Source organism: Candidatus Symbiopectobacterium sp. NZEC151 (assembly GCF_025962655.1).
In the GTDB taxonomy this organism is placed as follows: Bacteria; Pseudomonadota; Gammaproteobacteria; order Enterobacterales; family Enterobacteriaceae; genus Symbiopectobacterium.
Map to the genome: position 1 here is coordinate 403,700 of NZ_JAGFPE010000004.1, position 57,671 is coordinate 461,370.

Sequence of the window (57,671 nt, forward strand, 5' to 3'; positions counted from 1 at the left end):
GCGTTGATGCAGTTGCATTCGATACACGTCCAATCCTTGGCGGCAAAGTTGTTATTCAAGCGAAAAGGTATAAAGACACTGTTGGCGTAAGCTCCGTTAGAGATCTGTACGGTACTATGATGAATGAAGGAGCGAATAAGGGGATTTTGGTTTGTACCAGCCAGTATGGTAAAGATGCTTATCGATTCTGCGAAGACAAACCTATAGAACTTATCGATGGCGGTGGCCTTCTTTATCTTTTAAAAGAACATGCAGGCGTTTCAGCTCGTATTAATCCAAACTTTTAAGTAATTCTGGGATGCCACTATCAAGTGGCATTTTTATCAAATACTGCACTTCATTAGACTGATTCTTCATGATTAGCTCTTGGGATTCTAAGGTGGCCTGCCAAAGCTTCTGTAAGTCAGTTTGCCGTTTATTACCGAGCATCTGGTTAGGAACAGGGACTATGAACTCCAGCCGGTTCTAACACAGACTAGTCCTGTAATGGTTATAAAATGTGCTATAAGACCCCTGATTTGACTTTCAATCCTTCCTCATATAAAGTTACCGTTATCAGCTCTTACGCTGAAGAGAATATAAGTTTTCACTGAGATTAAACATTCTTCTAATGTGAGCCAGTGATGCCAAGAAGTGATTACTTGGCATAGGTATACAATCATCTTATCCCTGACTGTCAGTTATGATACTAACAGTAACCCCTGTATTTCCTATCAATCGTTTCGATTTTCATAAGATCTCTCATCAGTTCTGATGTAGATGCATTATCGATCAATATATTTCCTCACCTTGCGAATCTCAGAAGAAATTCTCCTATCGGCGTATTTTTTCTATATATGAAATTTTTTCGCCGAAAGGAGCAAGGACAGGAAGAACAAAGGATAAGTATATGTTGCAAAAAAAATCATTTTAAACGAGCTAAGTCCACGAATGTAAAGGCTTTTATGCTGTTTCGAGGTTTGGCAAAACAGGATTATGCTATGACTACTAAACCTAAAGGTTTTGATAATAAAATTGAAGCCCAATTAATTAACAAAAAAATCTGTTCCAAAGAAATACTAACAAAATACTCCGAGAAAGAGAAAAAATTTTATTTTAATCAATTGTACATTTGTGCAGTAGGTAGGCGTAGACACCCACATGTGGAGTCTGCTTCTTCAATATACTCAAGTGAAAGACGAGAGTATATTCCAAGAGCTAAACGTTTTACTGAAATGAAAAAAGATTTAAAATTAATTGAACAAGCGAGTAATCACCTGGCAGGTAAATTTCCTGATGGATATATCGCCACAAAGTTAGGCTATGAAGTTTTTTCTGAAAGTTGTAATGCAATACAAAAAGGGTGCGGAGTTGTTGATGAAAGCAATAGGCCTTATAATCCTCCTAGAAATGGGATACGCTCAAGAATGCGAGAAGGTAGGAAATGCGATGTAAAAGAAGTTGTTCCTAAAGAGATATCTATTAATGAACTTGCCCTCCATCGCCTGATGATAGAGCTAAAAAAATGTAGAAATAATGATCATAAAATAGCCCAAATTGAAAGTATTCTATCTATGGCTAAAGCAAATAAATCGGGCTGTTTGCCAATAACATATGTTCAAAGCAGCTCTGGTCGATTTTATGCTGAAAATGAAATAAATCTACAAAACTGTAGTCGTCAGATACGTAAAGCGGCTTTAGCTGGGCTTTATGATATAGATATAGAGAATTGTCATTATACTCTTTTATCTCAAATGTGTTCACGAATAAATGTATCGACTCCATGTACTGATTATTACATAAATAATAAAAAGTTGGTAAGGAAAGAAGTTGCTGAACTTTTCAATATTTCTGAAGATGATGCGAAAGTTATTCTAATTGCACTAATTTATGGCTCTAATTTATCACCTTGTGGTGTTCTGAAAAAATTGGATATAACCTATGATTCTAATGCAATTAAGGGAAGTTTTATTCATAAACTATGTAAGGAGATAAATTCTGTCAGAGATAATGTAATTAATGACTATAAGAATAGAACGAAAGGTCATTTTAAAATATTAAACGATGCTGGTTTAATAATGAAAACAAAGGTCGAGGAATTTAAAAATGTGAAGCGATCTAAATTGCTAGCGCATATTTTACAGGGGGCTGAATCATTGATTCTACAACATATGATTCGCTTTATGGGTGACAGTATTGTTTTACTCCAGCATGATGGCGTCACATGTAAAAATATTGTTAATGCTGATGAGTTGAGAAAATATATTTATGCAAATACAGGATATGATCTCTCTTTCGACGTTGAACAGCTACCTGTCAATATCCAATGTGTTGATGATGATGATGATGATTATCAGTTTAACGCCGATTATATATTAGATGTTTTTGCTGCATAATAATCGGTTAAGTAATTAGTTTAGATATAAGTCTTAGCAGGAAACCTGTCTGGATGAAATTTTATCTGATAACTTATTACATATAAAAGTACTAGTGCTTTACTTTTTTTGGCACCAAGAATCTCGGGTAGTTAAGGTATTATGTACTATTTAATACCTTCTATCCGTAATTAATGTAAGAGCATTAAGATGTGTATCTAATCATCAATTGGTTCATAAGATGATGTTTGATCGTCTGAGGTGTATTCAGCCAATAACTTTCTCAGAGCAATCGAGTCGCTCACAAATCTGAGTTTTCCATTATCGAGCATGAAGCTCTGTGTATCACCCGATAGATGATAAATTATAACCGCCCAACCAAGCCCTGACCGAGTTACAGTGATGCTTTTTAAAACTCGTTTTAACAAGAGGTTAAGCTCTAAACTATCAGTAATACTTGATAGTTTTGCGCTATTAACAGCGTTAATACCCCGCTGTTCACGCTCGCCTTTTTCTATCTCCTCAGTTATTTTTTTTACTCGTGCTTCCATGTCACCGATGGTTTTAATGACAGACAAAGGAACCTCATCAAGTTCCTGTAGTTTATTGTTCAGTTTAGCTATGCGATTTTCAAGTTGTTGCCTTTCAAGATAGATTGATTGATCAGGTGTAACAACCTTTTTGAACTCAAGCCGACCTAGTATTGTTGCTAGTGCTTCATCTAACCCTTTGATTGAAAGATTTTGCGAACAACGCCCATCTTTGGCGTTTAAGCAACCATGATAGACGTACAGTTTCCCTTTTACTGTATGCTTTCTTTTTACTAATGCACCACCGCATCCGCATCGCAATAGACCGCTGTAAGGATTATTTTCGCTGCGGCGTCCCCGGTTGGATTTGCTTTGGTCAGATTGAAGTAATAGCCATTCATCTTTGCTTATTAGGGCAGGGTAGTATCCTTCTACTCGCTCTAGTTGAATCATTTCTCTTTCGTTGGTCGTTTCACCGGTCTGATAGGCACCGTATAGCGCAGGGTTCTTTATTGTTTTGGTTATCGAAGCGTGATTCCATTGTGCAGCACGAATCCCTGCGATGCCCTTTTTATTGAGCACCTTAGCTATCATGTTGCTGCCTTTTCCTTCCTGCTTTAGTCTAACTATCAGCCTAGCTGTTTCCGCTTTTTCACTGAAGTCGTATCCCTTTACAGTGCGCTGTAGCCAGAAAGGGAGGATTTTATTGATAGGTATGCCGTTAAGTGCGTTCTGTCTCTGCTGTCCTTTGGTTTGCCGTAGGCGTAGTGCTTTGCGCTCTGATTCTTTGTGAGCAAGGTCGGCGGCTAAGGCGATACGAATCACGCTTTGTAAGTCATTCAGGCTGCTTTTAGTCAAAACCAAGCTATCGGACAAACTAACGATTTGCACATCCTTACGGAGAATTTCTTTCACCGTTTCCTGTGTGGCATCGATACCTCGTCGTGAAAGGCGATCCAATGCTTCAATAATAATGGTTGAACCTGCCGCAATCTGTCCTTCATCTATTGCGGTGAGCATATCGGCTAACGAAGGGCGTCTACCCTCGCGGAAGGCACTGATACCTAAATCCTGAAAATTCTTGCTGGAAAGATTCAGCTTATTCCTGCTGGCGTATTCCTCAGCCATTTCTGTCTGTCTGCGCAGACTGTCGCCTGATGCCTGTCTCTTGCTCGAAAAACGTACATAACTATAGGCGATCCCGTTGTTATCTTGTGGCATAATGCGTCCCAAATCACGTTTTGATAAGAGTATATCCTTTGCTATTAAGTAACAACATTACGATGCAGTTTGGCAGTAAGCCGCTTTTTGAAAACATCTCCGTCAAGTTTGGCAACGGCAACCGCTACGGGTTGATTGGTGCTAACGGTTGCGGTAAATCCACCTTTATGAAGATCCTCGGTGGCGATCTGGTGCCGAGCGGCGGTAACGTTGCCCTCGATCCGAATGAGCGCCTGGGTAAGCTGCGTCAGGACCAGTTTGCGTTTGAGCATTTCAGCGTGCTGGATACCGTGATCATGGGACACGCTGAACTCTGGACGGTAAAAGAAGAGCGTGACCGCATTTACGCGCTGCCAGAAATGAGCGAGGAAGACGGCTATAAAGTGGCCGATCTGGAAGTTAAATACGGCGAAATGGACGGCTATAGTGCCGAATCTCGCGCAGGGGAACTGCTGTTAGGCGTCGGTATCCCACTGGAACAGCATTACGGTCTGATGAGTGAAGTCGCTCCCGGCTGGAAGCTGCGCGTACTGTTGGCGCAGGCGCTGTTTTCCAATCCTGATATTTTGCTGCTCGATGAACCGACCAACAACCTGGATATCGACACGATTCGTTGGCTGGAAAACGTGCTGAACGAACGCAACAGCACCATGATCATCATTTCCCACGATCGCCACTTCCTGAATATGGTGTGCACTCACATGGCGGATCTGGACTACGGTGAGCTGCGCGTTTATCCCGGAAACTACGACGAATACATGACGGCCGCCACGCAGGCGCGCGAACGTCTGTTGTCAGACAACGCCAAGAAAAAAGCGCAGATTGCCGAACTGCAATCCTTCGTCAGCCGCTTTAGCGCTAACGCATCGAAATCGCGTCAGGCAACGTCTCGTGCACGTCAAATCGAAAAAATTCAGCTTGATGAAGTGAAAGCCTCCAGCCGCCAGAACCCGTTTATCCGCTTCGATCAGGATAAGAAATTGTTCCGTAACGCGCTGGAAGTGGAAGCGCTGGCGAAAGGCTTTGATAACGGCCCGCTGTTCTCTGGTCTTAACTTGCTGATTGAAGTGGGTGAAAAGGTTGCCATCCTGGGGACCAACGGTATCGGTAAAACCACGCTGCTGAAAACCCTGGTGGGCGAGCTGGCAGGGGATAAAGGTACCGTTAAGTGGTCTGAAAACGTCAACATTGCCTACTACGCGCAGGATCATGAATACGAGTTTGATGGCGATCTGACCGTGTTTGACTGGATGAGCCAGTGGAAGCAGGAGAAGGATGACGAGCAGGCCGTGCGCAGCGTACTGGGCCGCCTGCTGTTCGGTCAGGACGATATCAAGAAGAAAGTGAAAGTGCTCTCTGGGGGCGAAAAAGGCCGTATGCTGTTCGGCAAGCTGATGATGCAGCGCCCCAATATTCTGGTGATGGACGAACCCACCAACCACCTGGATATGGAATCGATTGAAGCGCTTAACATGGCGCTGGAGCTCTATCAGGGCACCTTGCTGTTTGTCTCCCATGACCGCGAGTTCGTAAGCTCGCTGGCGACGCGCGTACTGGAAATCACGCCTAACAAGGTGGTGGATTTCACCGGCAGTTACGAAGAGTACCTGCGCAGCCAAGGCATTGAGTAACTTATCGCTTCTGTTACCCCGCTGCGCGATTATTCGCGCGCAGCGGGCGTTCCACCTAACATCCTCGCTCGCTTCCCTTTGATAGCCACCCGCTTTCTCTTTGATACATAGGATCTTGCAATCGCTGCATCCACCACGGTGCACTTAAGAGAACCCGTCGCTCTGCTACTCCCTTAGGGTTATAGTCACTTTTATTTATTATTTTTCGTCTGCAATTGACCGCCTATTTGTGTCATTTTTTCTTTCTCTTACCTGAGCAATATATTCGGCGTTGTGATGTGATTCAAAAAATTTGCGTTAACGGTTTTTATTTAACTAAATTATTTAACGCTTTTTTTGAAAGATCCTATGTTGATCTGTGCAAAACGAGAAAATCAGATATATTAAAAAATAATAGATATGATATTTAATTATGCTAAAAATCAACTATTTATATATTTTTGGTTTGTGGGTTAATCGATTAAGCAGCGAAATCGATACTGCAAAAAATAGAAGAATATAGTTATTGAGATTATTTCTCATTTAAATTCTGTGTAAATGGACAAAATAAAAGGATGATGCGTAAACAATCACACTTATAACAGAAATAAGCAGGCTAATGTTCTGCTGCTTGATGAAGATCAAGTCTGTTAAATGAATTTCCTCATTACCATACCCGTACACATGTTGTGTGTTATACCCCACACCGTTGAAGTTGCAGGTGCGTCGGCTATCTTGCTTACTCCGCCAGACTTATCCACATCAGTTTTCGGGAGTACGCGAGGCAGTCGTGTACCTGTTTTTCGAAATCCATTGGGTAAGCTCCGTTCTGGTTACAGGAGAATAATAAAAAATGACTGGGGAAAATGTAATGCTTTCCCATCATGGCGTTAATCGCCGTGATTTTATGAAGTTATGTGCAGCACTTGCCGCATCGATGGGGTTAGCGGATTCCGCTGCCGCAGAGATTGCGCAATCCCTTGGCTCCGCGCAGCGTCCGCCGGTGCTATGGATTGGCGCTCAGGAGTGTACAGGTTGTACCGAATCCCTGCTGCGTGCTACTCACCCGACGATTGAAAACTTGCTGCTAAACACCATTTCGCTGGAGTACCACGAGGTACTCTCGGCCGCTTTTGGTGAGCAGGCAGAGGAGAATAAACACCGCGCCATCGAACAGTACAAAGGTAAGTATGTGCTGGTGGTGGACGGTTCTATTCCGATCAAGGATGGCGGCATCTACTGTATGGTGGCTGGCAAGCCCATCGTCGATCATATCCGTGAAGCGGCGGAACACGCGGCGGCGATTATTGCCATCGGCTCCTGTTCTGCCTGGGGGGGGGTTGCCGCAGCAGGTAGCAACCCGACAGGCGCGGTCAGTCTGGAAGCGGTACTGCCGGGCAAAACCGTTATCAATATCCCCGGTTGTCCACCGAACCCACACAACTTTCTGGCGACCGTGGCGCATATCATCACCTATCAACGTGCGCCGGCATTGGATGCCAAAGGCCGTCCCACCTTTGCCTATGGTCGCCTGATCCATGAGCATTGTGAACGTCGTCCTCACTTTGATGCCGGCCGCTTTGCCAAAGAGTTTGGTGATGACGGGCATCGTCAAGGCTGGTGCCTCTATCACCTGGGATGCAAAGGACCGGAAACCTACGGTAACTGCTCGATCATTGAATTCTGTGACGTCGGGGGCGGTATCTGGCCGGTAGGGATCGGTCACCCGTGCTATGGCTGTAACGAAGAGGGCGTCGGCTTTAAGAAAGGGATCTTCCAGTTGGCGAATGTGGAGAATCCTACGCCGCGTGCGCAGAAACCGACGGTAGATCGTCCCGAAGGGGGTGAAGTTTCCGCCACGGCGGTAGGTCTGCTCGGCGCGGTGCTGGGCGTGGTCGGCGGCGTCAGCTTGATGGCAGTGAGGGAATTGGGGCGTCAACAGAAAAATGCTCAGCAAAAACAGGGGCAGCAAGACGCCGGTAACGATTCCCGGGAGGGCTAAGCCGTGAACAGACGCAATTTTTTCAAGCTAGCCTCTGCCAGTGCGGTTATGGCGGGAACGCCGTTTGCCGCCAAGGCAGCGGCGACCAATCGACCGCCGATCCCCGGTGCACTGGGCATGCTTTACGACTCAACGCTGTGCGTAGGGTGTCAGGCATGCGTGACCGAGTGTCAGCAGGTTAACGAATCGGCCTATCGACCGGATAGCCAGATTTATGCCGGCGGTTCACCAACCTGGTCCAACAATGACAAGTTGAGCCCGTACACCAACAACATCATTCAGGTGTGGAGTAGCGGTACCGGTCAGAACAAAGACCAGGCCGATAACGGCTATGCCTACATCAAAAAGCAGTGCATGCACTGTGTCGATCCGAACTGTGTGTCGGTCTGCCCGGTCAGCGCGCTGAAAAAAGATGCCAAAACCGGCGTCGTGCATTATGACGCCAGCGTTTGTACCGGCTGTCGCTATTGCATGGTGGCGTGCCCGTTCAACATCCCCAAATACGACTACGAAAACCCGTTCGGCAAACTGCACAAGTGCGAGCTGTGTAACCAGAAAGGGCTGGAGCGGTTGGATAAAGGCGGCATGCCGGGATGCGTGGAAGTGTGCCCAACCGGCGCGGTGATCTTTGGCACGCGCGAAGAGCTGCTTGATGAAGCCAAACGCCGTATGGCGATGAAACCGGGCGATGAGTACCACTACCCGCGTCAGACGTTGGGGGCTAAAGATACTTACCTGCACACCATTCCGACCTACGATCGCCATATTTACGGCGAGAAAGAGGCGGGCGGTACACAGGTATTGGTAATGGCAGGAGTTCCCTACCAAAACCTCGATCTGCCGCAACTGGATGAGCTGTCTACCGGCGCGCGCTCTGAGCACGTTCAGCACACCTTGTATAAAGGCATGGTGTTGCCGCTGGCGGTGTTAGCCGGGCTTTCTGTGCTGGTGCACCGTAACACCCGGGATGAACGCAAGGCGGACGACGAACACCACGCCTGCCCGCATCATCCGAAGAAAGATCAGGAGAACGATCATGACGGCGCATAAAGCCAGCCCGCTGGGCGGGCGTCTGGTCAGTTGGCCGGTGATGCTGTTGGCACCGCTTGCGGTGATCTGCGGCGTATTGATTCTGCGGCGGCTTATCTTTGGTATCGGTGCGGTAGCGGCCCTGAACGGAGGCTATCCGTGGGGGTTGTGGATCGCGTTTGACCTGCTGGTCGGCACCGGGTTTGCCTGCGGCGGCTGGGCGTTGGCCTGGGCGGTTTATGTGTTTAACCGTGGCGAATATCACCCCCTGGTGCGTCCGGCGCTGTTGGCCAGCTTGTTCGGCTACTCGCTGGGTGGGCTGTCCATCACCATCGACGTGGGGCGTTACTGGAATTTGCCGTACTTCTACATTCCCGGTTTCTTCAACACCAACTCGGTGCTGTTTGAAACCGCCGTTTGTATGACCATCTACATCGGGGTGATGGCGTTGGAGTTTGCGCCCGTGGTGTTCGAACGGTTCGGGTGGAAGAAAGCGCTGAAGCACCTCAACAAGGCGATGTTCTTTATCATTTCGCTCGGGGCATTGCTGCCCACCATGCACCAATCCTCCATGGGCTCGCTGATGATTTCGGCCGGGTACAAGGTGCATCCGCTGTGGCAAAGCTATGAGTTACTGCCGCTGCTGTCGTTGTTGACCGCCTTTATTATGGGCTTCTCCATCGTCACGTTTGAAGGATCGCTGGTGCAGGCCGGGCTGAAAGGTCGCGGACCCAATGAACGCCCGCTGTTTACCAAGTTGAGCGCCATCACGCAGGTATTGCTGGTGCTGTTCCTGGTGCTGCGCTTTGGCGAACTGTTGTGGCACAACAAAACCGGCTATCTGTTCAGTGGCGATCGCTTCTCCATCATGTTCTGGTGTGAAGCGGCGCTGATGGCGTTCCCGCTGGTGCTGTTCCGGTTGCCGGGGGCGCGTGAAGATTCGCGCTGGCTGTTCGTCGGTGGCCTCAGCATGCTGTTTGGGGCGGCACTGTGGCGTTTGAGCTATTCACTGCTGGCGTTCAATCCTGGCGGTGGCTACCACTACTTCCCTGCGGCACAAGAAGTGCTGATCTCCATGGGATTTGTCGCCATTGAAGTGTGCGCATACATCTTGTTAATCCGGTTGTTGCCGGTTCTTCCCGCACTGGGAAGCGTTCATAAGAATTATCAGGCCGAGGTAAAGCATGAGCCAACGCATCACCATTGATCCTATTACCCGTATCGAAGGGCACCTGCGCATTGATTGCGAAATTGAGCATGGGAAAGTCACTAAAGCCTGGTCTTCCGGGACCATGTGGCGGGGAATGGAAGAAATCGTTAAAGGTCAAGATCCGCGCGATGCGTGGATGATTGTGCAGCGCATCTGTGGGGTGTGTACCACGGTGCACGCCATCGCGTCAGTGCGCGCGGTGGAAAACGCACTCGGGTTGAACGTACCGGTCAATGCACAGTATATCCGCAACCTGATTCTGGCTGCACACAGCATTCATGATCATATTGTTCACTTTTACCAACTGTCGGCGCTCGATTGGGTCGATGTGACGGCGGCGTTGAACGCGGATCCGAACAAAGCGGAAGCCCTGCTGAAAGGCGCATCCACCTGGTCGTTGAACAGCGCAGCAGAGTTCACCAAAGTGCAGCAGAAGATCAAAGACCTGGTGGCCAGCGGCCAACTGGGGATCTTCGCCAACGGCTATTGGGGACACCCGGCCATGGCGCTGCCGCCGGAAGTGAACCTGATTGCCGTCGCTCACTACCTGCAAGCGCTGGAATGCCAGCGTGATGCGAACCGTATCGTTGCCATTCTGGGCGGCAAAACGCCGCACATCCAAAACCTGGCGGTCGGCGGTGTGGCAAACGCGATCAACCTGGATGCTCCTGCGGTGCTGACCATGGAACGCCTGATGTACGTGAAATCGTTCATCGATCGTCTGGGCGATTTTATCGAGCAGGTTTACAAAGTGGATTGCGCGGTTATCGCGGCGCACTACCCTGAGTGGCTGACGCTGGGCAAAGGGGCCGATCACTACCTGAGCGTGCCTGAACTGCCGACCGACAACAAAGGCGGCAGCTTCCTGCTGACCGGCGGTTATCTGGAAAACGGGGATTTCAGCAAATATCGTCCGATCACCACCCACAACGATGCGTTTTTGATCGACGGCATCAAAGAAAGCGGCAAGCATGCTTGGTATAAAGATGATGAACCGTTGGCACCGTGGGAAGGGCTGACGCGCCCCAACTACACCGGCTGGCAGGATGATGGCAAATATTCCTGGGTGAAAGCGCCGACCTTCTACGGTAAAACGGTCGAAGTCGGGCCGCTGGCCTGGTTGCTGTGCGGTTTGGCCGCCAAACACCAAGACACGCAAGCCCATTTCGCGCAGGTTGCTGGTCTGTATAAAGCGCTGACCGGTAAAACGCTGGAAGAGAAACACTTGCACTCCACGTTAGGGCGTGTGATTGGCCGTACCGTGCATTGCTGCGTATTGAAAGATACCTTGGCGCAGCAGTGGCAGGCGCTGGTGACCAATATCGGCAAGGGTGACCACCAGACCTTTATCAAGCCGGAGTTTACCCCGGACAAAGAGTACCGTGGCGTTGGGTTTGGCGAAATGCCGCGCGGTATGCTGTCGCACTGGATTGTGTTCAAGAACGGCAAGATCACCAACTATCAGGCGGTGGTGCCCTCAACCTGGACCTCTGGACCGCGTAACTTTGAAGGGGTTGCTGGGCCTTACGAGCAATCGCTGGTAGGTACGCCGGTGGCCGATCCGCATAAACCGCTGGAAGTGGTGCGTACCATCCACTCCTTTGACCCCTGCATGTCTTGTGCCGTGCACGTGGTTGATGCAGTGAACGGTAATGAAGTCACCCGCGTGAAAGTGCTGTAACGGTCACGCTGTTGTTCGTCATTCCCGCTGTGGCGGGAATGACGAGAAGGATGTCGTAAAAGGGTTCATCATGAAAACATTGGTGTTAGGGATTGGCAACCTGCTGCTGAGCGATGAAGCAGTTGGCGTGCGCATTATCGAATCGCTGGAACGGCAATACGCGTTCTCGCCGGAGATTGATATCGTCGATGGCGGCACATCGGGCATGGAGTTGCTTGAAACCATGGCCCAGCGCGAACATATGATCGTTGCTGATGCGGTGCTGACTGGCAGCGCGCCGGGCACCGTCACCGTGCTGCGTGACAATGAAGTGCCTGCGCTGTTTACCCGTAAAATTTCCCCGCACCAGTTAGGGTTGGCGGACGTGCTGATGGCGCTACAGCTGACGGACGAGTTTCCTCGTCGGTTAATGCTGGTTGGCGTAGAGCCGCAGTCATTGGAGTCGACGATTGGGCTCAGCGACTGCGTGCAGCGTGCTATCGAACCTGCTCTGGCGCAGATCCTGGCGGCGTTGAATGCCAGCGGCATCACGGTGCGCAGAAAAACGCCACAGGAGCAGGCGGCGTATCCTACCACCTGTCTGTCGGTGGAGCATTGTGTATGAGTGAGCGCATTGACGATCCTTCCGCTGTGGCCGATCGCGCAGTGAGTGAGGATACGTTGGGCTTCGCGGACTCTCCCGCTGTCTGGCTGGAAGCGGCATTTACCCGCGTCGCTCACACCGATATGCAAACCTTGCCGTTCTATCGTGACGCCATTCCGGTAAAAACGTGCGGTTTCACCCTGTTTGAACAGCAGTGGGTCGGTTGCTTGTTAACGCCCTGGACGCTGAGTTTGCTGGTGTTGCCGGGACCGGATCAGGTGTGGTCACGGCGCACGGCCGGTGAGCGTCTGGCGCTGCAATTGCCGTGCGGCAATGTCACGTTTATCGCGAGCGAAATTGCCGACGCGAGCGGTCAAAACCATCAGTATCTTTCCTGTTCACTGATGTCGCCCATCGATCCCCATATGTCGGCACAGCAGGCGTTAACGCTGGCAGAACAGAGCGCGCGCATGGCGCTGTCGCTCCCGGTGGTGGATGCCAATGCGCCGCGTAATCTCAGCCGTCGTGCGCTGTTCCTGCGTGGGAACGCGTAGCATGCATGAAATATCCCTCTGCTACAGCACGCTAGAGTTGATTGAGCAACAGGCGCGTCAACACGGCGCGCATAAAGTCACGGGCGTATGGCTGGAAATTGGTGCGCTGTCCTGCATTGAGGAGAGCGCATTACGCTTTTGCTTTGAATCCGTTTGCCGACAAACGCTGGCGGAGGGATGCGAGTTACACGTTGCCGTGCGCGCGGCCCGGGCCTGGTGCTGGGAGTGCAGTGCGGTAGTTGACATTTCGCGCCACGGTGCGGGTTGCCCGCAGTGTGGCAGCTATAACCTGCGAATTGATGAAGGCGATAGCCTGCAATTGAAACAGCTAGCAGTAGAGTAACGCGGTTTAACACCGTAAGGAGTCAGTTCCTATGTGTACCACATGTGGCTGCGGCGAAGGGGAACGCAGAATTGAAGGTGATGAGCATGCTCATGAACATCATGACCATGACCATTCCCACGCGCATCATCATGGGCATCACCACGGACACGATCATGCGCATACGCACCAACACGCCCATGCTCATCATCACCCGCATCATCACGCTGATGACGCCATGTCGGAAGAGGCGGGCTCGCCGCGCTATGTGGTGATTCATCACCACCATTACCACCATAACGGTGATGTTCACCACCACTATCACGGCGAAAGTAAGGTGGTGTCAAAGCGCAGCGTAGAACAGGGACACGCTCATGCACATGACGACCACCATCACGATCATCACCATGACGCGCATCAACCGGTTGTTTTCCTGCCGCAAGTGAACGGTTCGGATCTGCACTACGGGCGGGGCGAGGCGGGAACGCACGCACCGGGCATGCCACAACAGCGTCTGTTGCAGATTGAAATGGATGTGCTGAGCAAAAACAATGCGCTGGCTGAGCATAATCGCGAGCATTTTTCTGCACAAAACATTCTGGCGCTCAATCTGGTTTCCAGCCCCGGCTCCGGTAAAACTACCCTGTTGACACAGACGCTTGATCGTATCAGCAGTCATGTGCCTTGCGCCGTTATCGAAGGAGATCAACAGACCACCAACGATGCTGAACGTATTCGCGCAACTGGGGTGAGTGCCATTCAGGTTAACACCGGGAAAGGCTGTCATCTGGATGCGCAAATGGTGCATGATGCCGCGCATCGTCTGCAACTGACGGATAACAGCATTCTGTTTATCGAAAACGTCGGCAACCTGGTATGCCCGGCCGGGTTCGATCTCGGTGAGCGCCATAAAGTGGCGGTGCTCTCGGTGACGGAAGGCGAAGATAAACCGCTAAAATATCCGCATATGTTTTCTGCCGCCGCGTTAATGATCATTAACAAGATCGATCTGCTGCCCTATCTGGATTTCGATCTTGACGCCTGCATTGCGTATGCGCGTCGGGTGAACCCAGATATTCAAGTGATTGCACTCTCGGCCCGCAGCGGCGAGGGGATGGATGAATGGTTCGCCTGGCTGGAGGCACAACAATGTGCTTAGGCATTCCGGGTAAAGTGGTGTCGGTCGGTGAAGATATTCACCAACCGGCGCTGGTGGATGTGTGCGGCGTGCAGCGCGCGGTGAATATCGCGCTGGTGTGCGAAGGTGAACCGGCGGAACTGATCGGCCAGTGGGTTTTGGTGCACGTCGGGTTTGCCATGAGCCTGCTGGATGAGCAGGAAGCGCAGGACACGCTGGACGCATTGCAATCCATGCAGGCGGTTGGGCTGGAGCTGGACGAAATGCGCCAGCACGGGGACGGTTATGCAGTACGTTGATGAATTTCGCGATCCTGAATTAGCCAAAACGCTGCTGCGGGAAATTGAAAAGCAGGTGGCAGCGATGCCGCACTGGCGTGAACATCCGCTGCAACTGATGGAAGTGTGCGGCGGGCACACCCACGCCATTTTCAAGTTTGGGCTGGATCGGCTATTGCCGCCGGAGATTGAGTTTGTGCATGGCCCCGGTTGCCCAGTGTGCGTGCTGCCGATGGGACGTATTGATGCCTGCATCGAAATCGCCTCGCACCCGGAAGTGATCTTCTGCACCTTCGGTGATGCGATGCGCGTGCCGGGACGCAAAGGCTCCTTGCTGGATGCGCGCCGTCACGGTGCGGATGTGCGCATTGTCTACTCGCCGCTGGATGCGCTGGCGCTGGCGGAGAAATACCCGGAGCGTCAGGTGGTGTTTTTCGGGCTGGGATTCGAAACCACCATGCCCAGCACTGCGCTGACATTACAGCAGGCCAAACGGCGCGGCATTCATAATTTTTCGCTTTTCTGTCAGCACATTACCATTATCCCCACCTTGCGCAGCTTGCTGGAACAACCGGATATCCGTATCGACGGCTTTCTGGCTCCGGGCCACGTCAGCATGGTGATTGGCGCTTCGCCTTATCAACCGTTGTGCGATGAGTTTCATAAGCCGTTTGTCATCACTGGTTTTGAACCACTGGATATATTGCAAGCGTTGCTGATGCTGGTGACGCAATTGCGTGAAGCGCGCTGCCAGGTAGAAAATCAGTATCGTCGCATTGTGCCGGACAGCGGTAACGGACTGGCGCAAAAAGCGATGGATGAGGTGTTTGAGATCAAGGCCAGCAGTGAATGGCGCGGGCTGGGTGAGATTGCCGATTCCGGCATGCAATTGCGCGCCGCCTATCATGACTATGATGCTGAACGTCGCTTTCAACCCCGTCAGCAGCGGGTGGCCGATGAACCACTGTCACGCTGCGGTGATGTGCTGACCGGTCGCTGCAAACCGGCGGATTGCCCGCTGTTTGCCTCGCGTTGCTCGCCAGAAAACGCCATTGGTGCGCTGATGGTCTCGTCAGAAGGGGCCTGTGCCGCCTATTATCAATATCGCCGGGAAGAGAGTCCCGTCGGGAGTGACGCTTAAGTGAATATTTGCAAACCGCCCAAAGAGATAACGCTGGCGCACGGCAGTGGCGGTCAGGCCATGCAACAACTGATTGCCTCGTTGTTTTTAACCGCGTTTGATAACCCACTGCTTGGGCAACGGGAAGATCAAGCGCGTATGCCGCTGGCCCCGCTGACGCAGCAGGGCGATCGTCTGGCGTTTACTACCGACAGCTATGTCATCGATCCGATTTTTTTCCCCGGAGGCGATATTGGCAAGCTGGCCGTGTGTGGCACGGTCAACGATCTGGCGGTCAGCGGTGCGCAGCCGCTTTATCTTTCTTGCGGCTTTATCATTGAAGAAGGGTTTTCCGGCGACGATCTGGTACGCATTGTGACGTCCATGGCGCATACCGCGCAGCAGGCCGGCGTGCAGATTGTAACCGGGGATACCAAGGTGGTGCCGCGCGGCGCTGCTGATAAACTGTTTATCAATACGGCGGGTATCGGCGTCATCCCTACTGAGATCAACTGGGGCGCATCGCAGATCCGTGCCGGTGATAAACTCATCGTCACTGGAACCTTGGGCGATCACGGTGCGACCATCCTTAATCTGCGCGAAAAATTGGGCTTGGAAGCGGAACTGAGCAGCGACTGTGCTGCCCTGACACCGATGATTGCACCTTTGCGTGCGATCGACGGGGTGCGTGCGCTGCGTGATGCTACGCGCGGCGGTGTGACGGCCATCCTGCATGAATATTCGCAAGCCAGCGGTTGCGGTATGGTGATTGACGAGGCGGCGCTGCCGCTGAAATCAGCGGTGCGCGGTATCTGTGAAATTCTGGGCTTGGAAGCGCTGAATTTTGCCAACGAAGGTAAGCTGGTGTTAGCGGTGGCTCCGCAGGCGGAACAAGCGGTGCTTGACGCGCTGCATGCACATCCACTGGGCAAAGAGGCTGTCACCATTGGCGAAGCGACGGCGCAAAAGCAGGTACGCCTGCGCGGAATATTCGGCGCTTCACGGCTGCTGGATCTGCCGCATAATGAACCCATGCCGCGCATCTGCTAACGTTTTAGGTTTGCTTCGCGTAAAGCATCCCGCTGAAGTGTGCGGAGCCGCCTACCCGGCGGTTTCACCCACCTGGGCGTGATTTTTTTCGCTGATGAAGAAAAACACAATATTCCTCTGGAGTTTAGCTCCAACTATGAGCAACGGTATTCGCATCCGCGTTAAAGGCAAAGTGCAGGGGGTGGGGTTTCGCCCTTACGTGTGGCAACTGGCGCATCGACACCAACTGTGTGGCAATGTCAGCAATGACAGCGCAGGGGTGTTGATTCATCTGGTGATGTCTCCGCAGGTTGCCTCGTTCCTTGACGACCTTACTCGCGAATGCCCACCCCTCGCTCATATCGACAGCATTGAATCACACCCTTATGAATGGGAGCAGCAACCCGCTGACTTTAGCATTGCGCACAGCGGCGCGGGTGCGATGGATACGCAAGTGGTGCCTGATGCGGCAACCTGTCCCTCCTGTCTGCAAGAGCTGATGACGCCCGGCAATCGGCGCTATCACTATCCCTTTATTAACTGCACCCACTGCGGGCCGCGTTTTACCATTATTCGCCATATGCCTTACGACAGGCCCAATACGGCGATGGCGACGTTTCCGCTGTGCTCGCCTTGTGCCGCAGAATATCAAAACCCTGCAGACAGACGCTTTCATGCCCAACCGACGGCGTGCCCGGATTGTGGGCCACACGCGTGGGTGTGCGATGCCAATGGCAATGCGCTGGCGCAGGGCGATGCGGCACTGGAACTGGCGGCGAGGGCGCTGCAAGCGGGGCAGATCGTTGCAGTCAAAGGGCTGGGTGGTTTTCATCTGGCGTGCGATGCCACGCAACAACATGCGGTAGAGCAATTGCGCCTGCGCAAGCATCGACCCGGCAAACCGTTGGCGGTGATGTTGCCGGATGAGCACTGGCTATCGCGCTGTGCGCAACTGACGGATGAAACGCCTGCCATCAACCTGATGAAAAGCGCTGCTGCACCCATCGTGTTGCTGCCGTTGCAACGTGGCGGCGCGCTGTGTGATGCCATTGCGCCCGGATTGAGTGAAGTCGGGCTGATGCTGCCTGCCAACCCGCTCCAGCATCTACTGCTGGCTTTGTCGGGTCGCCCGCTGGTGATGACCTCCGGTAATGCTAGCGGTAAACCGCCCGCGTTGACCAACGCGCAGGCGCTGGACGATCTCAATGGCTTGGCCGATCTTTGGCTATTGCATAATCGCGATATCGTGCAACGCGCCGACGACTCGCTGGTGCGCTGTCATGATGGCGCTGCGGAAATGCTGCGTCGTGCTCGCGGCTATGTTCCCGATGCGTTTACGCTGCCGCCCGGTTTTGAACACCAGCCCGCACTGCTGGCGATGGGGGCGGATTTGAAAAACACCTTCTGCCTGCTGCGCGATGGGTATGCCATTGTCAGTCAGCATCTGGGCGATCTCACCGACAGCGATGTCGAGCAGCAGTATCAAAATGCGATAGCACTGTTTGAGGATATCTATCGCTTCACACCCACGGCGATTGCCGTGGATGCCCATCCTGGCTATATCAGCCACCGCCTCGGACATCAGCGTGCCGACATTGCCGGTATTGCCTGCCATGAAGTGTTGCATCATCATGCCCACATTGCCGCCTGTCTGGCGGAGCATGGCTGGCCGCGCAATGCCGGACCGGTTGTTGGCTTGACGTTGGATGGTATCGGCTATGGCGAAAAAGGCCAATGGTGGGGGGGGGAATGTCTGCTGGCCGATTACCGTTCCTGCTTTCATCGGGGCGGGCTGCCTGCGGTCGCGTTGCCGGGTGCGGATTTAGCCGCTCGCCAGCCGTGGCGTAACCTATTGGCGCAGTGGTTGCGCTTTGTGCCTGACTGGCGAGGGCAACCGCAGGCGGCGAATTTTCCTCAGCATGCGCTGCCTTTGTTGATCAAGGCGATTGAGCGCGGCGTGCAATCGCCGTACAGTTCGTCGGCCGGACGCCTGTTCGATGCGGTTGCGGCGGCAACGGGATTTGGCGTGCGTGAACAAAGCTGGGAAGGTGAAGCCGCTTGCCAGTTGGAAACGCTGGCATGGCAAAGCGATGTCCAGTCTCACCCGGTATCGATGCCGCTTGTCGGCAATCTGTTAGATCTGGAGACATTCTGGCATGAATGGCTGGCCTATCAGGCTGCGCCCGCGCGGCGCGCGCACGCTTTTCACGTGGCGCTGGCGCAAGGCCTGGCTGCGTTAGCCCGGCAGGTTGCGCGTGAGGAGAATACGCATACTATCGTGCTTTCCGGCGGGGTTCTGCATAACCGACTGCTCAGCACATTACTGCGTCAGGAACTCACTGATTTTACTGTATTACAGCCGAGACGTTTGCCTGCGGGCGATGGCGGTCTTTCATTGGGGCAGGCGTTGATTGCTGCGGCGCGTGGATAATAAGAATATTATTTAGTTTTGTTGTTTTTAAATAGTAACTTTAAGGTTTTAACTGTATTTAAATTACTTTTAATTAACGCTGATTGTAATGAGTTTAATGAATTTAAAATAACTGTAAATATATCTCTCTTGTTATGAAATCAAATTCCTAAAAATAATCCTGATCAATAATATATGATTGTCACCGCAATGGTTAATCGATATTTTTATGACGATTATTATTTTCGTCTATTAATTTATTGTAGGTTTTGTAGATGGCAAGAAATGTTTTTTCTCAGGAAAAGGCAACAGTACGTTTCTTTTCAAAAAAAGTTACTGCGGTTGCATGGGTTAATATCTTATTTCAATTGTTTTTTCCCTTAAGTCTATCGTTCTCTCCGGCAATAGCGGCGGCTATAGCCGATTCCTCACCTGCTTTTTCCTCAACGGAGCCTTATCTTTTAGGCCCCGGAGAAAACATTGACACTGTTGCGAAAATGCACGGAGTTTCTGTTGAACAACTTAAAAAAATCAACCAGTACAGAACATTTTCCAAACCCTTTTCAGCCCTGACGACGGGCGATGAAGTTGAAGTGCCGCGTAAGCAATCCCCTTTCTCCATAGACAATCAACCGCCAGTTCAGACAGAAAACCGATTCGAAAACCAGGCAATGGCAGGGGCGACGATGCTATCCAGCAAAAATGCCGCTAAATCGGCAGAGCAGATGGCGCGCTCTGCGGCCAATAGTGAAGTCAACAGCTCTGCACAGCAGTGGTTGAGCCAGTACGGTACTGCTCGCGTACAGCTTAACGTCAATGATGATTTCAAGCTTGATGGCAGTGCAGTCGACGTACTGGTGCCGTTGAAAGATAACAATAAAAATATGTTATTTACTCAGCTAGGGGCACGAAATAAAGACAGCCGTAATACTGTAAATACCGGTATCGGCTACCGTACTTTTCAAGATAATTGGATGTACGGCGTTAATACCTTTTTTGATAATGATATTACCGGTAAGAATCGCCGGGTCGGCGTGGGCGCAGAGGCTTGGGCTGACTACCTGAAATTGTCGGTGAACAGTTATTTTGGCCTGACCGGTTGGCATCAATCGCGTGACGCTGTTGATTATTATGAGCGCCCCGCCAACGGTTATGACGTGCGTGCCGAAGCCTATTTACCGGCCTACCCGCAGTTAGGGGGTAAACTGATGTATGAACACTATCGTGGCGATGATGTTGCGTTGTTCGGTAAGAATAATCGCCAGAAAGATCCGTATGCCATAACAGCGGGACTTAATTATACTCCGATTCCGTTATTTACTGTAGGTGCAGAGCATCGCGCTGGCAAAGGCGGGCAATCAGACAGTAGCCTGAATCTCCAGTTCAATTATCGCCTCGGATCATCCTGGCAGTCGCATATCGATCCTTCTGCGGTGGCATCGAGCCGTACCCTGGCGGGCAGTCGTTACGATCTGGTCGAGCGCAACAATAATATCGTGCTGGAATATCAACAGCAAAACCTGATCCGTCTGACGTTGCCAGAACAGATCAGCGGAGACGCAGGGACTACGGTTACCGTGAATGCGCAGATTAACAGTCGGCATGCACTCGATCGGGTTGAGTGGGATAACGGCGCGTTGTTGGCGGCAGGTGGTAGCTTCACCCAGATATCCCCACAGGTCGTGTCGATCACCTTCCCACCTTATCAAGAGGCACGCAGTAGCAACAGTAATGTGCATACGATAAGTGCAGTGGCTTACGACAGCCAGGGCAATGCGTCTGCTCGTGAGACTACGCGGCTTGTCGTTGCATCCACTATGGTAGAAATCACGGTCGCCAACCTGACGGTGACCGCCGATAACGCCATCGCCAACGGCACGGCGAGCAACGCGGTGCAGGCGATAGTGACGAACGCCAGCGGCAACCCGGTTGCGGGGCAAGCGGTCAACTTCTCTGCCAGCAATGGTGCGGCCATCACCACAGTGATTGGCACCACCGGTGCGGACGGTATTGCCACGGCGACGCTGACCAGCACCACGGCGGGCAGCAGTGTGGTCACCGCGACGGTGAACGGTAAGCGCCAAACGGTGAATATCACGTTTGTTGAAGACGACAGCCAAGCGACGATCGCTACTGCCGATTTTACGGTGGCCAGTGGGGCGTTAGCCGACGGTATTGAAATTAATGCGCTGCGTGCAATAGTGACAGATAGCCTGGGCAATCCAATGGAAAACGCTACCGTAACCTTTACGACAACGTCTGGCTCGGTGACAGTAACAAATGCTCAGGTTCAGACCGATAAAGACGGTGTGGCAAACAGTGGGCTGACCAGTCTGGTGGCAGGAAACCATTCGGTGAGGGCGTCGGTGGGCACGTATACCACGCCGTACAAGAATTCGACTTTTACCAAAATAGTGACGATTGCGGATGCCGATTTTACCGTGGCTAGCGGTGCCTTAGCCAACGGCATCGATACCAATGAGTTGAGAGCGATTGTGAGAGACAACCTGGGTAATCCGGCAATCAATATCCCGGTTACCTTTACGGTGACCGGTGGTAACGCGACAGTGACAAAAGAAACGGTATCTTCAGGGGTAGGCGGTTTGGTGACCAGTGGGTTAACGAGTTTGGTTGTCGGCAGCCATCAGGTAACTGCGACGGTGAGAAACCATACTACGTCGGAAAAAAGCTCTGTCTTTGTGCTCGGGAATACCATCGCTGACGGCGACTTTACGGTGGCCAGCGGTGCGCTCGCTGATGGCATCAACAGCAATGCACTGCGTGCGATAGTGAAAAATGGACAAGGCAAACCGGTTGCGAATGCCACCGTAACCTTTGCGGTAACCAGCGGTAGCGCGACAGTGACGAACGCGGCGGTGCAGACGGATGCAAACGGCGTGGCAACCAGCGGGCTGACCAGTCTGGTTGCTGGCGACAATCAGGTCACGGCAACGGTGAATGATGCAACTACATCGGTGCAGACCTCTACGTTTGTGGGCAAGTTCATTAATGTGTCTGCCACTAACGCGACGTTTACTATCACCGATGGCTTTCCAAAAACGGGCTTCAAAGGTGCAAGATTCTCATTAAAGGTGACAGGTGCTGCAAGCGATTATCTTTGGGACAACGGTGGCAATGCATGGACCACGGTAGATTCCAATGGAAATATCAGTATCACTGCGAAAGGTAATTCAACGCCGGTCACTATTAAGGCAACACCAAAGGCTGGCGGGCCGGCGCTGACCTACACCTTCTCAGTGAATACCTGGTTTATTAATAATGGTAACTCGACAGCTGATAGAAATGGTGCTTCATCTTGGTGTGCAAACCAAGGGCTGACCATGTCAGATCGGTCTAAAGTAACGTTGGGTATGAATCAGCGTGGCGTTGGGACGTTATTTTCAGAGTGGGGAGCATTAAATCAATCGCGTTATCCTGGGTCTGGTTTTACTGATTCGTCCACCCCTGGCGGATTAGAAAATGCCTATTGGATTAAGAGCGATTCCTATACTTCTGGATATGGTGCGTTCTATGCGCAATCAGGGCAACATTCCAGCAGGCAAGATCGTTTTAGTCAATTCATACTATGTAATTAATTCGTGCGATATACCCATAATGGCTGACGTGTTGCTAATGTTGTGATTTTGGTCTTATCCGGACACCTATGACTGCATATCTACAATGGAGCACTGCGTCTGCTAACAGCGCCTGATCGATGGCAACGATACGTTGCTGTCGCCAGGCGCGAGTGTGTGTGATACCGGTAATCGTTGCCGCAATCGCTGATTCTGCACATATCCTTTCAGATACTGAACCGTATATTTTAGCTCCAGGGGGAACCGTTGATGCTGTTTCTGGAGACATTTGGCACGAATAGCTGGCCTATCAGGCTGCGCCCGTGCGGCGCGCCCATGCCTTTCACGTGGCGCTGGCGCACTGCGTTAGCCCGACATGCGGCGCGTGAGGAGAATACCCATACCATCGTGCTTTCTGGCGGGGTTCGGTATAACCGACTGCTCAGCATATTACTGCGTCAGGAGCTGGCTGATTTTACCGTATTGCAACCGAGGAATTTGCCGGCAGGGGTTGGCGGTCTTTCGTTGGGACAGACATTAATTGCAGCAGCGCGTGGATAATAGTGAAATTAATGTCAATATTTTGTTGCCTGATATATAGGTTGTTTTAAAAAACGTGCTGATGGATTTGATGTTAAATAAATCAGTTTATATGTATTTAAATTGCTTTTAAATAACGCTCAAAAGTAAGGTTCTTAATGAATTGAAATTAATTGTAAATATATCGCAGCTGCAATGAAGTCAAATTCCTAAAAATAATATTTCATTGAACTTATTTCTTGTTTTGTTAAAACTCAAAGGCTACCTTTCTCGCTTCTTAATTATTTGGTTTTTTTATTAATTCTGAGTTTAACATATGTCATACAACTATTTTGTTTACAAGAAAAGAAAGTTTGAGCAAAGAGTTTCTCGCAAAGTCACCGTAATGGTGTGGGTAAATATCTTTTTCCAATTGCTATTTCCACTGAGTATTTCTTTTTCTCCAGCGATGGCTGCGGCTATCGCTACTCCAGCGCATACTTTTTCAGATACTGAACCGTATGTGTTAGGTCCCGGGGAAACGGTTGATGCTATTGCAAAAAGATATGGAGTTTCGGTTGAAGAACTACAAAAAATCAACCAGTACAGAACGTTTTCTAAACCCTTTTCATCCCTGATAACGGGCGATGAAGTTGAAGTGCCGCGTAAGCGATCGCCTTTCTCTGTAGACAATCAACCGCCTGCTGAGACAGAAAATCGGCTCGCAAGCCAGGCGGCAGCAGGGGCGACGATGTTGTCCAGCAAAAATTCCGCCAAATCAGCAGAGCAGATGGCGCGCTCCGCAGCCAATAGCGAAATCAACAATTCTGCACAGCAGTGGCTGAGCCAGTACGGCACTGCCCGCGTACAGCTAAACGTCAATGATGATTTCAAACTTGATGGCAGCGCGGTAGACGTTCTGGTGCCGTTAAAAGATAACAATAAAAATATGTTGTTTACTCAGCTAGGGGCGCGGAATAAAGATAGCCGTAATACCTTAAATGCGGGTATCGGTTACCGTACTTTTCAAGATAATTGGATGTACGGTGTTAATACCTTTTTTGATAATGATATTACCGGAAAAAATCGCCGGGTGGGTGTGGGTGCAGAGGCTTGGGCTGACTACCTAAAATTGTCCGTGAACAGCTATTATGGTCTGACTGATTGGCATCAGTCACGTGACTTTATTGATTATTATGAGCGCCCCGCCAACGGTTATGACGTGCGTGCAGAAGCCTATTTACCGGCCTACCCGCAGTTGGGGGGTAAACTCATGTATGAACACTATCGTGGCAATGATGTTGCGTTATTCGGTAAGAATAACCGACAGAAAGATCCGTATGCCCTGACGACAGGACTTAATTATACCCCTATTCCGTTATTTACCGTGGGGGCTGAACACCGCGCGGGCAAAGGCGGACAATCTGACAGTAGCCTTAATCTCCAGTTCAATTATCGCCTCGGATCATCCTGGCAGTCGCATATCGATCCTTCTGCGGTAGCGTCGAGCCGTACCTTGGCGGGTAGCCGTTACGATCTGGTCGAACGCAATAACAATATCGTGCTGGAATACCAAAAACAGGATGTTATTCGCCTGACCCTTCCTGCTCAGATTAACGGTGAAGCAGGGACTGCGGTCACAGTGAATGCGCAGGTTGACAGCCAGCATAGCCTTGATCGTATTGAGTGGGACAGTAGCGCACTCGTAGCGGCTGGCGGTGAGTTTTCGCAGGTTTCGCCGCAGTCTGTGGTAATGACATTGCCTCCTTATCAATCAGCACGCAATAGCAACAGCAATGTCTATACGGTAACAGCGGTAGCCTACGACAGTCAGGGAAATGCTTCTCCTCGCTCAACGCTGCAAATTTCTGTAGAGCCAAGTACAGCAGACATTACTGAAGCCAATTTAACAACAACGACAAATAACGCGCTGGCGAACGGCACAGAGAGCAACGCGGTGCAGGCGGTAGTTACTGATGCCAGCGGCAACGCGGTGGCGGGTCAGTCGGTGGACTTCACGGCCAACAACGGCGCAGAAGTCACCACGGTGATCGGTACCACCGGGGCGGACGGTATCGCTAAGGCGACGCTGACCAACACCAAGGCAGGCACCAGCGTGGTGACGGCGACGGTAAACGGCAAGCGTCAGACGGTAAATGTCACCTTTGTGGCGGATGAGGGCACGGCAGAGATCACCGAGGCCAACCTGACGGCGACCACCAACAATGCGTTGGCGAACGGTACGGAGAGCAACGCGGTGCAGGCGGTAGTTACTGATGCCAGCGGTAACGCGGTGGCGGGTCAGGCGGTGGATTTTACGGCCAGCAATGGCGCGCAAGTCACCACGGTGATCGGTACCACCGGTGCGGACGGTATCGCGAAGGCGACGCTGACCAACACCAAGGCAGGCACCAGCGTGGTGACGGCGACGGTAAACGGCAAGGACCAGACGGTAAATGTCACCTTTGTGGCAGATGAGGGCACGGCAGAAATCACCGAAGCCAACCTGACGGCGACCACCAACGATGCGGTGGCTGACGGCACAGAGAGCAACGCGGTGCAGGCACTGGTGACGGATGCGCGCGGTAACGCGGTTGCGGGTCAGACGGTGAACTTTACGGCCAGCAACGGCGCGCAAGTCACCACGGTGATCGGTACCACCGGTGCGGACGGTATCGCTAAGGCGACGCTGACTAACACCAAGGCAGGCACCAGCGTGGTGACGGCGACGGTAAACGGCAAGGACCAGACGGTAAATGTCACCTTTGTGGCGGATGAGGGCACGGCAGAGATCACCGAAGCCAACCTGACGGCGACAACTAACGGTGTAGTGGCTGATGGCACGGCAAGCAACGCGGTGCAGGCACTGGTAACGGATGCGCGCGGTAACGCGGTGGCGGGTCAGACGGTGAACTTTACGGCCAGCAATGGCGCGCAAGTCACCACGGTGATCGGCACCACCGGTGCGGACGGTATCGCTAAGGCGACGCTGACCAACACCAGGGCAGGCACCAGCGTGGTGACGGCGACGGTAAACGGCAAGGACCAGACGGTAAATGTCACCTTTGTGGCGGATGAGGGCACGGCAGAGATCACCGAAGCCAACCTGACGGCGACCACCAACGATGCGGTGGCTGACGGCACAGAGAGCAACGCGGTGCAGGCACTGGTGACGGATGCGCGCGGTAACGCGGTGGCGGGGCAGTCGGTAGACTTTACGGCCAGCAATGGCGCGCAAGTCACCACGGTGATCGGTACCACCGGTGCGGACGGTATCGCTAAGGCGACGCTGACTAACACCAAGGCAGGCACCAGTGTGGTGACCGCCACGGTAAACGGCAAAAACCAGACGGTAAACACGCTTTTCATCGCCGATCACAACACGGCGAAGATAGCTGATGCGGATTTTACGGTAGGGAGCGGTGCGGCAGCAAACACCGAGCAGAGCAATGCGCTGAAAGCTGTGGTGAAAGACGGAAACGGCAATCTGGTTTCGGGTATCACGGTGACCTTTGCGGTAACGAGCGGTAGCGCGACGTTAACGATCCCTGAGGTCCAGACGGATGAGAGTGGCGTGGCGCAGACCGCACTGACCAGCCTGGTGTCAGGCGACAACCTGGTGAAAGCCTCGGTGAATGGCAGCAGTACGCAAGAGAAGAACTCAAGGTTTAACGGTGACATTAACACGGCCGTGATTGAACGCGCCTGGGTGGAAAAAGACAATGCTATTGCTGATGATGTCGACTATGTTGAGCTGCGTTCTCACGTTGTCGATGCAAATGGCAATGCGGTTGAGGGTGTCACGATATCAGCAAGTTGGGGCGGCAATGTCCAACATTTAGGTTCAACGCGGACTGATACTGATGGCATCTCTACCCATCGTTTCAAAAGTAATGTTGCGGGTTCTAAATCAATAGATTTGAGAACGTATATCAATGGTACTTATGGCCCTTACGTTTATTTGAGACCTGTTTTTATCGCGGATAACAGCACGGCAACGATAGCTGATGCGGATTTTACGGTAGCCAGCGGTGCGCTTGCCAACGGCTCTGACACTAATGCATTGCATGTTGTGGTGAAAGACGGGCTGGGAGATGTGGTTCCTGATATCACGGTGACCTTTGCGGTAACGAGCGGTAGCGCATCGTTAACGACACCCACAGCCCAGACAAATGCGCAAGGCGTGGCGCAAGCCACGCTAACGAGCAGGGTTGCCGGAGATAATCAGGTAACGGCGACGGTGGGCACGCACACTACAGCCGCACAGACATCCACGTTTACTCCGGAGGAATTTACGGGGGTCACAACGAATGACTACACCTTTAAAATTGGCGATGGATTTCCTACTACCGGATTTCGTGCAGCAACATTTACGTTAAACGTCAGTGGGAACGCGAGTGCTTATACATGGAACTCAAATCAACCTGGCGCGATAACGGTAAATAATGGTCAGGTAACACTGAACAATCCACCTTCTGGACCTGTGACTATCACCGCCACCCCGACAAATGGGCTGGGAGAGACGTTGAATTACTCGTTTACAGTGAACAGGTGGTTTACTAATAACGGCTCAACAAAGTTAGACTGGACAAGTGCCAACACATACTGCGACCAACAGCCGGGATTTAAGCAACCACATTCGATTGCTATTAATGGGAATGCTAGTTCCCGTCGCATTGGGTCCCTGGTGTCTGAATGGGGAGATATGAATAAACATACTGGCGCGGGGTTTTCTGAAACGCTCTATTGGGTCGATGTTGTAGGCGCAAGTCGGGGCTATCAGTGGTATGCGGACATCAGAAATGCTGGCGTTAACACGATGCTAGAAACTACCCCACTGGGAGTAATATGCAGTAAGGCACTTTAATATTGTATTATCTCAATTACTTATATAGCTTTATCGTGTGGTCTTGAGAATAAGAAGTAAAGGGCAGCTGTTACGGCTGCTCTTTTTTATTGGTATAAATCGGGCCTGGGTGATTTGATTTACCCTCGACTCAAGGCCCCGGATAAAAACCGGCACTTAGCGCCTGCACGGCGTGTGCCACTCTGGGTCCCATGCCTAGCACCAGCGCCTGATCGATGGCAACAATACGTTGCTGACGCCAGGCGCGAGTGTGGGTGATGCCGGGCACCGCAGCCAATGTGTCCAACCCACCCGCGATACTCTGCGATGTCACCACGATCACCTCTGGATCGGCGGCGATCATCGACTCACCGCCATAGGGCCGATATTGAGGGTGGGTTGCCATATTTTCTCCCCCTGCCAGTGCGATCATGCCATCGGCGACGGTGTTTTTGCCCGCCACCATGGCCCCGCTGCCTGCGACGCTAAGCAAAAATAGCACCTTTACCGGCGTTTTTTGTGCCGCGGTGAGTTGATGTACCCGCTGAAGATCCGCATTGATCTGCGCGATAAGCGCCTCTCCCTGTTCGACTTTTTGTAACAGGTTAGCCGCCTGGCGTATCGTGCCGATCAACTGCTGCGGCGTGCTGGGCGTGCGTTGAAACAGCGCGACCTGAACGCCCGCCTGGCGTAACTGATCCAGCGCGGCTTGCGGTTGGGCGTCCTGCCAGGTCATCACCAGCGAGGGCTGCAAAGACAACATGCCGTCCACGTTTAGCTGCTGCCAGTGGCTGACCTTGGCGAGCGTTTGTGTTTCGGGCGGGTAGGTAGTGGTTTGATCCACCCCTACCACTGCGCTGCCGCTCCCTACTGCATAGACGATTTCCGTCAAAGCACCGCCAGCGACCACGATACGCGCTGGCGTTGATGCTCCCTGTGCGGGCAGACTACATGCCAGACAACCGATAAACAGCGCAGATATCACCCTTAACATGTCATTTCCCTCAGAATGCCATGGAAGCGCCAATCACCGTGCTGAATCCGGAGGCTGGAATGCCTTCATGCGCGGTGGTGTAGCGTTTGTCCAGCAGGTTGTTCAGCGCCCAGTTCACCTGATACTGGTCATCCTTACCAAAGGTGGCGGTAAACGCCAGATTGGCCGTTGCCCAGCCAGCATGCTGGGTTTCCTGATCGGCGGTGCGGTCTTTGGCTCGCGTTGCTGCGCGCAGGAAGGCATCAGACTCCAGTGAGAACAGGTTAAACAGGGTGACATGCTTCACGCCAAAGCGCCCGGTGAATGTAGGTTCGCCGGTGTCAAAGGTGCTGCGGTTTTCCAATTCCAGCTCACGGCGAATCACATTTCCGGTGACATAAGGGGATACGGTCCAGCCCAGATATTCTGCATGCAGTTCCAGTCCGTAGGTTTTCGCACTATTGGCGTTAGCATAGTAGCGGCTGCGGGTATCAGTGCTGCCAGCGCAGGCAGCGCTGCCCGCGCAGTTGAGCGTGGTGATGTAATCTTTGGCGCGTGAGTGATACACCGCACCGTCCAGCAACCAGTCTGCATTTTTATAGCGAGCGCCCAGTTCATAGTTGTCCGAACGCTCCGCTTGCAGGTTCGGGTTACCGTAGGTGGTGCCGCCGCCTGCGCTGGTGTCGTAGAACTTATGCGTCAAGGTTGGGTAAACATAACCCTGTGCGTATGAGGCGCGTAATTGTGTATTGGTAAAGCCAGAATAGCGCAGCGTGGTGGCGGTTACGGTGGTGCTGTCGTGCTCGCGCTGGCTGGCTTTGGAACTGTTGGTGTTAGCAACGCCGTTTACGCCAATCATGGCAGGGAAGCCATAGCGGGTAATAATGCCATTACTGGTGCTGCCATAAGAGAGTGATTCTACCCAGTATTGGCGCGCGCCCAAGGTCCAGGTCCACTCTGGCGTGATTTTCCATTCATCCTGAGTAAATAACGACCAATGAGTTTGCTGCCAGTGTGCGCCAGAGTTGATATTCGGATTGATATTGATGTTGTACGGGCTTCCCAAGAAGCTGATCGTTTTGCCAATATTGACGTTGGTTGATGCGGTTTGTTTAACATCGTCGCGTGACCACTGCCCGCCGACAATCAACAGGTGATTATCCCAGGGGGTGAGATCGGTTTGCACCGTGATGCCATCGCTAACCTGTTTGTCATGGGTGCCGGTTTTCAATGCCATCACAGAATCGGTCATTGCCCAACCTTCATAGGTGAAGTCAACGCCGCTCTGCACCAGATCGTTGCGGAATTCCCGCTTGATGTTTTGCCGGTAAGCGTCCACATGCACTTTTTTCAGCAGGCTATTGCCGATGTTCCAGTCGTAGAACAGACCGATTTTATCGCGTTCCAAATTGGGAATGCGCACGCTGAAGCTGTCATAGTCGGTGGAGCTGTTGTAGGTCTGGGTACTGACTTTATATCGGTCCAGTGACAGTCCGAACTTGTGTTGGCCGAGACGATAGCCCAGCCAGGCGGATTGGCTGTTGTTACGAAAATCGGTACCGGGCAGGCGACCATCCGGCGTGCTGCGATTGCCCTGATCGCTGTAGCTGCCGCTGAGGCGATATTCAAAATCCCCCAGTGAACCATAAGCGATCGCCGATTGTTGCCAGCCTGCGGTCGCGCTGTCATACATCACCTTGATTTTACCGCCGATGGGCGAGTCTCCACCTTTGCGGGTGATAAAATTGATAATCCCGCCAATGGCTTGTGAGCCGTACAGCACCGAGTGTGGCCCTTTTACCACTTCCACGCGCTCGACATAGGAAGGATCGATCAGCAGGCCCAGACTGTAATTGGGGCCGGCGCGCTGATAGGTCACTTCCTGCCCGTCGATAAGCACCAGCACGCGCGAGGCTTCTTCGCCACGAATTCGAATCTGCTTACGCCCGGCCAACGAGCTGTCAACAATATCCACCCCGGGAATATCCCGCAGCGCTTCTGCCATCTGATCGCCGGTGAATCGGCTCAGTTTTTCACTGTCGATAACCTGCATACTGACCGGACTTTCCCACAGATTCTGTTCGGTGCGCCCGGCGCTGATGACCGTGATTTCGTCTTCCTGTCCGGCCGCCAGCGAGGTATTGCCATAAATAAGCGGCAGTAAACATACCGCTGTGTGCGTCATTATTTTTTTCATCTGTTATCCCTGAAAGGCAAACAATTCTCATTTGCATTGCGAATTGTTGTATTTCAAATGAAACATTTGATCAAAATATATTTATGTTTTTGTGATGGTTGTCATGAATTATTTTTAATAAACACTTGATTTTTGTGTATTTAATTAAATTAAGCAATCTTAATGAAGTGATGATATTTATCATTGATGTAACAATATTATTAACTTTTATTTTTAACGTTATGATTTTATTTTGTATTTTCATTTTGTTGGATCTGACGGTTTTTACAAAAAAGCGAAAAATGCGTTAACGCCGCTGTGAGTCTTGAGCCGCGTTTCCGTTTGGTCGGCAATTCACGTCTGGGCGTGTTGCTAAATACAAATAGTTATCATCTAATCTTTTCACCGTGGTAGAAGTGGAAAGGATGAAAGAAGAAATGAACATTGATTTAACGCCGTATTACGCCCAGCCCGGCGAGCAACCGTTCGCCGCACGGAAGATGGCGATGCCCTGGCGTAATCATGTACCGCTTTCTCCAGAGCAGATTGCTGCAAGCTGGCAAACGCTGCGTCAGCAAACGGTGCCGGCGCGTAAGCGTCTGCTCTATCTCCACATTCCGTTCTGTGCCACGCACTGCACCTTCTGCGGTTTCTACCAGAACAAGTTGCGCGATGACAGCACCGCCGCCTACACCCGTTACCTGCTACAGGAGCTGGCGCTGGAAGCGGAAAGCCCGCTGCATCAGTCCGCCCCCATTCATGCGGTCTATTTTGGCGGCGGCACGCCGACGGCGCTGTCCGCTGACGAGCTGTCGCAGATTATTCGTGCCATCCGCACCTCTTTGCCGCTGGCACCTGACTGCGAAATCACCGTTGAAGGCCGCAGCGCCGGTTTTGATGACGAGCGCATCGATGCGTGTCTGGAGGCGGGAGCAAACCGTTTCTCTATCGGTGTTCAAACCTTTGATAGCCGGATACGCCAGCGCATGGCACGTTTGTTTGACCGGCAGCAGCTCATCCACTTTTTGGAAAACTTGTGCAGCCGGGATAAGGCTGCCGTGGTGTGTGATTTGATGTTCGGTTTACCGGGACAAACCGCAGAAAGCTGGCGCGAAGATTTAGCGATTGTCAGCGATCTGCCGCTAGACGGCGTCGATCTTTATGCGTTGAACCTGTTACCCACCACCCCGCTGGCAAAAGCGGCAGAGAACCAGCGTGTGACGCTGCCGGCGGTGATGGAACGGCGCGATTTTTATCACACCGGAGCCGATTTTCTGGCTAATGCGGGCTGGCACCAGTTGAGCAACAGCCACTGGGCAAAAACCACCCGGGAACGCAATCTCTACAATCTGCTTATCAAACAAGGTGCTGACTGCCTGGCAATGGGGAGCGGCGCGGGCGGCAACGTCAACGGCCAAGCGTATATGATGGAGCGCGATTTGGAACGCTACTACGCAAAGCTGGATAACGGTGAAAAACCGATCGCAATGATGACGCCCGCCAGTAAAGCCGGTGCCTGGCAGCACCGCTTGCAAGCCGGTATTGAAATTGGACGTGTCGCCCTGCCGCTGCTAACACCGCAGGCGGATGTGCTGACACCGTTACTGCATCAATGGCATGAAGCCGGGTTAACCCGCGATGCGTCAACCTGCCTGCGGTTGACCAACGATGGACGTTTCTGGGCAAATAATCTGATGCAGGCGTTACAACAGCTTATCCCTCAGCTCAATGCTGGGGAATCATTGCCTCATTAAGGGAAGAAGATAATGACTTTACAAGAATTATTGGCGACAAATCCGGATGGCACCTTAGAGGCGATCGCGGAGCAATACCAGACCAGCCTGTTTGCGGTTACCGAAGCATTGCCGGAAGCGCAGCGCACGCTGGTGGCGGGGGAACAGTTCGATCGCGTGTGGGATACCATTACTCAATGGGGAGAAGTGACGCTTATCAGTCACACGGCGGATGCCATTCTGGAATTCAAAAGCGTGTTGCCGACCGGAACGCATCGCCACGGCTATTTTAACCTGCGTGGCAAAAATGGGTTGAGTGGCCATATCCGCGCCACTCACTGCCAGCACATTGCGCTTATCGAGCGTAAGTTTATGGGCATGGATACCGCTTCCGTGGTGTTTTTCAATGCGGCGGGTGATGCCATGTTCAAAATTTTCCTTGGCCGCGACGATCACCGCCAACTGCTGGCGCATCAGGTTATCGCATTCCGTTTGCTGGCGGATGAACTGCGGGCGGTGGCGGCGTGACGCCCTGGTTGCTGTTCGGTGCGGGCAGCGGCGTTGGCGCGTGCCTGCTGCAACGCGCACTGGCGTGCAACCAGCCTGTTGTTCTGGTGTTGCGCGACAGTGAACAGGCCAGACAGTGGCGTGAGCAGGGCGTGACCGTGGTAGAGGGCGATGCCTGCGAGCCTGCGGTGGTTGCCGCAGCCTGTCAGGCAGCAGGGCCGGAGGCGATTATCGTTTCCACGCTGGGCGGTGGATCGGTGAACTATCTGGGGCATCGGACGCTCATCGATGGCGCAGAACAGGCTGGCCTGAAGCGCATGCTGCTGGTGACTTCGCTGGGATGCGGTGACGGTTGGCCGCTGCTCTCTGCGCGCGCCAAAGCCGCCTTTGGTCTGGCGGTGAGAGAGAAATCGCTGGCGGAATGCTGGTTACAAAGCAGCTCGCTCGATTATGCCATCGTTCGTCCTGGCGGGCTGCTGGATGTGGTGGCAACGCATAACGGTCAACTGACGCAAGGGCCCGCAACATTAGGGCTTATCTCACGCCAGGATGTGGCATTTGCGTTGGAGAAACTGTTGCTGCAACCGGTATTTGGCAATCAAATCTACAACCTGATCGATCCCGACCTTGAAATGCCTGCGGTACGCTAGTCTCCCAGTCCCACTGCTGTTTTTATTGCGTGTGCCGCTGTGACGGTGCACGCAATGCTTTCTCTTTGACAAACCCGCCTGCTCCCTTTCTCCTGGTCATCGTGTGCTGGGGCATCACGCTGTTGATTTATCGTCTGGACGGAATGTTATTTTTTCGTTAACGCCGATGCGACTATACTGACAGACAACGGCGTAGCATGGTGCGCGTCGATAAGGCGAATCCGGCGGCGAGGAGAGGAAGTATCCCGATGGATGAGATGAAACGTATTCTGAGTGATGACATCGAACGGCTTAATCGTAAAGAGAAGCGCGATAACAAAATCCGCTTTAATCCCGGCTTTATCCGTAAACACCCCTATCTGTTTGGCGGCATGTTGCTGTGCTATCTCCCGGTGATGTTGATTTTGGGGTTTGCCGACTATTTCGGTATCGGGTATGTGGTGGGGTTCACGCTGTTTGTGCTGGGCGTGTCACTGGGGCTGTCGTGCCATGTGAGTCCACGCTACCACTTTGACGATATTGACCAGATGGATTTGCGCGTTTGCTATAACGGTGAATGGTTTAATAAGCGCAGCATTTCGCAACAGGCGTATGCACAAATTCAGTCAAGCACGGAAGTTGCCCCCGAGGTCAAGCAGGGCGTTGAGCAGATTCAGCAGGCCAAGGGCAAAGTGACCTTTTTTGACGTGTATGCGCTGGTGTATCTGAAGTCGCCGGGTTCGGCGGTGTGACCAGACGTCAGTCTCGTGACAGTGTTTCGGCGGCATGGTAGGGTTCAAAAGGAACAGCGGTAACACTCCGCGTATTGAGAAGCAGGTAAGCACAACATGGATAAAAAGCCGTTATTGATTATTCAAATGGGCGTGCCGCCGCAGCCGATTGCCCAGGTGGTGGGTGAACAAAGTGATTGGTTCAGTGCAGCACTGGCCGCGCAGCCGCGTGAGCTGTTGTTGGTTCGCCCAGAGCGGGGGGAGCGCTTACCCCATCCTGACGCGGTAGCCGGGGCGGTGATCACTGGCTCCTGGTCGATGGTTACTGACAGGATAGACTGGAGCGAATCAACGGCGGCCTGGCTGCGTCAGGCGTACCATGCGCAGCTGCCCTTGCTGGGCGTGTGTTATGGACACCAACTGTTGGCGGATGTGCTTGGTGGGCTGGTTGCCGATAATCCCAAGGGCAAAGAAATTGGGCTGCAAACGGTGACGCTGACAGCGCAGGGCGGGAACGACCCGTTGCTGCGCGATCATCCTGCGCACTTCGATGCTTATTTGACACATCAGCAATCGGTACTGATTCCGCCTCCGGGCGCACAGGTACTGGCCTATTCCGACCAGGATGGCTGCCAGATTTTACGCTATGGCCCCCATGCACTTTCGGTGCAGTTCCATCCGGAATTTACCGCCGCGATCATGACGCAGTGCGTGCGTAACAGTGCCAATGCATTACGGGCCGCCGGGCATGATGTTGATCGGCTGCTACAACTTGAGCAGGAACCGCACTGGGCGCGTCAACTATTGCTCGACTTTGTGGCACAGATAGATGATGACGTCGTGCGCTGTAATCCCGCAGCCTGACAGCCAGTGACTTGCCCGATTAAGTGATAATAACGGGTTGCGATAATCCAGCCCGTTTATTTAATAAATAACCCTCCCTGTGCGGTGTAATTGCATTTCCTTCTCTTAAAAATCATTAATGCATTAACGAAACCCGGTAATTCGTTATTACTTTTTGATTTTTTTCATTTTGATCTTGGTTATTTTTTCACAAAAATCGATATGTAAATAAATATATAACGATGGGTATGCCATTTCCGATGGTATTGATAATTATTATCATTAATTGTGACGTGACACCCTTAATGGTGCTTTTTTGAACGTAAATGTGACTTTTCTGTTGTTGTTTTGATAACGGTTTGCGATTTTTATATTTCAATGCATAATACTTAATAAGTATATGGTTTTATCCCCAATCCGGTTCTATCTTATTTATTAATAAAAACGAAATGCTATTTGTGTCACCCCTTTTGAGCAATGTGGGCTTAGGAGTTTTTTATGCAAGTCAGCAGAAGACAATTCTTTAGAATATGTGCGGGCGGCATGGCGGGAACCACGGTAACCGCATTAGGTTTCTCTCCCGCCACGGCATTCGCAGAAACCCGACAGTACAAACTGTTGCGTGCCAGAGAGACAAGAAACAACTGTACCTATTGCTCCGTTGGGTGTGGCATTTTGATGTACAGCCGTGGCGACGGTGCCAAAAATGCGGTGGCCTCGATCTTCCATATCGAAGGCGACCCGGATCATCCAGTAAGCCGCGGCTCTTTATGCCCGAAAGGGGCTGGGCTGATTGACTTTATCCACAGTGACCAGCGCCTGAAACTGCCCGAGTACCGCGCGCCGGGTTCTGATAAGTGGGTGCCCATCAGTTGGAACGACGCCTTCGACCGCATTGCGCGCTTGATGAAGGCGGATCGTGATGCAAACTTTGTGGAAAAAAACAGCGCAGGTGTGACCGTTAACCGGTGGCTTACCACCGGGATGCTGTGCTCTTCTGCGGCCAGTAACGAAACCGGCGCATTGGATTACCGCTTCGCACGTTCACTCGGCATGCTGGGAATGGATACGCAGGCGCGTTTGTGCCACGGGCCGACGGTGGCCGCGCTGGGGGCGACCTTTGGTCGCGGCGCGATGACCAATAGCTGGGTTGATATCAAAAACGCCAATGTGATTCTGGTGATGGGCGGCAACCCGGCAGAAGCGCATCCGGTCGGGTTCAAATGGGCGGTTGAGGCCAAGGTGAAAAACGGCGCCCGCATGGTGGTGGTCGATCCGCGCTTTAACCGTACCGCCGCCGTCGCTGACCTGTATTCGCCGATCCGGGCCGGTTCGGATATCACTTTCCTGCTCGGCGTGGTCAACTACCTGATCACGCAAGATAAAATTCAACATCAGTACGTGTTGTCCTACACCAACGCCAGCCTGCTGGTGCGGGAGGATTTTGCCTTTACCGACGGCCTGTTTAGCGGCTACAGCGAGAAAGACAGCAAATACGACAATACCACCTGGAACTATGAGCTGGATGAAAACGGCTTTGCCAAGCGTGATATGACGTTAACTCATCCGCGTAGCGTGTGGCAGCAACTGAAACAGCACGTCAGTCGCTATACGCCGCAGTTGGTTACCGAGGTGTGCGGTACGCCGCTCGACGATTTCATCAAGATCTGTGAACTGCTGGCTACCACGGCGGTACCCCACAAAACGGCCACGATCCTCTACGCACTGGGCTGGACGCAACACACCACTGGCGCCCAGATGATCCGCACTGCCGCCATGATCCAGCTGTTGTTAGGCAATATCGGCATGGCAGGCGGCGGGGTGAATGCGCTGCGCGGGCACTCCAACATTCAGGGGTATACCGATCTTGGGCTGCTGTCGCTGCGCTTACCCGGCTACATGGACTTGCCCTCAGAAAAGCAGACCACGCTGCAACAGTATTTAAACGAAATTACCCCCAAAGCGCTGCTGGCGGATCAGGTCAATTATTGGAAGAACACGCCCAAATTTTTTATTAGCCTGATGAAAAGTCTGTATGGCGATAAGGCGCAGAAGGAAAACGACTGGGGCTTTGACTGGCTACCGAAATGGGATAAGAGCTATGACGCGCTTAGCTATTCGCGTTTGATGCTGGCGGGTAAGGTGAACGGCTATATTGCGCAGGGCTTTAACCCGATGGCGGCCTTTGCCGATTCCAATCAGGCCCGTGAAGCGCTGAAGAAACTCAAATTTTTGGTGATCATCGATCCGCTGGCGACCGAAACCAGCAACTTTTGGCAAAACCACGGCGAACTGAACGATGTGGATCCGGCCCAGATCCAGACGGAAGTGTTTCGTTTGCCGTCGAGCTGTTTTGCTGAGGAAAACGGCTCTATCGTCAACTCCGGACGCTGGCTGCAATGGCACTTTGCCGGTGCGCAACCGCCGGGTGAGGCGCTGCATGATGGGGTGATTCTTGCCGGTATCCTGCTGCGACTGCGCGAGATGTACGCCAAAGAAGGGGGGGCCAATCCGGAACCGTTGCTGAACATGACCTGGAATTACGCGGACCCGGAAGATCCTACGCCGGAGGAAGTGGCGAAAGAGGCCAACGGCTATGCGCTGGAGGATGTTTTTGACGATCAGGGCAAGCAGATTCTGAAAAAGGGCCAACTGCTCGATAGCTTCGCGCAAATGCGTGATGACGGCACCACTGCCAGCTTCTGCTGGGTTTATGCGGGAAGCTGGACGGAAAAAGGCAACCAGATGGCTAACCGTGACAATGCGGATTCCGGTCTGGGCAACACGCCCGGTTGGTCTTGGGCATGGCCGCAAAACCGTCGCATTCTCTATAACCGCGCGTCGGCGGATGAAAGCGGGCAACCGTGGGATCCGAAACGTGAAGTGCTGCGCTGGGATGGAAAACGCTGGACCGGCAGTGATGTGGCGGACTACAGCACGGCGGCACCGAACAGCGGTGTCGGTCCCTTTATCATGAATCAGGAGGGGTTAGGGCGGCTGTTTGCCATGACCAAGATGGTCGATGGTCCCTTCCCGGAACATTACGAGCCTGTCGAATCACCGCTTAAACAGAATCCGTTGCATGCCAACGTGATGCACAACCCGGCGATGCGCCTGTTTGACGTGGACCGCCAGCGTATGGGAACGCCGGACGAGTTTCCCTATGTGGCAACCACCTATTCGCTGACCGAGTTGTTCCGTCACTGGACCAAACACGCGCGCCTGAACGCGATTGCGCAGCCCGAACAGTTTATCGAAATTGGTGAAGGGCTGGCACAGCAGAAGGGCATTCGCGCGGGAGATATGGTGAAGGTCAGCAGCAAGCGCGGCTTTATCAAGGCCAAAGCGGTGGTGACCAAACGCATTCGCACCTTGACGGTTGCCGGGCAAACGGTGGAAACCATCGGTATTCCCTGCCACTGGGGGTTTGAGGGCACCACGCGCAAAGGTTACATGGCGAATATTCTGACGCCACATGTGGGGGACGCCAATAGCCAAACCCCGGAATACAAGGCTTTCCTGGTCAACGTGGAAAAGGCGTAAGGGAGACAGCACATGGCTATGCAATCACAAGATGTTATTCGTCGCTCGGCAACCAGCGCTTTCACCCCGCCGCCGCAGGCCCGCGACCATCAGGCGGAAGTTGCCAAGCTTATCGACGTGACGACCTGCATTGGCTGCAAGGCCTGTCAGGTCGCCTGCTCCGAGTGGAACGATATCCGCGATGAGGTCGGTCACAACATTGGCGTTTATGACAACCCTATCGATCTGACGGCCAAATCCTGGACGGTGATGCGTTTCTCGGAAGTTGAGGAAAACGGCAAGCTGGAGTGGCTGATCCGTAAAGACGGCTGTATGCACTGTGCGGATCCGGGCTGTCTGAAGGCCTGCCCGGCCGAGGGGGCGATAATTCAGTATGCCAACGGCATCGTCGATTTTCAGTCCGAGCAGTGTATCGGCTGCGGCTATTGTATCGCCGGTTGTCCGTTCGATGTGCCTCGGTTGAATAAAGACGATAACCGCGTTTACAAGTGCACGCTGTGCGTCGATCGCGTGGCGGTCGGGCAAGAGCCTGCCTGTGTGAAAACCTGCCCGACCGGCGCTATCCATTTTGGTACCAAAGAGGATATGAAAACCCTGGCCGCAGAACGCGTGGTCGATCTCAAAGAGCGCGGCTACGACAATGCCGGGCTGTACGATCCGGCAGGCGTGGGCGGCACCCATGTGATGTACGTGCTGCACCATGCCGACCGGCCGCAACTCTATCATGGATTACCAGATAACCCGGCGATCAGCCCCACCGTGACCTTCTGGAAGGGGATTTGGAAACCGCTCGCCGCGATCGGTTTTGCAGTGACCTTTGCCGCCAGCGTCTTCCACTATGTCGGCGTCGGACCCAATCGCGTCGAAGAAGAGGACGACGAGGACGAGGTTAAGGATGAGGCGACCACCGCACAGCATGAGGGTAAACAGCATGAAAAAGAGTAATCGCATTCAGCGCTATAGCGCGCCTGAGCGCATTAATCACTGGATTGTGGCATTCTGCTTCGTGTTTGCTGCGGTGAGCGGGTTAGGGTTTTTGTTTCCATCGCTGAACTGGTTGCTGCATATTCTCGGCACGCCGCAGCTGGCGCGCATTCTGCATCCATTTGTTGGCGTGGTGATGTTTGTCGCCTTCTTGCTGATGTTCCTGCGTTACTGGAAACACAACCTGATCCAGCGTGATGACATTGAATGGGCCAAAAACATCCATAAAATTGCCAGAAATCAGGAAGTCGGTGACACAGGTCGGTATAATTTCGGGCAAAAGTGCGTGTTCTGGCTGGCCATCATTTGCCTGGTGCTGCTGCTGGCGAGTGGAGTCGTGATGTGGCGTCCCTACTTTGCGCCGGCGTTTCCTATCCCGGTGATTCGCTTGGCCCTGCTGGTACACTCGCTGGCGGCCGTTGGTCTGATCCTGGTCATCATGGTGCATGTGTATGCGGCACTATGGGTGAAAGGAACAATTACTGCTATGGTAGAAGGCTGGGTACCTGCGGCGTGGGCGAAGAAGCATCATCCGCGCTGGTATCGAGAGATTCAACGAAAACAACAAGAAAAACAACCGTAAACAACAGGAAAAATCACCCGGATGAGTATTCGCATTGTCCCTCAGGATCAGTTGGAAAATAATGAAAAATCATCAACGGTGGGCGTGATCCCGCCGTTGTTGTTCGCTAATTTAAAGAGCCTGTACAGCAGCCGTGCAGAGCGTCTGCGCCAATTGGCGGCTGACCATGCGCTCAGCGATTACCTGAATTTTGCTGCTGCCATCGTTGAGGCACAGCAGAAGGTGCTGCACGATCATCCGTTGCGTGTCGATTTGACCGATGTGCTGGCGCAAGCGCAGCAGAACAATCGCCCGCCGCTGGATGCCAGCGTGTTCCCGCGTGATGCGCACTGGCATACGCTGCTGCATGCGTTGATTGAAGAGTTAATGCCTGCCGCAAACGGTCAGGTGCTGACCACGCTGGAACATCTGAAGAAAATGCCGGAGCAGGAGTGGGAAACACTGGCCGACAGCCTGCTGGCACATCAGTTCAGCGGAGAAGATAACGATAAAGCCCCGTTCATTTGGGCGGCCCTCTCTCTGTATTGGGCGCAGATGGCGACACAACTGCCTGGTAAAGCGAAAGCCGAAGTGGGTGAGCATCGTCAGTTCTGCCCGGTGTGTGGCGGCATTCCGGTTTCTGGCGTGGTGCAACTCGGAACCACCAGCGGTCTGCGCTATCTGCACTGTAACCTGTGTGAAAGTGAATGGCACATGGTGCGCGTGAAATGCAGTAACTGCGAGGCAACCGGCAACCTCAACTATTGGTCGCTGGACAGCGAAGAGTCGGCCATCAAGGCAGAAGGCTGCGGTGATTGCGGCACCTATATCAAGCTGCTGTATCAGGAGAAAGATCACCGTGTCGAAGCGGTCGCAGACGATCTTGCCTCACTGGTACTGGATATCAAAATGGAAGAAGAGGGATTCTCTCGCAGCAGCATCAACCCCTTCCTGTTTCCTGAGTACACCACCGCAGATTGATGTCATAGCGCACCGTTATTGATAACGGTGCGTCAATGTGACAAGGCGTGCAACAAGCTCCCTGCCAACACCAATGCCGTCACCACCACCGAGGTGGAACAAAACGCGATGGCATAGCGAACCCATGCGGCTCCCGATGCTGGGCGCTGATGCGTAAAGCGTAAACGCCACACGCTCATCGCCACCATCACCACGGCGAGTATCAGCAGCAGCACGCTGCACAACAGGGCTAACCCTGAGCCGCGATCGAAACTAAAGCGAAAACAGAGCAGACTGACGATCAGTGCCAATAGCACCGACCGTGACCAGGCCATGCCGGTTCGTTGGGGTTGTAGTCCCGGATCGGGCGCAGCGGGCAGGCGGTTAACCAACGATAACCACCACGGCCAGCACCAAAGCAATGGCGGTAACAAACAGCGTCACCAGCAGCAGTAGCGGGCTGTAGGGCATGTTTTGTTCCTGACGCATGGCATTTTCGCTGCGCGCCCAGCGAAAGTAGGCCAGTCCACCGAGCAGTGCGGCTCCCAGCACCAGTAACAGCGCCAGACTCTGCCGGACCACCGGCGTTGCCAGATTGACGGTGAATTGATCGATGGCAATGGCACCCGCCAGAAAGGCCAGAGCGGTGCGAATCCAGGCAAGAAAGGTACGCTCGTTGGCCAGAGAGAAACGATAATCTGGGGTTTTTCCTTGCTGCCACCAGGGCTTTTTATCTGATGGAGAGGGCGGTGTGGTCATCATTGTTCTTCACGATTGATAGGTGCTAACGCAGTCAGGCTCAACGGTATAAGGCAGCACCGGTTTATGGCTGTGCGGCCATTTTACCTGTCCTTGTCGCATCTGTCAGGTGTGAGGGTGGCTTTATTGCGGACGGCGGAGAGAGAAGACCAAACGGCTACCGCAGTCGTCAGAATGAGGGTCAGCTGTCGTGGAGGCCACCCTCCGTGAGATAGCGGATTAGCGTATTGATTTTTTCACTGCTCAGCGCCGAGGTTGGCGGGGTTGGCTGTAAGATTTCCTGAGCCTGATTAAACAGCGCCAGCCGCATCGGTTCTTGGGCGTTGTAGGCAAGGAGCAGCTTTTGTGCCAATGCCACATATTGTCCTTCGCTGATTAACGCGGGCGTTAGCGTGCTGGCACTATCAAGTGCGCTCAGAACGTCATTAAGTTTATTGCGAATTTCACTATCAGGGAGTGCATCGCTCGACGTTGCTTTTAGCGTTGTCAGGATGTGTATGATGTCATGCTTAAATTCATTGCTGATGACGTCTTTACCCAGATTTTGGGTCAGCGAAATCAACATGGCCTCATCGTCTTTTTTGACTAAGGTATAGGTAATCGGTTGCCTGTTTTGGCGGGATGCCGAGTTGAGGGATTGATTTTCTTTGATAATAGCGGTGATGGCTGTGATATCCATAACCGGTGCGGCGGTTGCATTCTTGCTGCCGGCCGATGGGTTGGGCGACGCGTGCAGTGCGGTTGCCGCGTTGTGATTATATTTCTCCTGCTTCTTAATCTGTTTTAACACCAATTTCAGGTTTTTGATGGCTTTGTTGTGTGAGTGGTTTGAGTCAACGCTGCGCAGGGCTTCATCAGCGGTCGATTGCTGCTGCTCCAGCGCGGTATTTAATGCGGTGATCTGGCTGTTTATTTCACCGATATTTTGCTGCGTCTCTTTGATTGTGGTGGTGAAGGTATGATGCAATTGCGTGGTTTGCGCTTCAAATTGTGTCCGGGCGTGATTCGCCATCTCTCGAGTATGCGCCAGGCAGTTGTTCATGGTCATCCTGCCACCGGAGAGCGTGTCCGTGACATAACCGTCATATTCTTGCGGGATAGGCGTTGAGTCACTCAATGCTATTTTATTTTCGGAGCGTGGGATTTTATTGTTGATACGAAGGATGTTTCTGTTGCACTGCGACAGTGTGACAATTAATTTATTTTTTAAGCGATGCAGCGTATTGTTGTAATACAGTCGGTTTTTTAATAAAAGAGATTCCTCCTGATCGAGGCGGCCTTTCAGCAGCTTTATTGATGCTAACAAATCACTTTTGGTTTCAGCAATATCTACCAGCAAATCAACGTTGAAAGGGATTTTTTTGGCACGTTTTGCAATGTTGATTTCCGTCGCTGTATTTTTTACCGAAAGAAGATTCTGAAACGTAGGAATTAATTTGTCTCTTTTTTCCAGATTGCCATCACTTTTCTTGATGGTATTTGCGTAGTAGGTTGTGCTATTGGCGTTGAGTATACGTAGCATTTTATTATCCGGCGATGATAAATAAGGTACTGCATGAAGCGTAGCACGCGAATTTATCGGCTAATTACAAATAACGCTACGTTTATCTATCACTGGATATTCGGCCTTTTTAATAAGTAAAAAAAGCACACCAACTGCGAATCACCTGGAAGGTATAATGATGATAATTCACCACGATAAATAAGGACGATAATGATAATTTGATATTATGATCTCAGATCACAAGTATGTTTTTGTATGCAGTGTCAACGGTTATTAGTGCGCGTCGAATATTGACGTGCATGTTTATCTCCCCCTCTCTTGTTTTTATTTCTTTTTTCCTGACAACGGCATTATAGCGCAACATTCCTTGTTGATAATGATTCTCAATTGTAATAACGTGTTGACGCGGGAACCTTGCAACGTTCTGCCAGGGGCTGAGGTCAGCGTCACCGCGTGCGTAGGAACGGATTTTCAATCAACAACGGGTTTTCTTGATGATTGCGATTGATAAATCGCTTAGGGGAAGTTCGCAAAATAGCGATCCGTTTCACAAGATGTGAATATCCGCATGAGATCTATCAGGCGTGTTTAATTTCATCATTTAAGGTGACACGATGTTGGATGCTATTGTAACCCAAGCCAGTAACCCGCCGGAAAGACCGGCAGATTTCTCCTATTACTCCGCGCACCGGTGTGTGATTGCCTCGGGCATTTTTGAACGGATTTCACAACCGGCACAAACCGACGGTGATAATGGCCGATCGCTATGGCACAAGGTACAAGCGAGCATGGCGCGAGCGCGGGAACAAGGCGTTTGCGCTCCGCTTGTCGTCGGTGCCATCCCTTTTGATACCCGTCGTCCATCCTGCTTGTTCATTCCGCAGCACTACCATTTCTCCCTCAGACAGGCTGATGCCTCGCTGGCATTGATTAACAGCGCGAGCCCGGCGGCCACGATTACCCATGTGAACAGCCTGCCCGACGCTCGGCATTTTCAATCTGCCGTAGGGGCTGCGCTGCGTTGTGTGCGTCAGGGGGAAATCCGCAAAGTGGTGTTATCGCGTCTGCTTGAGGTGGACGTAGCACAGCCTGTAGATTGCTCGGCGGTGTTGCACAATTTGAGGGTGCAAAATCCCCATGCTTATCACTTTTCCCTGCCACTGCCGGAGGGGGGCGTTTTAGTCGGGGCCAGCCCGGAATTGTTGATCCGCAAAAATGCGCGACGCATCTGGAGCAACCCCTTGGCAGGATCAATTTGTCGTCATCAAGATCCGCTGCACGATAAACTTCAGTGTCAGCAATTGCTGGATTCGCATAAAGATCAGCAGGAACACCGCATGGTGGTGGAAGATATTGCCCGGCATTTACGCCCACTGTGCCGTCAACTTATCACACCGTCGACCCCTTCACTGTTGGCAACCAACACCATGTGGCACCTTTCCACACTTATTGAGGGAGAGCTGTGCCAAACGGAGAATAGTGTCATGCAACTGGGTTGCCTGCTGCATCCCACGCCAGCGATGTGCGGTACACCGACGGCAGCCGCGCGACAGTTGATTGCGGAATTGGAGCCCTACGATCGCGGGTTGTTCAGCGGTATTGTGGGATGGAGCGATCAACGCGGCGATGGTGAATGGGCTATTATCATCCGCAGTGCCATCATTCGGCAGCAGCAGGTGCGCTTTTTCGCCGGTGCCGGGATCGTAGAAGGCTCTGACGCTCAGAAAGAGTGGGAAGAGATCGCCGGGAAACTGGGTACCATGCTGCGTGCACTGGGATTACAATTGCCGGGCTGATGCGTTTTTGCTTCAGCCTACTGGCGGGCCAGGACAGGGAACAGAACAAGAGGGGTGTCATTTTTGTATCAGCATTATCCAACGCGGAAGGAGATTTTCACTGCTTCCACCTGCGGGGACTATCAGCTGTTTATTGCCTGGCCCGATGAGCCAGCGCCTGAACAGGGATGGCCGGTGATGTATCTGCTTGATGGTGACGTACACTTCCCGGTGGCGGAAACCCTGATGCGCACGCTGGCGCGTCCTCGTTGCTGTATGACGCCGGGTGTCGTGGTGGCGATCGGTTATCGGGAAGGGACGCTGCGTGAGCGGGATTATCGCCCGGCGGTGGCGCAGCGGGTGCCTGAGCCAAATCCGTACGGTGGCTATTACCCGATCGGGCTGGCAGGAGAATCAGAGGCCTTTCTGGCGTTTATTCAACATGAGCTCAAGCCCTATATCCGGCAACAATTCGCTGTCGATCCCAGCAGAGAAGCCTTGTTCGGGCACTCCTACGGTGGCCTGTTTACGCTCAATACCCTGTTTACCTGCCGCCATGCCTTTCAACACTACTATGCCTCCAGCCCTTCGGTATGGTGGAACCAGGGGTATATCAATGATGTGGCGACAGCGTTTTTGCAGGCCGATGTGACAGAGGCGCTCCCCGCTACGCCCGTGCTGTTTTTATCCGTGGGAGAGTGGGAGCAATCGCTGGAGCGATGGGAATTGGCGTTACCCGAGGCACAGCGCGACGCGTTGCGCCAGCATCGACGCCAGCGCCGGATGGTTGATGGCGTTCGCGAGCTGTCGTGGCGATTACAGGCAGCGGGTGGCGATAAGCTCGACGTTTCGCTTTTTATTCATGCCGGGCAGTCTCACCAATCCGTCCCGCTGCTGTCCTTACAGCAGGCATTTATGCACCATTTCCAGCGTTGATAACACAGAATCATTGACGGAACGGGCTAACCATAAGGCTATTTTCTTATTTTATGTGAATGAACACAGTTTGCGCAGGGTGAATTTGTTATTACATAAGGAGTCAAAAAAATAAATGTTATGTTATAACATATTTTAGCGCGTGGTTTGCGCACCTTGCTGTGAATGTTGAGTGGATTGCACAGCCTGGAGATAGAACAACATGAGGAGCCTGAATGAACGATTCAACGCAGCCTATTGATGAACAAGCGCTGCTTGCTATGTCAGAAGCAGACTATATGAATAGCGCTCAGCGGGATTTTTTCCGTCGGCGGTTGGAAACGGAGCGGCAGACCATTCTGGCGCACATTGGGGAACTGAAGGGAGAGATCTATCGCTACGATACCAGTGGTGATGACGTTGACAAAGCGGCACATGAAGAAGAACTACGCATGTTGTTCAGACAAATCGACAGAGAAAGTCGCCTGCTGCCAAAGGTCGATGATGCGCTGCGCCGTATCGAAATGGGAGACTATGGCTATTGTATTGAGACCGGGGAGCCCATTGGCCTGCGCCGGTTGCTGCTGCGCCCGACGGCAGAACGCAGCATTGATGCCAAACAGACGCAAGAACAGCGTGAGCCCCAGTACCGCAAGGTGAAATAACCTGCCCGCAGTGGCTCACGCTGTTTGCCCACCTTGATAACGCATGGCGTATGCCTGCTCTCCTCAAATCGGCCTTGCATCTGTCGCCGATAACACGTGCAATACACACCACGATATACCTTGCCCTGACGCAGCGTTGGGGCAAATCTCTATAAAAGACCTAGGGATACAGCAAACGCCGTCAAAGACCTGCTCTCTGTTGTGGGCAGGTTGAGGCAGAAAAAATAGCGAATTATTCGCTTACCACAGTGAATTATCACGATGTGATACCTTGAGTGTGGCTAAATCTAGTTATAAGAAAAAATTAATCAGTGACATGTTCTACATTTTTTCGATGCTCGGCTCTCTAAGCTGGTCTCAGTGACAAGGTCTGCGGCTCTCGCCAATGCGAAAGAACGTCAGGTCCATCGCGTGCTGAACCGAATTGATGGTGATGACAACGCGGACGATATTCAATGGTTAAAAAAACAATGTCAGCCAATAAATCGTTAGATATGTATGCCGTTCAGGTTTTTGTGACCGTAGCGGAAGAGGGAAGCATGACAGCGGCCGCTTCCCGGTTAGGGCTGACGCCATCGGCTGTGTCGCAGACCATCCGCCAGTTGGAAGATGATTTTGGCGTGATGCTGGTAAACCGGACGCGCCGTCCGTTTGTGCTGACGCCGTATGGCATTGCGCTGAAAAATCGCGGTGAGGTGCTGACGCAGGAAATTGCCAACCTGAAAGCACAAGTACTTGAAGCGGGTAAGGGCATTAAACCGGATCTGCGCATCGGCCTGGTGGATTCCTTTGCCATCACCTGCGGATCGGTGTTTACCAAACGCTTATTGAGCAGCTCATCGCAGTTGTTAATCCGAACCGGGCTGAGTCCGCAACAAGGTGAGGCGTTGATTCGGCGCGAACTGGATCTTATCGTGACCAGCGATCCGCTGATGGACAGTGACAGCGTGGTGCGTTATCGCCTGTTTTCTGAAGGTTATTTCATCATTACGCCACCGGATTATCGCAAGCGCATCAGGACTATTGAAGATCTTCGCGAGCTTTCGGTCGCAATGCCTTTGGTACGTTTTAACCGCAACTCACAGATTGGCATGCAGATTGAGCGTTATTTGCGCCGAATTGATATCCGCGTACCGAATCAGCTTGAGTTTGATAATGCGGATACTTTGACGGCGATGGTTGCCGCAGGTTTGGGGTGGGCGGTGACCACACCGATCAGCTTTTTACAATCGGAAGCGTATTCGCGCCAGGTGCTGACGCATATGCCTGAACAACTGAACATGAAGCGCTCCTTGTATATTTTGGCACATCGTGATGAATACAGTGCCTTTGTTGAGGAGGCCTGTGATGTGACGCGTGAAATTATCGAGACGGTATTTATTCCTAAACTGGAAAGTCTGAATCGCGGTATTGAAAAACTGGTTTCTATCAATGCCGATGATACCTCGGAATAAGGATAACGTATTTTCAGTAAAATAAAAAAAGAGTGAAATAGCGCCAGGCGCTATTACCGAAAGATAGAATACGCATCGCTGATGTGGTGCGTTCTATACCCATGAATCATATGCTGGGGGAGTATGACGACCTGAGAAACGCTCTCGGGCCGCGCATCGCAGCATTCGTAACGCCTTAATATTAATCGATATTGATAAATATCGTGCGGCCTTTTATTGGCTGATGAATCCATGGACCCTATTTGTAAACAGCGTGAACCGGTGGGTCAATAATAAAAACGGTTCATGAATTAAAAAAAGGAATAGTGACTATGTCAAATAACATCCGTATTGAAGAAGATCTGTTGGGTACCCGTGAAGTTTCCTCCGATGCCTATTACGGTATTCATACCTTGCGTGCCATCGAGAACTTTTATATCAGTAATCATAAAATCAGTGATATTCCTGAATTTGTGCGCGCGATGGTGATGGTTAAAAAAGCGGCTGCGCTGGCGAACCGTGAATTGAAAACCATCCCTCGCCCGATCGCCGACACCATTATCCGTGCCTGCGATGAAGTGCTGAACAACGGCAAATGCATGGACCAGTTCCCGGTTGATGTCTATCAGGGCGGCGCGGGCACCTCGGTGAACATGAACACCAACGAAGTACTGGCTAACATTGGTCTGGAACTGATGGGCCATAACAAAGGCGAATACCAGTACCTTAACCCTAACGATCATCTGAACAAATGCCAGTCCACCAACGATGCCTATCCCACCGGCTTTCGTATTGCGGTGTACAGTTCCATCCTGAAACTGGTTGAGGCTATCACCCAGCTGGCTGACGGCTTTGAGCGCAAGGCCAAAGAGTTTGAAACCATCCTGAAAATGGGGCGTACCCAGTTGCAAGACGCGGTGCCGATGACGCTGGGTCAGGAATTCCATGCTTTCTATGTGCTGCTGAAAGAAGAAAACAAAAACCTGCTGCGCACCGCAGAGCTGCTGCTGGAAGTGAATCTGGGCGCGACCGCCATCGGTACGCGTCTGAATACGCCGGATGAGTATCAGCACCTTGCGGTACAACGTCTGGCGGAAGTGAGCGGTCTGCCGTGCGTACCGGCTGAGGATTTGATTGAAGCCACCTCCGACTGCGGCGCTTACGTGATGGTGCACGGTGCGCTGAAACGCCTGGCGGTGAAGATGTCGAAAATCTGTAATGACCTGCGTTTGCTCTCTTCCGGTCCGCGCGCTGGCCTGAATGAAATCAACCTGCCGGAATTGCAGGCTGGCTCTTCCATCATGCCGGCCAAGGTCAATCCGGTAGTGCCGGAAGTGGTCAATCAGGTGTGCTTCAAGGTGATCGGCAACGACACCTGCGTCACCATGGCGTCTGAAGCGGGTCAGTTGCAGCTCAATGTGATGGAGCCGGTCATCGGTCAGGCGATGTTTGAATCTATCCAGATCCTCACCAACGCCTGCTACAACCTGCTGGAAAAATGCGTTAACGGTATCACCGCCAATAAAGCGGTGTGTGAAGCCTATGTGTTCAACTCCATCGGCATTGTTACCTACCTCAACCCGTTTATCGGCCACCACAATGGCGACATTGTCGGCAAGATTTGCGCCGAAACCGGCAAGAGCGTGCGTGAAGTGGTGTTGGAGCGTGGCTTGCTGACCGAAAGTGAACTGGATGACATTTTCTCCACCCAAAACCTGATGCATCCGGCCTACAAAGCGAAGCGTTATACCGACGAAAACGTCTAACTCTCCCAGTGATTAACCGCAGGCACAGGTTAGCCCTGTGCCTGATGTCCATTTATAAAAAAAAGATAATAACAACAATACCATCGCACGACTTTTAACCATCGTTAAGGAGCATTGTATGCTTGTCGTGGAACTCTTTGTCGTTCTGCTTGCCATTTATCTAGGATCTCGTCTTGGTAGCATCGGTATCGGCTTTGCCGGTGGGTTAGGGGTGCTGGTGCTGACGCTTGGCCTTCATATCAAACCGGGAGCCATCCCGTTCGATGTGATCGAAATCATCATGGCAGTGATTGCTGCCATCGCTGCCATGCAGGTGGCGGGGGGCATGGATTATCTGGTCAGTCTGGCGGAAAAACTGTTACGCCGTCAGCCTAAATATGTCACTTTCCTCGCGCCGCTGGTCACCTACTTTATGACGCTGCTGGCGGGCACCGGGCATACCGCATTTTCAACGTTGCCGGTGATTGCGGAAGTGGCAAAAGAGCAGGGGATTCGTCCGTCTCGTCCGCTTTCCATTGCCGTCGTCGCCTCACAGGTGGCGATCACCGCTTCGCCGATTTCTGCTGCGGTGGTTTTTGCCGCCGGTATTCTGGAACCGCACGGTATCAGCTATCTGATGCTGCTGGGAATATGTATCCCGACAACGCTTGCTGCCGTGCTGTTGACGGCGGTTGTCACCAACTTTCTGGGTAAAGAGCTGAAAGATGATGAAGTCTATCAACAGCGGCTTAAAAATGGCGAAGTGTCGGTGCGCGCCGCCAGTGCGTTGGTGATCAAGCCGGGTGCCAAACTGTCGGTACTGCTGTTCCTGCTTGGAATTATTGCCGTTGTGGGCTACGCCACGGCAATCAGCGATACGGTGAAGTTGATTGCTAACCCGGTGTTGCCGCGTAACGAAGCTATTGTGGTGTTCATGCTGACCATCGCGACGCTCATTGCCATCACCTGTAAAATTGATACCAGCAAAGTGCTTTCTGCCAGCACCTTTAAATCGGGGATGAGTGCTTGCGTGTGCGTCATGGGCGTTGCCTGGTTGGGGGATACCTTTGTCAAAGCGCACATCAATGATATCCAAAGCACTGCGGGTGCGTTGCTGCAAGGCTATCCCTGGATGCTGGCGGTTATACTGTTCTTTGCATCGATGCTGCTCTATTCTCAGGCAGCGACGGCGAAAGCATTGCTGCCCGCCGCGCTGGTGCTTGGCGTTTCCCCGGTTACGGTGGTCGCTTCCTTTGCCGCGGTATCCGCGCTGTTTGTCCTGCCAACGTACCCGACCTTGCTGGCGGCAGTGGAAATGGATGACACCGGCTCAACCCGCATCGGCAAGTATGTCTTTAACCATGCGTTTCTGGTGCCGGGGGTGTTAACGATTGCGCTGTCCGTGGCATTCGGTTTTGTGGTCGGTAATATCGTGCTGTAACGGAGAATGCGCGGCAACCGTTGATGTTGCCATGATAAAGAGGAGGTATACTGCCCGGCAGTGTATCTCCTTTTTTATTGAACCCGTTTTCATGAACCCGTTTTCATATACCAGAGCGACCGCGTGATGAATCTGATAAATCGCACCTTGTACTGCGCCGTTTTTTCCAGCCTGTTGATGACAGGAAACCTTCAGGCTGCCAACTGGCAGGATACCCTGTCCAGCGCGGCCAGCCAGCTTGGGCAAAACGGCGGCTCAACCAGTAATTTAACCGGTTTGCTCGGCGGCGGCACGCAGGCGTTGAGCGCGGGCACGATGGGCAATGCCGCAGGCATTTTGCAGTACTGCATCAAGCAGAAGCTGGTCTCCGCTACCAATACTGAAAATATCAAAGATAAATTGCTGGATAAACTGGGGCTGAACAGCGCCGAAAAACAGAAACAAACGGATTACACCCAGGGAATGGCCGGGATGTTGCAGACCAAGGATGGGCAGGCGCTAAACCTGAATAATATCGGCAGCACGCCGTTGGCCGAAAAAGTCAAAACCAAAGCCTGCGATCTGGTGCTTAAGCAAGGGATCGCGTTTCTTTCCTGATGGTGTGGCCGGTGAAGGCCACACTTTTTAGGGTATCGTGATAACAATCGCGCCTGGCGGCAGACGAGCGTCTGCCGTTACTGGTAACTGATCACCACGACTTTGACCGTTTCGCTTAAGGAGAGGGGGGCAATATAGCCCACGCCCTGGGGCAATGTATGCTGTTGCGTTAGCTGAGCGAGGGTGAGCGTATGTTGTTGTCCTTGCCGAAAACACTGCGCCGTCACCTGCTGTGATTGCGTTGAAATATCACAAGGGGGTTCAACAATGGTGCCAACAATATGAATAACGCCGGTGTTGATGGTGGAAGAGGCTATCGCGGTGGGAAGTGATAAACCAGCCCATGACAGAAGTGCGCCATACAAAAACCATGCTCTCATGATGATATCTCCAAACAGCCCTACGTTTAGTTAACAACGGACTCTTTAGAAATAACTTTAAGACATTTATTAAAATGTTAAAGATATGCCAATAAAATGTTTTTTCTTTGTTTCTTTTGGCGCAGGATTTGTGGCCTTTGTCACCACCCGGTTTGGGTGCGCTAACGCGCACGGTTCAGAGATAACTCAGTTTAAAGTGTGCCGTTGCCGTGTAGTCACCGGATTGCAGCGTATCGTCTGCCGTTTTTTCAATCCGTGCTGAAAAGGGAAGGATATTATCGCCGACCTGCAAGGGGATCCACGCTGAGTTGTTGTTGATGGCAAGGAGGCTATTGGCGTAGTAAATACCGATCGCCACGCCTTTGGCTCCCGAACTGCTATCTAATGCCAGGCGGCCGGGAAGGTTAGTGTCTTCAGTGCCTAAAAATTGAATGGCAACGTTCTGAAAGGTGTCGGTATTGCATTCCGTAAAGCCTAATGTGAAGGTGTGCCAGTCCCCATGGCGCTGAGTTTGCAGTGTGCGCGTGGAGGTTTCACCCATTTCAACAATAATCTCATTATTGTCCTGAAGGTTGCAGGGGGAACTCACCACCTGTACATGAAAGGTCACGGTTGCATCAGTCAGGTTGGACGGCGCGTCCCCCCATGCCGTGACTGATGCTAACGCGGATAGGCAGAATGTAGACAGGCGTGCCAGCCGAATAGCGTGGTTGTTCATTTTTATCCTCTTGAAACACGTGACGGTAAACGTGCAGCACCGGTCAATAATAGTTAAAACGCAGAATGATATTTTTTTCCGTATCACCGATAACCGCCGGGCCAGAGGCATATAAACGTGCCGTGTAAGCGCGTTCTACCACGCCGTTTGCGGAAGTGAGTTGGCTGATAAACGGAATAAACTGGTTGAACGTCACATTGCTGGCAGTATGCTGCTCTTCAATTTTCAGCGTCGAACCGTTGCCCATATCCATCCCATCAAGGCCGACCAGCGCATTTCCCTGTGCCGCCGCATCAAAATTAACGTTCAAATTAAAGCCTTTTCCGCAATCCTCCCCACCGTCCGTTGAGGCGTTGATGCGAAATACAGACTGGGCTACGACACCGGCATTGGCGTCATTCCATGACTTTATGGTACCAAAATCGACGTAGCTGTCCGGTGAGACAGTAATGTTCGCGGAGCATTGCATCACTTCAATACCGTGCAAGCCTGAGAGCGTGAGACCGTAGTTACTGTCCGGTTTATTGTTGATTCCCCCCACACCATCGATCTGAAACACCTTTAGTCCGTCAACCCCGGCGGTGGCGTTCGTGATATTGCCGGTTTTTTCCAGATAGAGCTGTACCGTGACGTTCAGCATGGTGGGATTAGGGGGCGGAAGGGTACCGGACGGCCCCGGATTGACCCAGCTTCCGGTGGAGATGCGTGAAGCGCTGGTACCGCCATTGGTGATAATACCGAGGTCTAGGCCGTTGTAGATAATCCCGATACCGATACCTTCACCAATGACTTTCCCTTCAGGGTTGGGGTAAAAGTAGGACATTTCACCGTTAGATTCCACGATCTTATAGGACCAGCAGGCAAGGTTGCGGGTATAACTTTGCGAGGTCCACAGGCGGCTACCGATTGGCAAGGTGGCGGGGATTTTTAATGTCCCGACATCTTCATAATCGTTTACCGGACCGGTCGTGGTGCCTAAACGGCATTCCAGCGCATTAGCGTGGAATGAGAATGTGCTAAGCAGGAGCAAACCGCCGCTTGAAATAAGTGTACGGAGGGTAGTGGTGGTTAGAAAAGGCATAGGCCCGTCCTCTCTTTATAGCATTCGAAATAAATGTTTAATAACCCCATCACAACGTGATGGGCTGGCAACGGTTTTGGGTGCAGGTAAACGGCAATTCCAGATGACCACCGTAATCATTCACGTAATACAGGAAAAATTGATTCGCCCTGTTGTCCGTTACGTCGACATCAATACTGCCTCTCGGAGACACCATAAAGGCATTGCCCGCCAACAGGCGTGTCGGGCTCTGATGGGTATTTTTGGACTGCTGTAAAATATTGCTGACCGTGATGTAATAGGGCGTAGGATTCTCAATCCTGAGCTGCTTGCCAGACTTGGTAATTCTCAGCTTGTTTTGCCAGACTTCGCCTTTTGCCGGAGTAATCTGTTGCGGGCGGAAAAAGACTTTTATTTCCGACTGAATAGCAATTTGCAATACGTTCGCTTTTTCTGGTTTTGGGGGAATCTCCCGCACATTTAAATAAAACAGCGACTCTCTGTCCTTCGGTAAATGCGCCAATTGGCCGGTTTTTACCAGACTGATCAAACTGTGTCCTTTGGGCTCGATACGTTGCAATGCCGGAAGCACCAATAATGGCGTAGAAATCTTGTTGCGCTTCTCATCCGTTAACCAGGATTGTGCCAGAAACGGATTCTCTACATTTTGGTTCGAGAGCATTACCGTCGTGGATTGCTCATTCTCGTTAAAAATCACCCGCGTGCGATCAAGGTTGATAGCACTGCTAGCGACGGGCGTTGTCAGAATCGTGCTGATAAACAGCCCTATCAGTCGAAGGGGTAAAAAAATCCTCATGTTTGTTCTCCAAAAAACGCAAATGATTAACTGTGCTTGTTTTATTTGCAGGGCAGTAATAGTTGATCTAAATAACTGAGGGTGGCCGGTAGCGTTACCTGACACTGGTTTTTACCCTCCCAAAAGAGGGAGAGTGTTTCATTCTCAGAAACGCCAGTGATATAGGCCTGACCTTGATCGGATACCATGGCAACATCGCGGCCTTTGCTGTTTTTGACGCGAGCGGCGAAAGGGGGCGATTTGCCATTCTCTAGCATGATGCTGGCGAGAATTTTTGCGCCGCTGACTACCGTGAATTTTCTGTAGCCAATGGCACCTTCGGTGAGCGTGCCTTGCACCACGTTGGTGGTCGCTTCGATATTTTTGGGTAGTTTCTGCACATCGATACGGGTGGAAACGTCATAATAGCTGCTGGTATTGGCGATGACTGCCAGCCCGGCACGGTTAGTGGTGACACGGCTTTGGGCAAAAGGCACATCGCGCTGCCCGTCCGTGTCCACCATGATACGGGTTCCGCCATTATTTCCTTTTGGATGCGCAGCAACACCGTGTTGGGTTGCGGTGATCCCGCCGCGCAATGAACCGCTCAGGAAGGTGTAGCTATTTTGCTGCCAGGCCGCGCTGACGCTGGCATCGGTGGTCGAGGCCAGATAATTGTAATTTCCGCTGAGGTAGCTGTTTTCCTGGTCGTTATAGCGCGTGCTCAGATTCCAGTTATTGTCCGGCGCACGGTTATTGGTGTAAGTCAGGGTTTGATTGACGTCGCTGTTGAAACTGCCCGCGCTATAGCTCACGCGTTCTTTGTCCCGTAACGGAATCGAAAAACTCAGATAAATACTGTCATCGCTACGCTGGTTATACGTGGTTTTATAGGCAGACAGGTTGGCGGAAATGCCTTTTATGCCTGCGAAATCAAAATATTTATTTAATGAAACGCCATAGCGATCCTGCTCGGCAGCATTCCAAAATGTGCTGTGGGTATACGTCAGGTAGGTGGACATACCGCTCAGCAGTGATGTCTTCTCTGAGGCAAAGTTTTTCGATACCGTGATGCTATAGCGCTCTTTTTCACTGTACAGGGCACTGTCGTAATTCAGTGCCGACAAGAACTGCGGCATGCTCATAAATGTTTTTTCAGAAAAACGATAGCCAGCAAAGCTGACCTGACTCTCGATGCTGTCAAAGAATTTGGACCAGTTCAGAGAAAAAGAGTGTCCCATCAGCGTTGAGGGCGCTTGTTCCAGCGTGGCGCGCGACTGTGTGACATCTGCCGTGAGTGCGCCCAGCAAATAAAGGTTTTTCCCCACGCCCGCTGCCCAGGATTGATAGCTGTCAGAAAGCAGCGTCCCCCCGTACACTGACCAGGAACTGCTGAGGCCCCACGAGGCCTCTGCGGAAGAGAACGCAGGACCCTCAAAATGGTGATCGTTATTCGACGGTCGCCCGGCTGACAGTTTGTATTGCACATGGCCAGGACGCGTCAGGTAGGGCAGGTTGGCAGCTTCTGTTTGAAAACGCGAAACCGAGCCATCTTCTTCCGTGACTTCAACGTTCAGCGTGCCGCTGATGCCGCTTCTGAGGCTCTGGATCGCGAAAGGACCAGCCGGTACGGTGGTCTCATGAATCACGCGTCCGTTCTGGGTGACGGTGACGCGGGCGTTGGAACGGGCGACACCGCGAATTTCAGGGGCATAGCCACGCATTGCCGGTGGCAACATGTTTTCGTTATTTTCTAATGCAATCCCGGTGAAGCGATAGCTATCGAACAGATTACTGCCGGAAAACATTTCGCCCAGCCGCAGGTCCGCAGACATCATCGGCAGTGGACGATACGCGTAGAATTGATCCCAAGAGAACTGGTCTCGTTCCGTGGTACGAGATTGCTGCCGGAAATAGCGATAGTCAGCGCGGTAACGCCATGCGCCCAGATTGAAGCCTGCCGTACCGTAGCTGCTCAGATAACGATCTGAACCCCTATTATTGGTATTACGCCGCGCTGAACCGACCAGATTATAGTCCAGCAATGCGCCATTGATACCTTCATCCCATTGTTCAGGCGGTGTCCAGTTGGTGTCACTGTACCGTAGCCAGGCTTGCGGAATGGTGATATCCAAATCGCCCATACCGATACGATTAGATATTTTTACCCCGGAAATCGGGGTGAGATCGGCGCATTCATTGTTATTCCATAAAACGATCATGCCGCTGGC

45 protein-coding genes (2 of these 45 running past the window's edge) are annotated in these 57,671 nt (G+C 52.1%); 34 read left to right on the forward strand and 11 right to left on the reverse strand.

Features of this window, described 5'->3' with window-relative positions:
• On the forward strand, positions 1–287 hold the end of the coding sequence (locus tag J5067_RS15150; RefSeq protein WP_264627635.1) for a restriction endonuclease. The gene continues 1,327 nt to the left of window position 1, outside the view; the window shows 287 of its 1,614 coding nt (coding positions 1,328–1,614); its start codon lies beyond the left edge, outside the window; it ends in the stop codon at positions 285–287.
• Between the two features lie 693 nt (positions 288–980).
• The gene (locus J5067_RS15155; protein ID WP_264651462.1) at positions 981–2,375 is read left to right on the forward strand and encodes a hypothetical protein; all 1,395 of its coding nucleotides are present in this window, start codon (positions 981–983) and stop codon (positions 2,373–2,375) included.
• A gap of 197 nt (positions 2,376–2,572) precedes the next feature.
• Here the strand turns inward: J5067_RS15155 and J5067_RS15160 are convergent, their stop codons facing one another.
• Positions 2,573–4,105 (reverse strand): recombinase family protein, encoded by a 1,533-nt coding sequence (locus J5067_RS15160; RefSeq protein ID WP_264651463.1) that lies wholly within the window; start codon positions 4,103–4,105, stop codon positions 2,573–2,575.
• A 38-nt stretch (positions 4,106–4,143) separates the two neighbouring features.
• On the opposite strand from J5067_RS15160, the gene J5067_RS15165 reads away from it, so the two are divergent.
• From J5067_RS15165 to yrIlm (J5067_RS15240), 16 genes are all read left to right on the forward strand, one after another.
• Positions 4,144–5,736 carry an ABC-F family ATPase gene (locus J5067_RS15165; RefSeq protein WP_264651464.1) on the forward strand — a complete coding sequence of 531 codons (1,593 nt, stop codon included), beginning with the start codon at positions 4,144–4,146 and terminating at the stop codon, positions 5,734–5,736.
• 832 nt (positions 5,737–6,568) lie between these two features.
• The gene (gene hybO / locus J5067_RS15170; protein ID WP_264643344.1) at positions 6,569–7,717 is read left to right on the forward strand and encodes a hydrogenase 2 small subunit; all 1,149 of its coding nucleotides are present in this window, start codon (positions 6,569–6,571) and stop codon (positions 7,715–7,717) included.
• A 3-nt stretch (positions 7,718–7,720) separates the two neighbouring features.
• A complete protein-coding gene (hybA, locus tag J5067_RS15175) occupies positions 7,721–8,767 on the forward strand; it encodes a hydrogenase 2 operon protein HybA (RefSeq protein ID WP_264651465.1) in 1,047 nt (348 codons plus the stop codon).
• Complete coding sequence (gene hybB, locus J5067_RS15180) at positions 8,754–9,953, forward strand: Ni/Fe-hydrogenase cytochrome b subunit (RefSeq protein WP_264643342.1); 1,200 nt, start codon at positions 8,754–8,756, stop codon at positions 9,951–9,953. Before hybA ends, hybB begins: the two co-directional genes overlap by 14 nt.
• Positions 9,931–11,637 carry a hydrogenase 2 large subunit gene (gene hybC, locus J5067_RS15185; RefSeq protein WP_264651466.1) on the forward strand — a complete coding sequence of 569 codons (1,707 nt, stop codon included), beginning with the start codon at positions 9,931–9,933 and terminating at the stop codon, positions 11,635–11,637. The genes hybB and hybC overlap by 23 nt, the downstream gene beginning before the upstream one ends.
• 70 nt (positions 11,638–11,707) lie before the next feature.
• On the forward strand, positions 11,708–12,241 hold the full coding sequence (locus J5067_RS15190) for a HyaD/HybD family hydrogenase maturation endopeptidase (RefSeq protein WP_264643340.1): 534 nt from the start codon (positions 11,708–11,710) through the stop codon (positions 12,239–12,241).
• The gene (hybE, locus tag J5067_RS15195; RefSeq protein ID WP_264651467.1) at positions 12,238–12,774 is read left to right on the forward strand and encodes a hydrogenase-2 assembly chaperone; all 537 of its coding nucleotides are present in this window, start codon (positions 12,238–12,240) and stop codon (positions 12,772–12,774) included. Before J5067_RS15190 ends, hybE begins: the two co-directional genes overlap by 4 nt.
• 1 nt (position 12,775) lies before the next feature.
• Positions 12,776–13,117: a hydrogenase maturation nickel metallochaperone HypA gene (gene hypA, locus J5067_RS15200; RefSeq protein WP_222157537.1), complete on the forward strand. Its 342-nt coding sequence runs from the start codon at positions 12,776–12,778 to the stop codon at positions 13,115–13,117.
• A 31-nt stretch (positions 13,118–13,148) separates the two neighbouring features.
• Entirely contained in the window at positions 13,149–14,255 is a 1,107-nt protein-coding gene (gene hypB / locus J5067_RS15205; RefSeq protein ID WP_264643338.1) for a hydrogenase nickel incorporation protein HypB, read from the forward strand.
• On the forward strand, positions 14,246–14,533 hold the full coding sequence (hybG, locus tag J5067_RS15210; protein WP_252317407.1) for a hydrogenase maturation factor HybG: 288 nt from the start codon (positions 14,246–14,248) through the stop codon (positions 14,531–14,533). Before hypB ends, hybG begins: the two co-directional genes overlap by 10 nt.
• Positions 14,520–15,653: a hydrogenase formation protein HypD gene (gene hypD, locus J5067_RS15215; RefSeq protein ID WP_264651468.1), complete on the forward strand. Its 1,134-nt coding sequence runs from the start codon at positions 14,520–14,522 to the stop codon at positions 15,651–15,653. Before hybG ends, hypD begins: the two co-directional genes overlap by 14 nt.
• On the forward strand, positions 15,654–16,682 hold the full coding sequence (gene hypE, locus J5067_RS15220) for a hydrogenase expression/formation protein HypE (RefSeq protein WP_319802395.1): 1,029 nt from the start codon (positions 15,654–15,656) through the stop codon (positions 16,680–16,682).
• A 136-nt stretch (positions 16,683–16,818) separates the two neighbouring features.
• The gene (gene hypF / locus J5067_RS15225; protein WP_264651469.1) at positions 16,819–19,092 is read left to right on the forward strand and encodes a carbamoyltransferase HypF; all 2,274 of its coding nucleotides are present in this window, start codon (positions 16,819–16,821) and stop codon (positions 19,090–19,092) included.
• 254 nt (positions 19,093–19,346) lie between these two features.
• Positions 19,347–22,667 (forward strand): YrIlm family inverse autotransporter adhesin, encoded by a 3,321-nt coding sequence (gene yrIlm / locus J5067_RS15230; RefSeq protein WP_264651470.1) that lies wholly within the window; start codon positions 19,347–19,349, stop codon positions 22,665–22,667.
• A 315-nt stretch (positions 22,668–22,982) separates the two neighbouring features.
• The gene (locus J5067_RS15235; protein WP_264627793.1) at positions 22,983–23,207 is read left to right on the forward strand and encodes a hypothetical protein; all 225 of its coding nucleotides are present in this window, start codon (positions 22,983–22,985) and stop codon (positions 23,205–23,207) included.
• A 364-nt stretch (positions 23,208–23,571) separates the two neighbouring features.
• Entirely contained in the window at positions 23,572–28,032 is a 4,461-nt protein-coding gene (gene yrIlm, locus J5067_RS15240; RefSeq protein WP_319802396.1) for a YrIlm family inverse autotransporter adhesin, read from the forward strand.
• Between the two features lie 130 nt (positions 28,033–28,162).
• Here the strand turns inward: yrIlm (J5067_RS15240) and J5067_RS15245 are convergent, their stop codons facing one another.
• On the reverse strand, positions 28,163–29,005 hold the full coding sequence (locus J5067_RS15245; protein WP_264643334.1) for a hemin ABC transporter substrate-binding protein: 843 nt from the start codon (positions 29,003–29,005) through the stop codon (positions 28,163–28,165).
• 10 nt (positions 29,006–29,015) lie between these two features.
• Positions 29,016–31,181 carry a TonB-dependent siderophore receptor gene (locus J5067_RS15250; protein ID WP_264651471.1) on the reverse strand — a complete coding sequence of 722 codons (2,166 nt, stop codon included), beginning with the start codon at positions 31,179–31,181 and terminating at the stop codon, positions 29,016–29,018.
• Between the two features lie 416 nt (positions 31,182–31,597).
• On the opposite strand from J5067_RS15250, the gene hutW reads away from it, so the two are divergent.
• The 9 genes from hutW (at position 31,598) to fdhE (ending at position 41,673) form a co-directional block, all read left to right on the forward strand.
• The gene (gene hutW / locus J5067_RS15255) at positions 31,598–32,914 is read left to right on the forward strand and encodes a heme anaerobic degradation radical SAM methyltransferase ChuW/HutW (RefSeq protein ID WP_264651472.1); all 1,317 of its coding nucleotides are present in this window, start codon (positions 31,598–31,600) and stop codon (positions 32,912–32,914) included.
• 12 nt (positions 32,915–32,926) lie between these two features.
• Positions 32,927–33,421 carry a heme utilization cystosolic carrier protein HutX gene (gene hutX, locus J5067_RS15260; RefSeq protein WP_264643331.1) on the forward strand — a complete coding sequence of 165 codons (495 nt, stop codon included), beginning with the start codon at positions 32,927–32,929 and terminating at the stop codon, positions 33,419–33,421.
• Positions 33,418–34,050, forward strand: coding sequence for an NAD(P)H-binding protein (locus J5067_RS15265; RefSeq protein WP_264651473.1), 633 nt, complete (start codon positions 33,418–33,420; stop codon positions 34,048–34,050). The genes hutX and J5067_RS15265 overlap by 4 nt, the downstream gene beginning before the upstream one ends.
• A gap of 248 nt (positions 34,051–34,298) precedes the next feature.
• Entirely contained in the window at positions 34,299–34,781 is a 483-nt protein-coding gene (locus tag J5067_RS15270) for a YlaC family protein (protein WP_264643329.1), read from the forward strand.
• Positions 34,782–34,877: 96 nt separating this feature from the next.
• The gene (locus J5067_RS15275; RefSeq protein WP_264651474.1) at positions 34,878–35,624 is read left to right on the forward strand and encodes a glutamine amidotransferase; all 747 of its coding nucleotides are present in this window, start codon (positions 34,878–34,880) and stop codon (positions 35,622–35,624) included.
• A gap of 477 nt (positions 35,625–36,101) precedes the next feature.
• The gene (fdnG, locus tag J5067_RS15280) at positions 36,102–39,146 is read left to right on the forward strand and encodes a formate dehydrogenase-N subunit alpha (protein ID WP_264651475.1); all 3,045 of its coding nucleotides are present in this window, start codon (positions 36,102–36,104) and stop codon (positions 39,144–39,146) included.
• 12 nt (positions 39,147–39,158) lie between these two features.
• Entirely contained in the window at positions 39,159–40,091 is a 933-nt protein-coding gene (gene fdxH / locus J5067_RS15285; protein ID WP_264651476.1) for a formate dehydrogenase subunit beta, read from the forward strand.
• Complete coding sequence (fdoI, locus tag J5067_RS15290; protein ID WP_264643325.1) at positions 40,078–40,713, forward strand: formate dehydrogenase cytochrome b556 subunit; 636 nt, start codon at positions 40,078–40,080, stop codon at positions 40,711–40,713. Before fdxH ends, fdoI begins: the two co-directional genes overlap by 14 nt.
• A 21-nt stretch (positions 40,714–40,734) precedes the next feature.
• The gene (fdhE, locus tag J5067_RS15295) at positions 40,735–41,673 is read left to right on the forward strand and encodes a formate dehydrogenase accessory protein FdhE (RefSeq protein ID WP_264643324.1); all 939 of its coding nucleotides are present in this window, start codon (positions 40,735–40,737) and stop codon (positions 41,671–41,673) included.
• 32 nt (positions 41,674–41,705) lie between these two features.
• On the opposite strand, the gene J5067_RS15300 is transcribed toward fdhE, so the two are convergent.
• The 3 genes from J5067_RS15300 to J5067_RS15310 form a co-directional block, all read right to left on the reverse strand.
• A complete protein-coding gene (locus J5067_RS15300) occupies positions 41,706–42,086 on the reverse strand; it encodes a DUF202 domain-containing protein (protein ID WP_319802397.1) in 381 nt (126 codons plus the stop codon).
• Positions 42,037–42,411, reverse strand: a complete 375-nt coding sequence (locus tag J5067_RS15305; protein ID WP_264643769.1) for a YidH family protein — start codon at positions 42,409–42,411, stop codon at positions 42,037–42,039. Before J5067_RS15305 ends, J5067_RS15300 begins: the two co-directional genes overlap by 50 nt.
• A 181-nt stretch (positions 42,412–42,592) precedes the next feature.
• A complete protein-coding gene (locus J5067_RS15310) occupies positions 42,593–43,933 on the reverse strand; it encodes a hypothetical protein (RefSeq protein WP_264651478.1) in 1,341 nt (446 codons plus the stop codon).
• A 596-nt stretch (positions 43,934–44,529) separates the two neighbouring features.
• Between J5067_RS15310 and J5067_RS15315 the strand changes: the two genes are divergently transcribed.
• The 7 genes from J5067_RS15315 to J5067_RS15345 all read left to right on the forward strand — a co-directional run bounded on the left by J5067_RS15315 (position 44,530) and on the right by J5067_RS15345 (position 52,486).
• Positions 44,530–45,711 carry an isochorismate synthase MenF gene (locus tag J5067_RS15315; protein ID WP_264651479.1) on the forward strand — a complete coding sequence of 394 codons (1,182 nt, stop codon included), beginning with the start codon at positions 44,530–44,532 and terminating at the stop codon, positions 45,709–45,711.
• 63 nt (positions 45,712–45,774) lie between these two features.
• A complete protein-coding gene (locus tag J5067_RS15320; protein ID WP_264651480.1) occupies positions 45,775–46,626 on the forward strand; it encodes an alpha/beta hydrolase in 852 nt (283 codons plus the stop codon).
• Positions 46,627–46,841: 215 nt separating this feature from the next.
• Positions 46,842–47,270, forward strand: a complete 429-nt coding sequence (locus J5067_RS15325; RefSeq protein ID WP_264643319.1) for a TraR/DksA C4-type zinc finger protein — start codon at positions 46,842–46,844, stop codon at positions 47,268–47,270.
• 455 nt (positions 47,271–47,725) lie between these two features.
• Positions 47,726–48,724, forward strand: a complete 999-nt coding sequence (locus tag J5067_RS15330; protein WP_264643318.1) for a LysR family transcriptional regulator — start codon at positions 47,726–47,728, stop codon at positions 48,722–48,724.
• A gap of 311 nt (positions 48,725–49,035) precedes the next feature.
• Complete coding sequence (gene aspA / locus J5067_RS15335; RefSeq protein WP_264643317.1) at positions 49,036–50,469, forward strand: aspartate ammonia-lyase; 1,434 nt, start codon at positions 49,036–49,038, stop codon at positions 50,467–50,469.
• A gap of 118 nt (positions 50,470–50,587) precedes the next feature.
• Entirely contained in the window at positions 50,588–51,889 is a 1,302-nt protein-coding gene (locus J5067_RS15340) for an anaerobic C4-dicarboxylate transporter (RefSeq protein WP_264643316.1), read from the forward strand.
• Positions 51,890–52,015: 126 nt separating this feature from the next.
• Entirely contained in the window at positions 52,016–52,486 is a 471-nt protein-coding gene (locus J5067_RS15345; protein WP_264643315.1) for a DUF2501 domain-containing protein, read from the forward strand.
• Positions 52,487–52,563: 77 nt separating this feature from the next.
• On the opposite strand, the gene J5067_RS15350 is transcribed toward J5067_RS15345, so the two are convergent.
• From J5067_RS15350 to J5067_RS15370, 5 genes are all read right to left on the reverse strand, one after another.
• Entirely contained in the window at positions 52,564–52,866 is a 303-nt protein-coding gene (locus tag J5067_RS15350) for a type 1 fimbrial protein (RefSeq protein ID WP_264651481.1), read from the reverse strand.
• Positions 52,867–53,041: 175 nt separating this feature from the next.
• Positions 53,042–53,584: a fimbrial protein gene (locus J5067_RS15355; RefSeq protein WP_264643313.1), complete on the reverse strand. Its 543-nt coding sequence runs from the start codon at positions 53,582–53,584 to the stop codon at positions 53,042–53,044.
• A 43-nt stretch (positions 53,585–53,627) separates the two neighbouring features.
• On the reverse strand, positions 53,628–54,665 hold the full coding sequence (locus tag J5067_RS15360) for a hypothetical protein (RefSeq protein ID WP_264651482.1): 1,038 nt from the start codon (positions 54,663–54,665) through the stop codon (positions 53,628–53,630).
• Between the two features lie 49 nt (positions 54,666–54,714).
• A complete protein-coding gene (locus tag J5067_RS15365; RefSeq protein ID WP_264651483.1) occupies positions 54,715–55,461 on the reverse strand; it encodes a molecular chaperone in 747 nt (248 codons plus the stop codon).
• Between the two features lie 41 nt (positions 55,462–55,502).
• Positions 55,503–57,671, reverse strand: partial view of a fimbria/pilus outer membrane usher protein gene (locus J5067_RS15370; RefSeq protein WP_264651484.1) — the 3' portion only. Its footprint extends 324 nt past the window's final position; 2,169 of the gene's 2,493 nt are visible here — the last part of the coding sequence; the start codon falls outside the window, past its right edge; the stop codon is at positions 55,503–55,505.

Coding starts and splice junctions, on each gene's coding strand:
- J5067_RS15270 (WP_264643329.1), top strand. CDS start 34,299: ATGGATGAGATGAAACGTATTCTGAGTGATGACATCGAACGGCTTAAT.
- hypF (WP_264651469.1), top strand. CDS start 16,819: ATGAGCAACGGTATTCGCATCCGCGTTAAAGGCAAAGTGCAGGGGGTG.
- hypB (WP_264643338.1), top strand. CDS start 13,149: ATGTGTACCACATGTGGCTGCGGCGAAGGGGAACGCAGAATTGAAGGT.
- hutW (WP_264651472.1), top strand. CDS start 31,598: ATGAACATTGATTTAACGCCGTATTACGCCCAGCCCGGCGAGCAACCG.
- J5067_RS15340 (WP_264643316.1), top strand. CDS start 50,588: ATGCTTGTCGTGGAACTCTTTGTCGTTCTGCTTGCCATTTATCTAGGA.
- fdoI (WP_264643325.1), top strand. CDS start 40,078: ATGAAAAAGAGTAATCGCATTCAGCGCTATAGCGCGCCTGAGCGCATT.
- J5067_RS15325 (WP_264643319.1), top strand. CDS start 46,842: ATGAACGATTCAACGCAGCCTATTGATGAACAAGCGCTGCTTGCTATG.
- J5067_RS15310 (WP_264651478.1), bottom strand. CDS start 43,933: ATGCTACGTATACTCAACGCCAATAGCACAACCTACTACGCAAATACC.
- J5067_RS15355 (WP_264643313.1), bottom strand. CDS start 53,584: ATGAACAACCACGCTATTCGGCTGGCACGCCTGTCTACATTCTGCCTA.
- J5067_RS15160 (WP_264651463.1), bottom strand. CDS start 4,105: ATGCCACAAGATAACAACGGGATCGCCTATAGTTATGTACGTTTTTCG.
- aspA (WP_264643317.1), top strand. CDS start 49,036: ATGTCAAATAACATCCGTATTGAAGAAGATCTGTTGGGTACCCGTGAA.
- J5067_RS15330 (WP_264643318.1), top strand. CDS start 47,726: ATGGTTAAAAAAACAATGTCAGCCAATAAATCGTTAGATATGTATGCC.
- J5067_RS15345 (WP_264643315.1), top strand. CDS start 52,016: ATGAATCTGATAAATCGCACCTTGTACTGCGCCGTTTTTTCCAGCCTG.
- hybC (WP_264651466.1), top strand. CDS start 9,931: ATGAGCCAACGCATCACCATTGATCCTATTACCCGTATCGAAGGGCAC.
- J5067_RS15350 (WP_264651481.1), bottom strand. CDS start 52,866: ATGAGAGCATGGTTTTTGTATGGCGCACTTCTGTCATGGGCTGGTTTA.
- yrIlm (WP_319802396.1), top strand. CDS start 23,572: ATGGTGTGGGTAAATATCTTTTTCCAATTGCTATTTCCACTGAGTATT.
- yrIlm (WP_264651470.1), top strand. CDS start 19,347: ATGGCAAGAAATGTTTTTTCTCAGGAAAAGGCAACAGTACGTTTCTTT.
- J5067_RS15365 (WP_264651483.1), bottom strand. CDS start 55,461: ATGAGGATTTTTTTACCCCTTCGACTGATAGGGCTGTTTATCAGCACG.
- fdhE (WP_264643324.1), top strand. CDS start 40,735: ATGAGTATTCGCATTGTCCCTCAGGATCAGTTGGAAAATAATGAAAAA.
- hybO (WP_264643344.1), top strand. CDS start 6,569: ATGACTGGGGAAAATGTAATGCTTTCCCATCATGGCGTTAATCGCCGT.
- J5067_RS15155 (WP_264651462.1), top strand. CDS start 981: ATGACTACTAAACCTAAAGGTTTTGATAATAAAATTGAAGCCCAATTA.
- J5067_RS15235 (WP_264627793.1), top strand. CDS start 22,983: ATGCCTTTCACGTGGCGCTGGCGCACTGCGTTAGCCCGACATGCGGCG.
- hutX (WP_264643331.1), top strand. CDS start 32,927: ATGACTTTACAAGAATTATTGGCGACAAATCCGGATGGCACCTTAGAG.
- hypA (WP_222157537.1), top strand. CDS start 12,776: ATGCATGAAATATCCCTCTGCTACAGCACGCTAGAGTTGATTGAGCAA.
- J5067_RS15275 (WP_264651474.1), top strand. CDS start 34,878: ATGGATAAAAAGCCGTTATTGATTATTCAAATGGGCGTGCCGCCGCAG.
- J5067_RS15250 (WP_264651471.1), bottom strand. CDS start 31,181: ATGAAAAAAATAATGACGCACACAGCGGTATGTTTACTGCCGCTTATT.
- hybE (WP_264651467.1), top strand. CDS start 12,238: ATGAGTGAGCGCATTGACGATCCTTCCGCTGTGGCCGATCGCGCAGTG.
- J5067_RS15360 (WP_264651482.1), bottom strand. CDS start 54,665: ATGCCTTTTCTAACCACCACTACCCTCCGTACACTTATTTCAAGCGGC.
- J5067_RS15190 (WP_264643340.1), top strand. CDS start 11,708: ATGAAAACATTGGTGTTAGGGATTGGCAACCTGCTGCTGAGCGATGAA.
- J5067_RS15245 (WP_264643334.1), bottom strand. CDS start 29,005: ATGTTAAGGGTGATATCTGCGCTGTTTATCGGTTGTCTGGCATGTAGT.
- hybB (WP_264643342.1), top strand. CDS start 8,754: ATGACGGCGCATAAAGCCAGCCCGCTGGGCGGGCGTCTGGTCAGTTGG.
- J5067_RS15315 (WP_264651479.1), top strand. CDS start 44,530: ATGTTGGATGCTATTGTAACCCAAGCCAGTAACCCGCCGGAAAGACCG.
- J5067_RS15305 (WP_264643769.1), bottom strand. CDS start 42,411: ATGACCACACCGCCCTCTCCATCAGATAAAAAGCCCTGGTGGCAGCAA.
- hybG (WP_252317407.1), top strand. CDS start 14,246: ATGTGCTTAGGCATTCCGGGTAAAGTGGTGTCGGTCGGTGAAGATATT.
- hypD (WP_264651468.1), top strand. CDS start 14,520: ATGCAGTACGTTGATGAATTTCGCGATCCTGAATTAGCCAAAACGCTG.
- fdxH (WP_264651476.1), top strand. CDS start 39,159: ATGGCTATGCAATCACAAGATGTTATTCGTCGCTCGGCAACCAGCGCT.
- fdnG (WP_264651475.1), top strand. CDS start 36,102: ATGCAAGTCAGCAGAAGACAATTCTTTAGAATATGTGCGGGCGGCATG.